Source organism: Kitasatospora sp. NPDC033851, assembly GCF_055576085.1.
Window position 1 is genome coordinate 688,064 of the sequence record NZ_JBVIRL010000001.1, and the last position, 54,674, is coordinate 742,737.

Below are 54,674 nucleotides of genomic sequence, written 5' to 3' on the forward strand. Positions count from 1 at the left end.
GCGAACTTCGCCCAACACCCGGTCGGTACCGGCCCGTTCTCCTTCGTCTCGCAGACCGAGGGCCAGCAGATCGAGCTCACCGCCAACAAGGACTACTGGCGCGGCGCCCCCAAGCTCGACCGCCTCGTGATCAAGGCGCTGCCGGACGCCGCCGCCCGCACCGCGGCCCTGCGCTCGGGCGGCGCGAACTGGATCGAGTACCCGAACCCGGACGACATCGAGAGCCTCAAGGCCGACGGCGTCACGATCGCCACCAACAGCTACGACCACCTCTGGTACTGGATCCTGGACACCTCCAAGGCCCCCTGGAACAACCCGCTGGTCCGCAAGGCCGCCAACTACGCGATCGACCGCAAGGCCATCGCCGACAATCTGCTGCACGGCACCGCCGACCCGGCCTACCAGGCCGCGCCGCGCGCCACCGCCGCCTACGACCCCGCCGGCGACGCCTACTCCTACGACCCGGCCAAGGCCCGGCAGTTGCTCACCGAGGCCGGCGTACCGAACGGCTTCGGCACCTCCGTCACGGTGCCCACCGGCGGCAGCGGCAACCTGCTGCCGGTGCCGATCGCCGAGGCCATCCAGCGGGACCTCGCCGCCGTCGGCATCAAGGTCGAACTGCGCACCACCGACTGGACCACCCTGATCGGCGCCGAGGCCAAGGGCCAGGTCGCGCTCGGTTCCGACGCCGTCGCGCAGTCCACCACGCTGTTCCAGTCCGAGGCACTGCTGCCGCTGTTCATCGGCTCCACGAGCCCGTTCTGGACCGGCCACTACGCGAACCCGCAGGTCGACGGGTTGCTCGCGTCCTCGGCCGCCGACGCCGACCAGGCCGCCCGGCAGGCCGGCTACCGCAGGGCCCTCACCCTCGTCACCCAGGACGCGCCCTGGCTGTTCGTGGTCAACGACCGCAACCCGCGGGCCCTTTCGCCGAAGGTCCACGGGCTCGTGCAGCCGCAGTCCTGGTTCCTCGACCTGACCACGGTCCGGGTCGGCTGAGGCTGACCGACGCCCCCTCTCCGACACCACCCCCAGCACCACCCCCGAGCACCACTGGAAGGACAACCGTCCGATGACCACCCCGCACCCGCCGCACCACCACACCGACACCGAGCCGCCCAAGTGGGGCATCACCCTGCCCCTGCCGGGCCTGACCATCGACCGGCACCGCTTCCTGGTCGAACGGCTGCCCGACCTCGGCTACACCGACGTGTGGAGCGCCGAGGGCGGCGGCACCGACGCCTTCACCCCGCTGGCCGCCACGGCGGCGTGGTCCCCGTCCCTGCGGATCGCCACCGGTATCGTCCCGGTGCACACCCGCGGCCCGGCGGTGCTCGCCCAGACCGCCGCGACACTCGCCCAACTCGCCCCCGGACGACTCCTGCTGGGCATCGGCGCCTCCGTCCCCGCGCACGTCACCGACATCAACGGCATCCCCTTCGACGAGCCGTTCAAGCGCACCCGGGACGTGCTGCGCTTCGTCACCCGGGCACTGCGCGGCGAGTACGTCACCGGCGGGTTCGACACCTTCGACATCACCGGCTACCGGCTGCCGCACCCGCCCGCCGACCCGGTCAAGGTGATCCTGGGCGCGCTGCGGCCCAACATGCTCCGGCTCGGCTTCACCGAGGGGGACGGCGCCATCACCAACCTGCTGTTCCCGCACGACGTGCCGAAGATCCTGGAGACCGTCGGCCCGCAGCCGCCAGGCAAGGAGCTGGTGGTGAAGGTCTTCGTCTGCCCCACCGAGGACACCGACTACGCCCACCGCGCCAGCCGGCCCTTCCTCGCCTGGATCCTCAACCGCGAGCCGTACCGGAAGTTCCACGAGTGGCTGGGCCACGGCGAGTTGCTCGCCGAGACCCACCGCCGGTGGGCCGAGGGGGATCCGGAGGGCGCCCAGAAGGCCCTGCCGGACGAGGTCGTCGACGGACTCTTCGTCAGCGGCTCCCCCGAGGAGTGCCGCGAACGCATCCTCGCCTACCACCGCCCGGGCGTCACCACCATCCAGCTGTACGTGTCGCTGCCGCCCGAGGTGTTCGTCAGCCGGGCCAAGCTGCTCGACACCCTGGCCCGGCTCGGCCCGGCCGCCCGCTGACCCGCCGCCGTTCCGTCCGATTCCCATCCGAGGAGAGCCCGTGCCCCTGGAGATCCGCGGCGGGGTCCGCGCCGCACCCGTCCCCGGCGACACCCCGCAGGAGCGCCAGGCCCTGCGCTGGGCCCCCGACGGCCGCGACCGCACCGCCGACCCCGCGTACGTCGCCCGCACCGCGCGCGAGAACGAGGAGGACGGGCTGGACAGCGCCCTGGTGGTGCAGTCCAGCTCGTGGCCCGACCCCTGGCTGGTGGCCTCCTGGGCGCTGGCCGCCACCACCCGGCTGCGCATCGCCGTCGCCCACCGGGTCGGCACCACCGCGCCGACCGTCGCCGCCCGTTCCCTGGCGACCCTGGACCGCCTCTCCGGCGGACGGGCGGCGGCACACGTCATCATCGGCTCCAGCGACCGCGACACGGCCCGCGACGGCGACCTCCTCGACAAGGCGGAGCGCTACCGCCGGGCCGAGGAGTACCTCGACCTGTTCACCCGCTACCTGACCGCCGACCGGGACATCGACCACAAGGGCGAGTTCTACACCGTGGCCGCCGCCCGCCCCGGCCTGCACCCGAGACCGGGCGGCGAGCTGCTCTCCTTCGGCGGCTCCTCACCGCAGGGCCTCGACCTCGCGGCCCGCTACGCGCAGGTGTACGCCGTCAGCCCGCTGCCGCTGCCCGACACCCGGCGGCGGATCGCCCAGGCCCGCGCCGCGGCCGCCGTCCACGGCCGGTCCCTGCGGATCTGGCGGCACGTCACCGTCGTCCTCGCCGACACCGACGAGGAGGCCCGCGACCGGGTCCGCCGACTGCGCCGGGACGCCCTGCGCCTCACCTCCGGCGGCGCCGGCGGCCGCTGGCGGGAGGCCGTCCAACTCGACCGCGACCGCGAGCGCGGCCACTCCGACCCCGCCCACGGCGACGAGCAGGTGGCCGCCTACGTCCGCCGCTCCCTCAGCGCCGCCTACGCCGGCTCCCCGGCCGCCGTCGCGGCCCGGATCGGGCTCCTCCGCTCGGCGGGCGTGGACATCGTCCAGCTCGACCTCGCCGTCGAGACCGACCACGACCGGGAGCTGCGCCGCGCCCTCGTCCGCCACCTCCGCGCCGGCCTCGGCACCCCGGCCGACCGCCGCGACTGGTGAACACGCCACCGCCCGGACCCCGGACCGCCTCAGCCGTACAGCGCCACCCTCGGCTGGATCGTGCCCGGGGAGGCCTTCAGCACGGTGAGCCGGTAGTACTGGGTCAGCGTGTGGTGGCTGTGGAGGACCAGTTTCGCCGAGGTGAGGCCGGTGTACAGCGTGCCGGTCTGGCTGGCCAGTGGCACGGTCTTCCAGGCGCCGCCGACCAGGATCTCGAGCTTGACGTTCCCCGGGGTGAGGAAGGGCCCGTTGTCGGGTGACTCGACGAGGATCTGCGGGGCGATGGTCTGGTCCGCCCCCGTGGGGTTGCGGTAGGTGACGGTGATCCGGTGCGCCGCGTGGTCGGACGGCAGCGGGCTGCCGGGCAGGTCGACGAAGGAGGTCGGCGCGGCGACGGCGACCGCCTGCGGGGCGGAGGCCACGGCGGCGGCCGCCGGTGAGGGCAGTGTGAAAGCGGCGGCCGGCAGGGCGGCGAGGGCGGTCAGGGCCAGGGCCCGGCCGAAAATCTTCCTGGTCGGCATGGCGGCCTCCTTCGATCGTTCTCGGGTCCCCCGGGAGTCCGCCGGCCGGACCGTACCCGTCCACCCTGCACTCCGATGGCGCAACGCGCATCCGCGCCGGACCGGCGGCCCCCGGGGTCCACGGCCGACGGGGCCGGTGGACCGGTAGATTTCGGTCCCCCACCACCACCCGAGGGAGCGCCCGTGCCCGCCCGGCCCAGCCTGCTGTACGTGACCGACCTGGCCTACCCGGCCCGCGGCCGCCGCTACGGCGACGAGGACGTCTTCCTCACCTCCCGGCTGCGGGAGTGGTTCGACCTGGCCCTGTGCCACCCGCTCGACGCCCGGGCCCTGATGGCGCGCTTCGACGCGGTCGTCGTGCGCAACAGCGGGCCGGTGCTGCACTACCGGGAGGAGTACGCCCGTTTCCGGGACCGGGCCCTGGCCGACGGCGTGCGGGTCTACAACCCGCTGACCGGGCGGGGGGACATGGCCGGGAAGCAGTACCTGCTGGACCTGACCGAGACCGGCCACCCGGTCATCCCCACCGTCGACCGGCCGCAGGACCTCGCCCGGCTGCCCGCCGCCGACCGCTACGCGGTCAAGCCCAAGGAGGGCGCCGACAGCATAGGCCTGCGCTTCCTCGCCCCCGAAGAGCTGGAGGGTCCGGACGGTCCCGCGTGGGGCGAGGTGCTGGTCCAGCCGCGGATCGACTTCCGGTACGAGGTCTCGTTCTACTTCGTGGACGACGCCTTCCAGTACGCCCTGCACGCCCCCGACCCGGCCCGCCGCTGGGTGCTGGAGCCGTACGAGCCGAGCCCGGCCGACCTCGGGTTCGCCCGGCGCTTCGTCGACTGGAACACGCTCGAGCACGGGATCCAGCGGGTGGACGCCTGCCGGGCGCCCGACGGGCGCCTGCTCCTGGTCGAGCTGGAGGACCTCAACCCCTACCTGTCCCTCGACCTGGTCCCCGAGGAGACCCGGGAGCGCTTCGTCCGGGCCATGGCCGGCTCGCTGCGCCGATTCCTGGCTCTGCCGGGCTGACCGACGGACAGGCGGACCGACGGACGGGCGGACCGACGGACGGGCGGACCGACGGACGGGCTGCCCCGGGGCCTCACTGCCGGGGGACGCCCCCGACGAAGTCCTTCAGGGCGTCCATCCGGGTCCGCCGCCCGGGCGGGTAGCGGCGCAGCGAGCGCTCGGCCCGGCGCGAGCCCGGCCGGTAGCGCCAGCGGGCCCACGGCGAGTCGGGTTTGGCCAGCCGCAGGCAGGCGACCAGCGCGATCAGGGGCACCAGCAGCCCGATCACGCCGACCGCCGTCTTGCCCTTGAGGATCGCCCCGACGGAGAACAGCAGGTTGACCAGCAGCAGCACGGCGAAGGTCAGATGGGCGGCGGCGCCCTGGCCGGTGTCGGAGAACGGGCTGAACCCGGCGACCAGCAGCAGTCCGACCGCCACCGCCAGGAAGGTCGCGTCGACGGACTTGCGGCCTTCGCGCGTCCAGTAGACGTCCTCCAGGTGCAGCCACAGCGCGTACTCGTCGAGGGTGAGCGCGGCGCCGGCGCCGAACAGCGCGGCCAGGACCTGCACCCCGGGGGTGTCCGGGCGGTAGGCGAACTCCATCGCGCCGGCCACCAGCATCGCGAGGATGCCGTACACCTGGTGGTGCACATGGGTGCCGCCGACCTCGACGTTGCGGAACGGCCCGCGCCCGGCCCGGATCAGCCGGGTGACCACCCGGGTGCCCACGAAGGTGAGCACGAACGCACCGACCATCCACAGGCCGATGCCGTGGTTGGGCACGGTCACCACCACCTCGACCTCGGTGTCCGCGGAGCCCACGGCCGCGGCGTCCCGTCAGTGGCCGTGCGGGGCGTGTGCTCCGCAACACTCGCGCCGTCGCGGCCCGTTACCCTCCGGCACCACGCACCTCCGCACCATGCCGCGCTGATCTGCCCGGGGCGGTCGGACGGGCCCGGGGCCTCTACTGCCCAGCGTATCCGGATCAAGCGGAAGGGGCCCGCACGGGCGGGCCCCTTCGCGATCACTCGGTCTGCGGGAACAGGACTACAGGTTGGAGCACTGCCCGAGCCTCGGCCCGGTCACCGTGTTCGGGTGTCCGTCGTTGGTGGGCGGCGGGGTGTTGCCGGCGCAGGAGAGCATCCCGCCGATGGTGTTGCTCTCGATCTCCGCGCGGGTGTCCTCGGGGAACGGACCGGTGCCGGTCGTGCCCTGGACCTGGACCGATCCGGTCACCTGGTTGGCGATGACCTCCAGGCCGCCGTGGTTGCTGCCGAGCAGCAGGGAGCCGTTGAGCCGGTTGCCGGCGCAGCCGTCGTCACCGGGGTCGCCGACGAGCACGAAGCCGGTCGAGCTGTAGACGCTGGTCGTGATGCCGACCGTACTTCCACACAGGGCGAAGAGCGTGCCGTTGGAGGACAGGACGGCCCCGTGGACGGTGGAGCCGCTGATGAACAGCGCGCCGCCGCCCGGGTTGTGGACGGTGCCGTTGACGGTGGCGCCGACGACGCAGGTGCTGTCACCGGTCGCGACCACGTCGCCGACGGTCCCGGTGATGGTCCTGGTGCAGCTCACCGTCTGGGTGATCGACTCCAGGCTGCCCGCCAGGTAGTTCCCGTCGCCGCTGTACTGGGCGGTGATGGTGTGGGTGCCCGGCAGCAGGTTCGCGAAACTCACCTGGGTGCGGCCGCAGTTGGTGCCGCCGCCGGGGGTCAGCGTGCCGGTGCCGAGCAGGGTCGTGCCGTCCCGGAAGGTGACGGTCCCGGTGGGCGGCAGGCTCGGGTTGGTGCTGGGGAACGCCGGACACACGGTGTCGGTGAAGGTCACCGCGTGACCGAAGGGCGACGGGTTCGCCGATGGCGTGAGGGTCGTGTCGACCGGTGCCTTCTCGACGTTCTGGACGAGGGTCATCGCCGTGTCGCCCACGAAGTTCGGGTCGCCGCTGTAGGTGGCGTCCACGTTGTGCGGGCCGGGGCTGAGGGAGGCGATGTCGTCGGAGGTCGCCGTGCCGGTCGTGGTGTCGACGGGAACCGGGCTGCCGAGCTGGGTGCCGTCCACCGCGAAGGTGACCGTGCCGCCGTCCGGTACGGGCACGACGGTCGCGGTGAAGTGCACCGGCTGGCCGTACAGCGAGGGGTTGGACGAGGAGGACAGCGTCGACTTGGTGAACTGCGGGACGCTGAAGAAGATCGTGTCGGTCGGCTGCGCGGTGGTCTGGCCGAGGCCGTTGAGGTTGCCGATGAACGCCCCGTAGAAGGTGTTCCCGACGGCCTTGAGCTGCTGGTAGTCGCCGAAGAGCCGCTCGTTGGGGTTGCTCGCGGTGCCGACCTTGGTGGTGTACGACTGCAGGACGGTGTCGGTGAAGGTCGCGCCGTGGTCGGTGCTGCGGGCGAGGTGGGCGGTGAACTCGGGGAAGCCGCTGGCGTTGGTGCCGTCGTTGGTCAGGTAGAGGACCCCGACCGTCCCGTCGTTGAGGACCGCCACGGAGGGCAGCGCCGCGTTGGTCGAGGCGGAGACGTTGACGGCGCCGCCGACGTTCATGCCGCCCGTGCCGTTGTCCGTGAGCCGGCGGATCCGGATCTGGTTGTTGCCGGAGACGTCCGCGCCGTAGGCCACGTAGACGTCGCCGTTGGTCGGGTCGACGGCGACGTGGTCGACGCCGCCCTGGAGGGAGTTGACCCCGCCGAACTTGTAACCGGCGTTGCCCTGGCGGGTGTTGTCCGTGGAGACGGCGATGCCGTCCGTGCTCCCGCCCAGCGTCCAGTTCTGTCCGGCGTCGGTGGACCGGTTGAGCATCAGGGTGACGTTCTCCGGCTGGGTGGTCCCGCCGCCCTGCTGGTAGAGGGCGTACATGGTGCCGTTGCGCCGGTCGGCGGCCAGCCGGAGCCCGCCGTTGATGACGCCGCCGCTGAGCGCGCCGGTGCCGGCCACGTTGTCCCGGTCGAAGTTGACCGGCGGCGTGTTGTTGGCGTTGTGGGAGACGTTCACGCGGTCGTGCGGGACGCCGCCGCGGAAGTCCTGGTAGGCGACGTAGACGTTGTCCTGGCTTGCCGTGCCGGTGTCGCGGTTGACGATCAGCCAGGGCTGGTCGGCGTTGGTGCCGGTGGCGCTGGTGATCTGGGTGGTGGTGGGCGTCGGGTTGTTCCAGCTCCACGACGCCAGTTTGGTCGGGTCGGTGGTCGAGCCGGTGACGATCTGGTTCCCGCCGGTCAGGAAGGTGGCGTAGAGGGTGCCGTTGCGGCCGAAGTCGATCGTCTGGTCGTTCGGGCCGCCCGAGGTGTTCGCCACGCCCGGGGGCGGCGGGATGGTGGCCTCGTCCTTCCAGGTGATCCCGCCGTCCGCCGAGTACAGCAGGTCGGCGTTGCCGTTCCAGGGGAAGGTGAAGCGGGTGATGGCGACCTGCTGGGGGTTGGCGGGGTTCATCGCGACGGAGGCCTCGCCGAACGTGGTGGCGCCGACGGCCGCGTCCGCGTCGACGACGTACACGCCCGGCGTCCTGACCGCCGGCCGCACCCTCCTGGGGCTCGTCGGGACGGTGCGTGGCGAACGGTCCGGCGGCTGGTCGCTGCCGTCCTGGACCGAGGGTGCCGACGGGCTCTCGGCCGCCCACGCGTGCGCCGACACCAGGGCCGGACCGGCGGCCAGGGACAGCGCCAGGGCCGCGCCGAGCGACCGTCTGAACAGGTCCGGTCGTGGTCGGGGTCTTACGGGTTCCACCGGCGGTTCCTTTCGAACGAGCACACAGAGTGGTCACAGTGTGTGGAGGCCGGAACCCGGACGATCGTCGGGCGCGAGCGCCGTACACTCGTTCGCCCACCGAATCACCCCCTTCGGACGAGCGACGCACCCCGGAACGCACCGCCGCCCCGGGAGCGGTCTCCCGGGGCGGCAGGGCTCACACGGCGTCAGGACGCGCACGGCGCCAGGACTGACGTGGCGTCAGCAGATCCGCGGCAGCTGTTCGCCCATCGGCAGGTCCACCACCCTGGTGCCGCCGAAACCGGTCCGGGCGACGACCATGCCGGGGTGCTCCCCGACGCACTCGCCGATCACCACCGCCTCCGCGCCGAGCGGGTGGGCGCGCATGGCGGCGAGGACCGCGTCCGCCTCCCGGCGCGGCACGAAGGCGACGAGCTTGCCCTCGTTGGCGACGTACATCGGGTCCAGGCCCAGCAGTGCGCAGGCGTTGGCGACCGCGTCGGGGACGGGGACGGCCCGCTCGCTGATGGTCACGCCCACTCCGGCGGCGGCCGCGATCTCGTTGAGCGCCGCCGCCAGCCCGCCGCGGGTGGGGTCGCGCAGCACGTGCAGGTCGGGGGTGACGGCGAGCATCGCCTCGACCAGGCCGCCGAGCGCCGCGCAGTCGCTGCGCACCTCGACCCCGAACTCCAGGCCCTCCCGGACGCTCATGATCGCGACCCCGTGCAACCCGATCGGCCCGCTGACGATCACCACGTCGCCGGGGGCGGCCCGCTGCGGCCGGATGTCGACCCCGGCGGGCACCAGGCCGATGCCGGCGGTGTTCAGGTAGATGCCGTCGCCGTGCCCGGCCTCGACCACCTTGGTGTCCCCGGTGGCCACCTCGACCCCGGCGGTCCGGGCGGCGGTGCCGAGCGCCCGGGCCACCCGGTCGACCACGGACATCTCCACCCCTTCCTCCAGGATGAACCCGCAGGACAGGTACGCCGCCCGGGCCCCGCTCATCGCGAGGTCGTTGACCGTGCCGTTGACGGCGAGGTCGCCGATGCTGCCGCCCGGGAAGAACAGCGGCCGGACGACGTAGGAGTCGGTGGAGAAGGCCAGCCGGGCCCCGCCGAGCTCCAGGACGGCCGAGTCGCCGAGCCCGGCGAGGGCCGGGCCGCCGAAGGCCGGCGCGAAGAGGTTCTCCACCAGTTCGGCGGACATCGCCCCGCCGCCGCCGTGCCCCATCACCACCCGGGGGTGGTCGCGCAGCGGCAGCGGGCAGCTCCAGCCGGCGAAGTCGGGCGCGGGCGGGGCGTCGGCGGCCGCCCCGGTGAGGATTTCGGTGTCAGCCAACGGGGCTCGCCTCCTGAGCGGCGACCGGCGCGCTCAGCCGCCGGTAGAGGTAGTACGCGGCGCAGGCGCCCTCGCTGGAGACCATGGTGGCGCCGAGCGGGGTGCGCGGGGTGCAGACCGTGCCGAAGGCCTCGCACTGGTGGGGCTTCAGCAGTCCCTGCAGCACCTCGCCGCTGCGGCAGGCGGCGGGTTCACACGTGGTGATCCCCGCGACGTCGAAGCGGTGTTCGGCGTCGTGGTCCCGGTAGTGCGGCGCGAGCCGCCAGCCGCTCTGCGGGATCACGCCGATGCCGCGCCAGGGGCGGTCGGCCACTTCGAAGACGTCCTCCAGCATGGCGCGCGCCGCCGGGTTGCCCTCCGGCCGGACGGCCCGCGGGTAGGCATTGTCGACGGTGTGCTCCCCGCGCTCCAACTGCCGTACGGTGCGCCGGATTCCCTCCAGGATGTCGAGCGGTTCGAAGCCGGTGACCACGATCGGCACCCGGTGGCGGTCGGCGAGCGCCGGGTACTCGTCGGTGCCCATCACGCTGCACACGTGACCGGCGGCGAGGAAGCCCTGGACCCGGCAGTCCGGCGACGCCATGATCGCGTCGATCGCCGGGGGCACCCGGACGTGCGAGACCAGCATGCTGAAGTTCCGCAGGCCCTGCTTCCTGGCCAGGTGGACGGCCATCGCGTTCGGCGGCGCGGTGGTCTCGAAGCCGATGCCGAAGAAAACGACCTCCCGGTCCGGGTTCTCCCGCGCGATCCGCAGCGCGTCGAGCGGCGAGTAGACCACCCGGACGTCGCCGCCCTCGCCGCGGACCCGGAACAGGTCGCGGTCGGTGCCGGGCACCCGCAGCATGTCCCCGAAGGAGCAGAAGATCACCTCGGGCCGGGCGGCGATCGCCAGCGCACGGTCGATCATCTCCAGCGGGGTGACGCACACCGGGCACCCCGGCCCGTGAATCAACTCGACTTCCTCCGGCAGGAGTTGGTCGATGGCATGCCGGATGATGCTGTGCGTCTGACCGCCGCACACCTCCATCAGCGCCCACGGCCGGGTGACCGTGGCCCTGATGTCCGCGAGCAGGCCCTCGGCCAGCTCCGGGTTGCGGAACTCCTCCAGGTACTTCACCGTCCGGCCTCCTCAGCCGCTCGCGCCGCGTCCTGCCCCGCCACCGCGTCCTGCTCCGCCGCCGCGTCCTGCTCCGGCACCGCTGCGAACGCCCCCACGGCGAACTCGCCCGCCGCCTCCCACGGGTCGCCGAACTCCTCCTGCAGCAGCCCGAGTTCCTCGAACAGGGCGAGGGTGCGCCGGGCCGACTCCTCGTCCAGTCGCTGCAGCGCGAAGCCCACGTGGACGATCGCGTAGTCGCCCACCGCGAGGTCGGGCAGGTACTCCAGACACACGTCCTTGATCACCCCCCCGAAGTCCATGACCGCCATCCGGGTCCCGTCCCGCTCCCCGATCTCCGTCACCCTGCCGGGTACCGCCAGGCACATCCGCTCTCACTCCTCCCGGGTGGCCGCCGAGCGGGCGGCCACCATCAGCTGGCCGAGCGCCAGCCCTCCGTCGTTGGGCGGCACCCGGCGGTGCCGCAGCACGGTGAAGCCGTCCTCCCCGAGGCCGCGCGCGCAGGCCGAGGAGAGCAGGGCGTTGGCGAAGACGCCGCCGCTGAGCGCCACCGTGGTCGTGCCGTACCGCTCCCGGACGGCCGCGCACACCCGGCGGACCAGGTCGGCCACCGCGGCGTGGAAGCGTGCGGCGACCAACCCGACGGGCGCGCCCGCGGCCACGTCCGCCACCACCGCGGCCAGCACCGGCCCGGGGTCGGCGAGCCAGCCGTCCGCCCGGGCGGGCAGCCCGAATCCGTAGCCCGCCACCGCACCGAACTCGGCGGCGGCCGCCTCCAGTTCGATCGCCGCCTGGGCCTCGTACCCGGCCCGCTGGCAGATCCCGGCGAGCGAGGAGACCGCGTCGAAGAGCCGGCCCATGCTGGAGGTCGGCACGCAGTTCAGGCCGCGCTCCAACTGCCGCTCCAACAGCCGAAGTTCCTCCGCCGGGCAGGCCGCGACCGGCGGCAGCCCGGCGGTCCAGGGCAGCCCGGCGGCGCGCAGGTGCGCCAGCGCGGTCCGGTACGGGCGTTCGACCGCCGTGTCCCCGCCGGGCAGCGGCACATAGCCGAGGTGGGCGAGGCGGCGGAACCCGTCGTAGTCGGCCAGCAGTACTTCGCCGCCCCAGATCGCGCCGTCCTCGCCGTAGCCGGTGCCGTCGAAGGCCAGGCCGAGCACCGGCCGGCTGCCGTCCAGGCCGTGCTCGGCCATCACGGCGGCGATGTGCGCGTGGTGGTGCTGCACCTGGCGCACCGGGCGGCCGGCGGCGGTCCGCTCGGCGTGCCGGACCGAGCGGTAGCCGGGGTGCCGGTCGGTGACCAGCAGTTCGGGGCGCACCCCGGTGACCGTGCCGAGCTGGTCGACCGCGCGGTCGAAGGCGCGCAGCGTGGCAAGGTCGTCCATGTCCCCGATGTGGCCGGACAGCCAGGCGTAGCCCTCGCGGGCCAGCGCGAAGGCGTTCTTCAGGTCGCCGCCGACCGCGAGCGCCGGGCGGACGGGCACCGGCAGGGGCAGCGGCAGCGGCGCGTATCCGCGTGAGCGGCGCAGCGGCAGCTGTTCGCCGTCCACCACCCGCACCACCGAGTCCTCGCACGGGACGTGGATCGGCCGGTCGTGGGTGAGCCAACCGTCGACCAGCGGGGCGAGCTTCTCCAGGGCCTCCCGGTCGTCGGTGACGATCGGCTCGCCGGAGAGGTTGGCGCTGGTCATCACCAGCAGGTCCGGCCCCGGTGCGGCGAGCAGCAGATGGTGCAGCGGCGTGTAGGGCAGCATCACCCCGAGGTCGGGGCTGCGTGGGGCCACCGCCTCGAACTCGGGCGACGGCACTCCGGTGCGGCGCAGCAGGACGATCGGCCGTACCGGTCCGGTGAGCAGTTCCCGCTCGACCGGGCCGAGCGGCAGCAGGCCGTCGACGGTGGCGAGGTCACGGGCCATCAGCGCGAAGGGCTTGTCGCCGCGCCGCTTGCGGCGGCGCAGCAGGGCGACGGTGCCGGCGTCGCGCGCGTCGCAGGCCAGGTGGTAGCCGCCGATGCCCTTGACGGCGAGGACCGTCCCGGTGGCCAGCAGCCGGCGGGCCTCGGTGAGCGCGTCCTCCCCGGCGAGGTCGGCGTGCCCGGGCACGGTCAGCGCGAGCTGCGGCCCGCAGGCGTGGCAGGCGACCGGCTGTGCGTGGAAGCGGCGGTCGGCCGGGTCGGTGTACTCCCGGGCGCAGTCCGCGCACATCGGGAAGCCGGCCATGGTGGTGTTGGCGCGGTCGTAGGGCAGGCCGGTGACGATGGTGTGCCGGGGGCCGCAGTTGGTGCAGCTGATGAAGGGGTGCCGGTGGCGGCGGTCGGCCGGGTCGGCGAGTTCGGCGAGGCAGTCGGCGCAGACGGCGACGTCGGGCGGGATCAGGGTGGCCCGGGGCCCGTCGGTCCGGGACGGGGTGATGGCGAAGCCCGTCGCGCCGGTGGCGGTGAGCGGCGCGTGTTCGACGGAGGCGACGTGCGCGAGCGGCGGCGCGTCGCCGGCCACCCGCCGGCAGAACGCCTCCACCGCCTCGGGGCTGCCCTCGACCTCGGCCAGGACGCCTTCGCCGGTGTTGGTGACGCTGCCGGCCAGGCCGAGTTCACCGGCCAGGGTGAAGACGAAGGGCCGGAAGCCGACCCCCTGGACGAGGCCGCGGACGGTGACCTGCCGCCGCTCGCGGTCGAGTGCGCGGGGACCGACCGTCACGGGGCCTCCCCGACCACCGCGTTCTCGTGCCCGTGCCCGTGCTCGTGTCGGTGCCCGTGCTCGTGCTCGTGCTCAGGCCTGTGCTCGTGCCCGTGCTCGTGCTCAGGCCCGTGCCCGTGCTCGTGCCCGTGCTCATGGGGGGTGGCAGCCATCACCGGCCGGTGCGGCTCGGCGCCGTCCAGGACGGCCAGTGCCCGCTCCAGCAGCGCCCCGACGCCCTGCCCGGTGCGGGCCGAGGTGTGCACCACCTCCACCCCGGGGTTGACCCGGCGGATGTTCGCCGTGAACGTGGCCTCGTCGAAATCGGCCGCCACGGCGAGGTCGGTCTTGGTCACCAGCACCAGGTTGGCCAGCCCGAAGGCGGTCGGGTACTTGAGCGGCTTGTCCTCGCCCTCGGTCACCGAGGCGAGCACCACCCGCAGCGACTCCCCGAGGTCGTACGAGGCCGGGCAGACCAGGTTGCCGACGTTCTCCACGAAGAGCAGCCGGCAGTCCTGCGGCAGCCAGCCGTCCAGGTGTCCGGCGAGCATCCGTGCCTCGAGGTGGCAGAGCCCGTCGGTGAGCACCTGCTTGACCGGCGCGCCCGAGCGGGCCAACCGTAGCGCGTCGTTCTCGGTGGCGAGGTCGGCGGTCAGCGCGGCGACCGGCACCCCGCGCCGCCGGGCCAGCCCCAACTCGGCTTCCAGCAGGGCGGTCTTGCCGCTGCCGGGGCTGGAGAGCAGGTTCACCGCGACCGTCCCCCGGGCGGCCAGCGCCGCCCGCAGCTCGCGGGCGCTGTCGTCGTTGCGGGCGAGGACCGCCTGGCGGAGGTCGACCGTGCGGCACATCGGCATCAGCCTTTCTGTTCGGCCGGAACGTCCGGGCGCTCGGCCCACTCGACGTCGAGGATCTGGAGCTCGCGCCCGGACAGCAGCTCGACGCCGCCGCCGGAGCAGCTGGGGCAGCCGAGGTCCGGCGGCATGCCGACGGCCCACTCGGTGTCGCAGGGCACGCACCGGGCCCGCGCCGCGACCGGCTCGGTGTGCAGCACCGCGCCCTCCACCAGCGTTCCGGCGCAGGCCAGTTCGAAGCAGAAGTCGAGGGCCTGGGGGACGACTCCCGCCAGCTCGCCCACCTGCAGCCGCACCCGGGCCACCCCGGCGGCCCCGTGGTCACGCGCGGCCGCGTCGACCTGTTCGACGACGGCGGCGGCGATCGACATCTCGTGCATCGGTCCCTTCCCACGGCGGGCGGTCGGCGCGCCCCACGACCAGGCGGGCCCACGACCAGGCGGGCCTCCCGACAAGGCGCGCCCCATTACAAGGCGCGATGGCGGCGACGGCTCGAAGCCGCGCCGCCACCGCGCCCGGGGCTGCACCGTTCGCAGCAATTCGCGGCTCACATCCGTGAGATCCGCAGGTACCGCTTGAGGTCCGGCAGGCTCTGCCAGACCAGTGCGCCGAGCCCCGCCAGCAGGGCCGTGCAGAACAGTTTCCTCAGCATGGTGTTGTCTCCCTCTCCGACTGTGTGGCCTCGTCCAGGACCCGCAGGACCACCTGGACCGCTTCCTCGACGGCGGCGGCGACGGGGGCGCTGAGCCCGATGCCCTCCTCCAGTGACTCCGGCTCGCAGCCGACCACCAGCACCCGCCCGGGCGGCTCGCCGCCGGTGCCGGCGGCGAGCGTGGCGAGCAGCGCCAGCACCGCGTCCGGTCCCATCCGGTGTCCGTCCAGGATCGGCGCCTCCAGCGGCTCGGCGGCCGCCTCGATGAGGTAGACCGTCCCGGGCGCCCCGCCGCGGCAGGTGGCGTCCACCAGGACGGCGGTCCGGTAGCCGTCGAGCAGCCGGTACGCCAGGTCCACGCCGCGCACGCCGATGTCGACCGTCTCGACGCCGTCCGGCAGCGGGTGCGCGGCCAGCCGCCGGACGGTCTCCACGCCGAACCCGTCGTCACCGAGGAAGATGTTGCCCACCCCGGCGACCAGGACCGTCCCGCCGCTCATGCGCCCACCCCGTCCCGGACGGCGCCGTCCGGGTCGGCGCCGTCCAGCGGGGTGACCTCGTCGGGCTGGAAGTAGCGGAACCGGCCCTGGGCCCGCCACAGGTCGGCGCCCGGGTCGTCCTCCAGCGTGACGGCCAGGTGCACCGAGCCGTCGACGTCGTGCAGCACCGCCTCCACCACGCCGGTGCGCCCGTCGAGGAAGAGGTCCTGGGCGTCGGTGCGCCGCCGTCCGGGCCGCAGCAGGACCCGGCTGCCCGCGCCGACCGACCGGCCGTCGACGAGCACCCGGTCCCGCTCGGGGTCGACTGCCGGATCACTGCCCGGGTCCCACCAGGGCTGCTCCGTGTCGGCATCGGCGCCGGTGAGGTCGCGCAGCCCGCGGATGGCGCCGTGCAGGCGCTCCAGCACCTCCGGTGGCATGGAGTCCGCCAGGTCGATCACGGCCGCGGCCCGCTCGTCGGTGCCCCGGGCCTCCCGCTTCTCCTCCTCGGTCAGGGCCGCCGTCCGCAGCGCCAGGATCTCGTCGATCTCGGTCGCGTCGTAGAGGGTGCCGAGGCTCTCCGGGGCGACGCGCGGGTGGTCCTCCAGGATGATCGGCGAGGACAGCACCACCCCGCGTTCGCCGTCCGGTCCGGCCAGGACGGGCCAGGTGTGCCGGCTGCGGCAGCCCTCGACGGCCGACCGGGCCCACTCGGGCGGGTCGGTGGCCGACACGAACCGGCCGTGCTCCAGCCCCAGCAGCAGGTGGGCGGAGACCAGGGAGCGCGGCAGCGCCTCCTCACGGCTCGCCCGCCGGGGCGGCACCCAGGCGGAGACGTTCTCCACCACCGCCTTCAGCCGCTGCGCCCGGTACGGGCCGGGCAGTTCCTCGATGGTCAACCGCACCAGGCCGTCGACCTGTTCGCGGCGCCGCACCAGCCGTCCGACGGCGGTGCCGTGCTCGCGGAGCAGCTCGGTCTCGCCGACGCCCGGCAGCCGGAACGCCCGCTGCACCCCCTCGCCGATCAACTCGTCGACGGGGAGCAGGAGCTCGATCCGCTCCTCGACGCCCTCGTCCCACTCCACGAGCACCCGGTCGGCGAGTTCCAGGCGTTCCACCGGCTCGAAGCCGCCGGAGTCGGTGGCCTGTTCGACGGTGCGCCGCTGGACCCGCAGGAAGCGCAGTTCGACGGCCAGCCGGTCCTCCCGACGTGCCTCCATGACGCACTCGGTGCGCTGGTGCGAGTGCTCGCCGCCCTGCGCGGTGTACTCGGGCGGCACCAGGACGCCGAACTGCCAGCGCAGCCGGTTCTTCGCCGCCGAGGCGCGGTACGGGTAGAGCACGTAGCCCTCCAGCAGCACCGCGTCGGCGATCTGCCTGGCGGCCGCGAAGCCGCGTTCGATCCCGGCCGGGAAGGCGCTCACCGGGCCACCTCCTCGATCGCGGCGGCCGTCAGCAGCTCACGCACGGTCGCCTCCCAGGAGGGCAGGGCCTGCCGGGAGCGGTAGGCCAGCAGCGCGTCCATCACCTCGTCGGGCAGGCGCAGCCAGCCGCAGCCGGGGAAGTGCTGGTCGATCGCCTCCCGCCAGACCCGTACCGGCATCCGCACCTGGGCCTCCTTGTCCCAGGGCACCGGGGTGACCTGGAAGCCGCCGGGGCCGGCGAAGGCGGTGCCGGAGAAGAGCAGCAGCAGGGGTACGTCCCCGCCGTCGAGCGCCCGGAAGTAGCGGGCGGAGGCCACCTCCAGGTCGTAGCTGCACGGCACGGCGAGGTCGGTCTCGGTCTCGCCGGTGAAGCCGGGCACCAGCAGCGGCACGGTGGCGAACTGGATCGGGTGGAGCGTGCTCGCCCAGCGCTGCCGCTCGCCGAACAGGTCGGTCAGCCGCTCGCCCTCCGGCTCGGCGTACGACCGGCGGCCGGGTTCGATCCGCAGCTGGCACCGGAGCACCAGGGCGTGCACCCGGGTGTCGGCCGGCGCGGTGATCCGCAGCCGGAACACCAGGGTCGGCACGGCCGCGTACGGGTCGGACCGCACGCCGGTGCAGGAGAAGCCGAGCGTCGTCATGCCGTCACCGTCGCGGGCAGCGGGCGGGCCCGGGCGGCCAACCGTTCGAAGAACGCGTCGAGTTCGGCTCGCGCCTCGGCCCCGCCGTCGAAGCCGTGCCAGCACCGCCGCAGCCGGCCGACCAGCTCGTAGCAGATGTCGATCGGCACCAGGAAGCACTCGACGCGCCGGTCGGTGCGGCGCAGCAGCAGCGCCTCGACGTCCGGTTCCAGAGCGGCGGCCAGCCGGCTGCCGCCGAGGGCGCGTTCCCAGGCTTCCTCGTCCACTTCGCTCTCGGTGGCGCCGGCCGGGCCGGGGTAGAACGCGAGCAGTTGGTCCAGGACGGCGTTGCGGAACAGGAACGCCGTGCCGACCGGGATGCCCAGGACCGACCAGGCCCGCTCGTCCAACCCGCCGTCCGGGTCGGCGAGGTAGCGGTCCGGTACGGTGCGGAAGCGCCCGCCGGCCGCGGCCGGCTGCTGGAACAGCAGGCCGCAGGCGGTGCAGGTGCACGCCAGCGCCCGTTCCTCGACGTCCACCAGGTGGCGGTGGCCGGCCGGCAGGTCCCGGCCGCAGAAACCGCACTGCTCGGGGCGCGGCGGCGCCGGCTCGCGCAGTCGGCGCAGCAGGGCGGTTCCGTCGCGGGAGATCCGGCGGGTGTTCATCGCGCCTCCGCGGTCTGCGGCGGGCGGGTGGCGATCTGCAGCAGTTGCGGGTCGCGGGCCAGCTCCAGGGCCGTCACCTCGGGGGCGTGGCAGGCCAGGACGGCCTCCACGTCGCCCTCCGCGCTGCCGCAGCCGGAGGCGGTCCGGCGCAGCCGCAGGACGCCGGTGCCCGGGTCGAAGCCGAGCACCTCGACCCGCTCGGGCAGGGTCGCGAGCGCCCGGTCGATCCGGGCGGTGACGGACTCGGGGTGCAGGTCGTGCAGGAGCAGCAGCCCGGCCACCGCCGGGTCGTCGAGCATCCGTTCCAGGGCGGGCGGGGGCAGCGCCGGGACGATCCTGGCCAGCCCCTGGCCGTAGAAGTCCATCAGGTCGCGGACCAGTTGCTCGCCCGCCTGCTCGGCTCCGCTGCCGGTCAGGGCGTCCAGGGCCTCCTGGATCCGCAGCCCGGTCTGTTCGGCCGTCATGCGGTGAGCCCGCTCAGGCCGGTGGGCACGTGCATGGTCTGTACGGTGCGCCCGCCGACGTACATGTGCACGCCGCAGGGCAGGCAGGGGTCGAAGCTGCGCACCGCGCGCATGATGTCGATGCCCTTGAAGTTCTCCGGGGAGTTCTCCTCGAAGATCGGGGTGTTCTGCACCGCGTCCTCGTACGGGCCGGGCGTGCCGTAGCTGTCGCGGACGCTGGCGTTCCACGGGGTGGGCGGGTACGGGTGGTAGTTGGCGATCTTGCCGTCGCGGATCACCATGTGGTGCGAGAGCACGCCGCGCACGGCCTCGGTGAATCCGCAGCCGATCGACTCGTCCGGCACTTCGAAGCGTTCCCAGGTCTGGCTGCGCCCGGCCCGGACCTCGTCGAGCGCCTTCTCGGCGAAGTGCAGGGCGGCGGCGGCCGCGTAGGCCTGGAAGTAGGTGCGGGCCCGGTTGCGTTCGAGGGCGTTGCTCCACTGCGGGATCTTCCACTCGAAGGTGACCTCGGGCTTGGTCATCGAGCGGGGCAGGTTGATCTGCACGCTGTGGCCGGTGGCCTTGATGTAGCCGATGTCGACCAGCCCGGACAGCGCGGTGGACCAGAGCCGGGCGATCGGGCCGCCGCCGGTGTCCAGGGCGAGGTGGTCCTTGCCGTCGAACCAGCGCGGGGACATCACCCAGCTGTACTTGTCGTCGAAGTTGCGCTTCTGCGGCTGCGGGATGGTGTGCTGGTTCCACGGGTGCCGGGGGTCGACCGGGTTGCCCAGCGGGTCGTGGGTGACGAAGAGTTCCTTGCCCTGCCAGTCCTCGTAGTAGGAGCTGCCGAGCAGGATCCGGATGCCGAGGTTGATCTGCGTCAGGTCGTTGGTGACGAGCTTGCCGTCCACGACGATGCCGGGGGTGACGAACATCCTGCGTCCCCAGTCCGTCATGTTGCGGTAGGTGAAGTCGCAGTGGTCCGGGTCGTTGAGGCTGCCCCAGCAGCCGAGCAGGATCCGCCGCCGGCCGACCTCCTCGTAGCCGGGCAGCGCCTGGTAGAAGAAGTCGAAGAGGTCGTCGTGCAGCGGCACGACCTTCTTCATGAACTCGACGTAGCGCATCAGCCGGGTGAGGTAGTCGGTGAACAGCTGCACGGTCGCGACCGTGCCGACGCCGCCAGGGTAGAGCGTGGAGGGGTGCACGTGGCGGCCCTCCATCAGGCAGAACATCTCCCGGGTGTACCGGCTGACCTGCAGCGCCTCGCGGTAGAACTCGCCCTCGATCGGGTTGAGCGAGCGCATGATGTCGGCGATCGTCTTGTACCCGTGGTCGCCCGCGTGCGGCGCCTCGGTGCGCTCGGCCAGTTCCAGCACGCCCGGGTTGGTCTCGCGGACCATCTTCTCGCAGTAGTCGACCCCGACCAGGTTCTCCTGGAAGATGTTGTGGTCGAACATGTACTCGGCGGCCTCGCCGAGGTTGATGATCCACTCGCCGAGGTGCGGGGGCTTCACCCCGTACGCCATGTTCTGGGTGTAGACCGAACAGGTGGCGTGGTTGTCGCCGCAGATCCCGCAGATCCGGCTGGTGATGAAGTGCGCGTCGCGTGGGTCCTTGCCGCGCATGAAGACGCTGTAGCCGCGGAAGACCGAGGAGGTGCTGTAGCATTCCGCGACGCGCTTCTGCTTGAAGTCGATCTTCGTGTGGATGCCGAGGCTGCCCACGATCCGGGTGATCGGGTCCCAGGACATCTCGGTCAGGCCGCTGCCGTCGCCGGCCGCCCTGGTCGTCGGTGTTGCCATCGTGTCTGTCGTGTCCTTCTCTGCAGGGGGCGGAGGCGTCGGCGACGGGCCGCACACCACGGGGGCGTGCGGCCCTTCGGCGTCACCAGGGCGGTCGGTAGCCCGTGGTCAGGTGGCGCCCGGTGTGGCGCCACTTCGGTTCCTTGTCGACGGTCTTCAGCGTGATCGCGCGCAGCCGGCGGACCACCGCGCCGTACGCGCTGCTGGCTCCGGTGGAGACGCGCGAGCCGGGCGGCGGGTCCATGAAGGGCATGAACTTGTCCGGGAAGCCCGGCATGGTGCAGGCGATGCAGATGCCGCCCACGTTCGGGCAGCCGCCGATGCCGTTGGTCCAGCCGCGTTTTGTGACGTTGCACTTGACGACCGGGCCCCAGCAGCCGAGCCGCACCAGGCACTCGGGAGTGCCGTAGTCGGTGGCGAACTGGCCCTGCTCGTAGTAGCCGCCTCGGTCGCAGCCCTCGTGGACGGTGGCGCCGAACAGCCAGGTCGGCCGCAGCTTGTCGTCCAGCGGGATCATCGGCGCCGAGCCGGCCAACTGGTACAGCAGGTAGGTGAGCGTCTCGGCGAAGTTGTCGGGCTGGATCGGGCAGCCCGGCACGCAGACGATCGGCAGCCCGGCCTTGGACTTCCAGTCCCAGCCCAGGTAGTCCGGCACGCCCATCGCACCGGTCGGGTTGCCGGCCATCGCGTGGATGCCGCCGTACGTGGCACAGGTGCCGATCGCGACCACGGCGGTCGCCTTGGGGGTGAGCCGGTCCAGCCACTCACTGGTGGTGATGGGCTGGCCGGTGGCGGGGTCGTCACCGAAGCCGCACCAGTAGCCCTCCTTCTTGATCTTCTCGTTGGGGATGGACCCCTCGACGACGAGGACGAACGGCTCGATCTCGCCGCGCTCGGCCTTGAAGAACCACTCGACGAAGTTGTCCGCGCCCTGGACCGGGCCGCACTCGAAGTCGATCAGCGGCCAGTGCACGGCGACCTTGGGCAGGCCGGGCAGCGCGCCGGTGACGATCTCCTCGATGCTGGGCTGCATCGCGGCGGTCAGCGAGACGGAGTCGCCGTCACAGCTGAGGCCGGCGTTGATCCAGAGAATGTGCACCACGTCGGTGTCGGTTGTTGCAGCACCCATGAGGATGCCTCCTCGGGGATGGGAGCCGGACGAAATGGCTCAAACACAGTCATAGCAACAGTCCGGACCGGCCGCCGTTCCACGGACCCGACGGGGTCACCCCCGGGAGCGCAAGGCGGCCGGGCCGTTCGGGTCACGTCTCGGCGAGGAGCCCTGCGGGGGCGGGGCGCTTGCGGACGAACGCGGACCGCAGCGCGTGGTACGGCGATTCGGGGGTGAAGAACTGCCGGTGCATCACCGCCAGCTCCTCCTCCCGGTAGGCGGCGAGCGGCTTGGCCGCCTCGTCGGCCTCGCGCGCGGCCTTCTTCCCCGCGATCCGCCGCTGGACGGCGGGCGAGGCGGCGAGCAGCCCGGCCAGGCGGGCCGCGACCGGCCCGAACTCCTGCGGCCCGCAGTCGACGACCCGGTCCACCAGGCCGATCCGCTCGGCCGACGCCGCGGACACCGGCAGCGCCTGCCGGGTCAGCCGCTCGGCCTGCGCCGGCCCCACCCGGCGCGGCAGGGTGTACGTCCAGTACTCCGACCCGTACAGCCCCATCAGCCGGTAGTGCGGGTTGAGGACGCAGCCCCGCCGGCACCACACCTCGTCCGCCGCCAGGGCGAGCATCGCCCCGCCGGCCGCCGCGTTCCCGCCCAGGGCGGCGACCACCAGCCGGTCGGTGGTGGCGAGCACCTCGGCGACCAGGTCGTCCATCGCGGTGATGTTGGCCCAGGACTCGGCGGCCGGGTCCGGCGCGGCCTCGATGACGTTGAGGTGGATGCCGTTGGAGAAGAAGTCCCGGCCGCCGCCGAGCACCAGCACCGAGGTCGGCCGGCGCAGCGCGAAGCGGTAGGCGTCCAGCAGGCGGCGGCAGTGGTCGGTGGACATCGCGCCCCCGGGGAAGGAGAAGCGCAGGAAGCCCACCGGGCCCTCCTCGCGGTACTCCAGGTCCGTCCACGTGGACCGCCCGCCCGCGCCCGTCATCAGCGGCGCCGCCACCTCCGGCAGCGCGGGCAGCAGGGCGCCGAGCGCCGTCACCGCCGGGAGCTTGACGGTCGCGCGCCCGCCGGGCGGGCGCCGGCGCCGGAGTTCCGGGATCCACACCGCGCCGTCCGCGGTGGCCCGGCACACCGCCCCGGCCCGGGTGGCGATCAGCTCGCCCGGGCGGCCGCGCAGCAGCGGCTCCGGGTGCCCGCCGTGCAGGTACCACTCGTCGTCGCCCAGCGTGTCGAGCACCCCGGGCTGGGAGTCCGCCGCGCGGAGCTTGCGCAGGACCGTGGCGGTGGGGTCGGCCGCCCAGTCGATCCGGCGCTCCGCCTGGCGCAGGAAGGGGCGCACCCGCACCGGCTCCCGCCAGGACGGGCCGTGCTGCGGCTGCGGCGCGTACGAGCCGGAGGCGAAACGCTCGACGGCGGCCAGCACGGCCCGGACGGCGGCGTCGGAGACCTCGTTGCGGTACAGGTCGCTCTTCCCGAGCCCGGGCAGTCGGCAGGGCTCCCGGGCCCAGACCGGCCCGGCGTCCATCTCCGCCTCGGCCTGCAGCACCGTCACGCCCCAGTCGGCGGCGCCCTCCTGGATCGCCCGGTCGAGGGAGGAGGGGCCCCGGTCGCCGGGCGGGCCGGGATGGACGACCAGGCAGGTCAGCGCCGACCAGACGTCCTCGGGGATCGCGGTGCGCAGCATGGGCGCCAGCAGCAGGTCCGGCGACCGGCGGCGGATCGACGCCCGCAGTTCCTCGTCGTCCCCGGCGAGCAGGACGTCCACGGTGTGCCGCCGGTCCCGCAGTTCGGCGTGGAGGCGCTGGCTGAGGCTGTTGAAGGCGCTGGCGAGGAGCAGGATCCGCATGTCTGCCTCCGGGGGTGCGGGCGGCCGGGAACCCGGCGATCATCACCCCCGGTCCGACGGACCCCCGGCCGGTGCGGCATGCCGCGCCGCCCGTTCACCCGTGCGGCGGTCACCCGCGGGGGCCGGCCTGCGGCGGTCACCGCGCGGGTGTCAGCGGCCGGCGGTCACCGTGCGGGGGTGAAGTCCGGCAGGCGGTCCAGGCTCTCGGCGACGGCGGCGAAGCCGTACTCGAGCATCTGCTGCTCGTACTGCTCGACGGCGTCCGGGAGTTCGGCCGCGCCCCGCTGGACGGCGGTGAGCGTGCGGGCGAGCAGGGCGGCGTCGCGCAGGGCCGTGTTGGCGCCCTGGCCGCCGCTCGGCGGCATGGTGTGGATCGCGTCCCCGAGCAGGGTGACCCGGCGAGTGCCGCTCCAGTGCGGTACGGGCTCGGCGTAACGGACGGTCAGGGGGGAGCTGTTGACGACGTCGGCCTGGCGGACGAGCTCGACGAGGTCCGGGTGCCAGCCGTCGAGCAGGTCCAGCAGGTCGCCCCGGACGGCCTCCCAGGGCCTCGGCCCGGCGGGAAGGTCGCCGGTCGGCATCACCACCCAGCGCAGGTAGCTCCCGGTGTCGGGCAGCCGGACGTCGGGCGCCAGCTCGGCGGCGGCGAGCCTCGGCGGCCGACGGAACTCCATCCGGCCGAGCAGCAGGCTCGCGCCGGTGCCGTGCACCACGGTGCCGAAGCCGGGGACGAGGGCGGCGAACCGCTCGGTGAGCGGGGTGCGTCCCAGGACGGCGCTGCCGGGGAGGGTGACCACCTCGGCCCCGGGCAGCAGTTGGCGGCGCACCGCCGAGCCCACGCCGTCCGCGCCCACGAGAAGGTCGCCGACCGCGCTGCTCCCGTCGCCAAGGTGCGCCTCGACCGTGCCGTCGGCCCGCTCGGTGTAGCCGACCACGGGCTTGCCGAACTCGACCCGGTCGCCGAGCCCGGCCAGCAGCAACTGGCGCAGCACGTACCGGTCGGCGGCCGTGCCCTCGTCCGCGGTGCCGAGCCGGCGGATCTCCTGCAACTGCTGGTCGACGACCCGTCGCTCGCCCGCCATCGGCCCGGAGACGGCCGCCAGCAGGGCGTGCAGCCGCTCCGGCAGGCACGCGTGCAGAGCCGCCAGGCCGTGCGCGTTCAGGGCGATCCGGAAGCCCTGGTAGCGGCTGTGCGGGCCGTCCTCCCGCTCGAGCACCCGGACGTCCACGCCCGCCCGCAGCAGTCCGTGCGCGAGGCAGAGCCCGCCGAGTCCGGCCCCGGCCACCAGTACCTTCATGTCCACTCCCCTGTTCGTCTCCCCGCCGGAGTCGATCTTGCCGCAGGGAGCCGACCCGGTGTCAGTGAGCTTTGTGGCCGGAACCGTATGACAAACGTCACCGCTTCGAACGTCACCGGCGACCTGCGGCGGAACGCGTGGCGCGGACGGGCCGTACCATGGCGGCCTCTGGAACGAGCGGTGGGACGAAAGGAACGGGACGTGCGCGGGGGCGAGCTGGTGGGCGGTCTGGGGCGACTGGTCGGGGCGGCGGCGGGAGCTGCCGCGGGAGCCGCGGCCGGGTTGGGCGAGGCCGGGCGGCAGGCCGTCCTGCGGGGCGGCCGGGCGGCCGCCGGCGGGCGGTGGGCGCTCACGGCCCTCGGCTCCGTCGAACGGCCGCCCGTTCCCGCCACCGAGCCGTGGAAGCTGTCGGTGGGCACCCTGATCGGCCGCCACCCCCGCACCCCGGCCGTGGTGCACAAGCTGCTCGGGCTCCTCGACGGCCTCGGCGCCGTCCACCTCGGGCCGTCGCAGGTCGGCTTCGACGGCGAGGAGATCGAGTGGGACAAGGTCGTCGAGATCCGCACCCGCAACGCCTTCGAGGTGCTGACCACCACCGCCCTGGAGCACGAGGTGGACCGGATCCGCGAGTTCCTGCCGCCGGTGCCCGGCCGCAAGTGGGTCGTCACCAGGGCCGGCGAGGCGCTGGCCACCGTCGTCCTCGCGGCCCTCGAACGCGGCTCGGTCGACCAGCGCCTGGACGAACTGACCGTCCCGGCCCGGATCGTCCACCGCGGTCTGCTGGGACGCCAGCGCACCCTGGACGCGGGCGTGTTCGCCGCCGCGACGCTCGTCGTCACCGCCCGGACCGGCGAGAGCCTGATCGCCACCGCCCGCAGCCGCGGTATCCCGGTCCTGCCCGCCGAACAGCTCGCCGAGCCCACCGACGCCGCCCGGGTCGCGGCCCTGCGGGAGCGCACCGACTCCGTCGCCCGGCTGCTGAACCGCATCGAGCAGAACGACCCGGAGCCGCCGGAGGTGGAGAGCACCCGGTCGCCGGCGGCGGAGGCCGCCCGGCCGCCGCTGTCGCTCGACAAAGCCGCGAGCGACAACGGCCGGGAGCCGCAGGCCCGTTGAGCTGCATGCTCATGGAGTAGCGGCGCCACCGGGCGCGGCCCGAGCGGGCCGTCAGTGGCCGCCGCGGGGCTCCTCGCAGCCGGTGCCGTCCGGGTAGCCCGCGAAGGCGTCCGCCGCGGTGGTGGCGCTGCTCATCGTGCCCTCCAGGCACAACGGGGTGGCGTCGACCAGGAAGCTGACGCCGGTCGGGCCGTTCGGGGCGACCTTCACCTTGGCGGCCGGGTAGCCGAGACCGGTGAGCAGACCACGGGTGCTGTCCGGAGCGAAGTCGCCCCGGGCGCGGAGGGGCTCGAGCGCGCCCTTGATCCGCCGCACGGCGTCCAGGCCGTCGCAGCGCCGCTGACCGTGCAGCGGGATGGGCACCTTGAAGCCGTGGTTCTCCGCGTAGTGGTCGACGGGCGCGGTGGCCTGGGCCGAGCCGCTCGCGGTCGGCGTCGGGGTCCTGGTCGGGGTCTCGCCGGGGCAGGGGAAGTCGGCCGCGAGGGTGGGCACCGCCGCCGTCGCGCCCCCCGCCCCCGTGCCGCCGGGCGCGTCCGCGTGCTTCGTCCCGCACCCCGCCGCCAGTACGGCCAGGGCCGCCACCGCCGGTATCCCGAGGCGCCCCCACCTGGTCCTGATCATCGTCATCCGGTGATCATGCCCCGGCGGCGGGCCCGGCGTCATCCCGGCCGGTCAGGCCCCGCGCCGATAATCCGGGCGGCCCGGAGCCTGCCTCGGCTAGGCTCCGGGCCCATGACCTGGCTGCCTGCCGATTTCGTCCACCCCGTCCACGTGCCGCTCCCCGGTGGCAGCCACCACCTGCGCCCGATCGCCGGGACCGACACCGAGCTCGACTACCCCGCCGTGATGGGCTCCCGCGAGCGCCTCTGGTCGATCTACGGCGAGGCCTGGGGCTGGCCCATCGCCACCATGACCTACCAGCAGGACCTCGACGACCTGGTCCGGCACGAGCGGGAGATCGCCGCCCACGAGTCGTTCAACTACGCGCTGTTCGACGAGGCGGAGACGGCCCTGCTCGGCTGCGTCTACATCGACCCGCCCCAGAAGGCCGGCTCCGACGCCGAGATCTCCTGGTGGGTGGTGGACGACCGGGTCGGCACCGAGCTGGAGCGGGCGCTGGACGCGCTCGTCCCCCGGTGGATCACCGACGCGTGGCCGTTCCGCCGGCCCTGCCTCATCGGCCACGAGGTCTCCTGGCAGGAGTGGCTGGCCCGGCCCGCGGCCGCCCGCGCCTGAGCCGACGGCCGCGCACTCGCGGCCGGGCGCCGGGCTCCGGGCGGCCGGGCGGCCGGGCGGCGGGGGAAGTACCCATGCCTGCACGGACGTTGTGAAAGTTTCGCGGACCCGGACTGTACCGGGGGGCACCGGGTAGGCGCCGGACGGGGCGCCCGCCCGAGCGGGGCGGCGCGTCCGGACCTTAGGAGGGTCGTTCGATGCAGATGCCCGCCCACTCGATGCCCGTCACCTTCCCCGACAGCCCACTGCCCGACGTCCCGGTCACCGCCGAGCTGCGGTTCGACCCGGACCTGCCGTACGCGGCATGCCTGGCGTTCCCGCTGACCCCGTGCGAGTGCGTGACCGTGGACGCCCAGGTGTGCTGGTACTTCAGCCGCGAGCTGCTGAACGAGGGCCGGCACGCCCCCGCCGGCAGCGGTGACGTCAGTGTGAGCCCGGGGCCCGACGGTGAGGTGCTCATCACTCTGCGGGGGCCTTCCGGAAAGGCCGTCCTCAGCGCCCCCGCCGCCGAGGTATCGGCCTTCCTCTCGGACTCCTTCTCCCTGGTGCCCGCCGGATCGGAGTCCGAGCACCTCGACGTCGACGCCGCGCTCGCCTTGCTGCTCCCGGGCGACTGACCGGAGCCCGCCCGGCGCCGCCGGAGGACCGCGCGTGTTCCGCCGTCGGAGTGATCTGCCGCCGGGCGCCACGGGACCCGCAGCTCTCGGCCGCCCCGCGCGGAGCACCTCCCACTAGGTTGCCTGCGTGGAGGCAACCAAGGCTTCGAACGGGCGCGAGCCGTCCGCCGGTGAACGTGTCGCGACCCGGCTGGACGGGCGGCTGCCGGTCATGGAGGCGGGCCGGGAACTGCTGCGCAAGGTGTTCCCGGACCACTGGTCGTTCCTGCTGGGCGAACTCGCGCTGTACAGCTTCGTCGTCCTGCTGCTGACCGGCGTCTACCTGACCTTCTTCTTCGACCCGAGCATGAGCGAGGTCGTCTACGACGGCGCCTACCTGCCGCTGCGCGGCGTCCCCGTGTCCGAGGCGTACGCGTCGACGCTGCGCATCAGCTTCGAGGTGCGCGGTGGTCTGGTGATCCGTCAGATCCACCACTGGTCGGCACTGTTGTTCGCCTCGGCGATCGGCGTGCACCTGCTGCGGGTGTTCTTCACCGGGGCCTTCCGCCGTCCGCGCGAGCTCAACTGGGTCATCGGGGTGACGCTGTTCAACCTCGCGCTGCTCGAGGGGTTCTCCGGCTACTCGCTGCCGGACGACACCCTCTCGGGCACCGGGCTGAGGATCGCCGAGGGCGTGCTGCTCTCGGTGCCGCTGGTCGGCACCTACCTCACCTTCTTCGCCTTCGGCGGCGAGTTCCCCGGCCACGACATCATCCCCCGGCTGTTCACCCTGCACATCCTCCTCGTGCCCGGCCTGTTGCTGGCCCTGATCGGGGCCCATCTGACGCTCGTGGTGGTGCTCAAGCACACCCAGTGGGCCGCCCCCGGCCGCACCAACCGGAATGTCGTCGGGATGCCCTTCTTCCCCCAGTTCCTCACCCGTACGGTGGGCCTGACCTTCGCGGTGGCCGGCGTCATGGCGCTGTCCGCCTTCCTCGCGGAGATCAACCCGATCTGGCGCTACGCCTCCTACCGGCCCGACGTGGCCGCGGCCGGAGCCCAACCGGACTGGTACATCGGGTTCATCGAGGGCGCCCTGCGGCTGATGCCCGCCGCGGAGACCGACCTGTTCGGGCGCACGGTGTCGTGGAACGTCTTCCTCCCGGCCCTGGTGGTGCCCGGCCTGCTCTTCGCGGTCCTGTACGCCTACCCCTTCGCCGAACGCTGGCTCGACCCCGACCGCGGCGAGCACCACCTGTGCGACCGCCCGCGCAACAAGCCCACCCGCACCGGGCTGGGCGTCGCCGGGATCACCGCCTACGCGGTGCTGCTGATCGCCGGCGGCAACGACGTGATCGCGTACGCCTTCGGCATCTCCGTCAACGCGCTCACGGACGTGCTGCGGGCAGGGCTGATCGTGCTGCCACCCGCGGCGTTCCTGCTCACCCGGCGGCTCTGCCTGGCCCTCCAGGCCCATGACCGCGACCGGCTGCTGAAGGGCGACGAGACCGGCCGGATCGACCAGCGCCACGACGGCGGCTTCACCGGCCACCACCGCCCCGTGCCCGCGGACGAGCGGTTCGTGCTGCTGGCCCGGTCCACGCCGGACCCGCTCCCCGCCCCGGACGGGGCGCCGCGCCACGAACACGTGCGCGCCGCCGCGAGCTCCTGGTTCTACCGCGACCGGGTCGAACTCCCGGCCACCGAAGGGGAGTCGGAGCGCCTCGCAGGTGTCCTCACCGCCCCCTCGCACCCCGCCGGACCGGCGGACCGGCCGACCGGCCCGCCGGAAACCGGCCCGGTCCGCCGGCTGCTCCGCGGCCTCATCCGTCGCCGTCGTCGTCGTACTGGAAGATGAACCCGAACACGGCGAACGCGAGCACCACGGCACCGGTGACGATCAGCCAGCGGGCGAAGACCAGGCCGAGGACGAAGACCGTCAGGCCGAGCGCCGTCAGCGCCGGGTAGCCGCTGCGGGCCGGGAAGAACCCCACCGGGCCCGTCGCCTCGGCGATCTCGGCGTCCTTGCGGTCCTGCGGCCGTCCGCCGCCCCGCCGCTGGTGCTGGAGGAACCAGAACAGCGCGATCAGACCCGACATCAGGAACGCCACCGCCAGGATCGCCTTGCCGGCGGGCTCCCGCGCCCAGAACCCGTAGATCAGCCCGGTCACCGCGAAGAACACCGTCATGACGGCGAACAGCCAGCCCTCCGCCTTCATCGCCCGCTCCCCCGCTCGCCCGTACGGCCGGACGACCGGCCGGAGGCTCCGCCCGACGACTCCTCCGTCGGCACCTCCGGATGGTGCAGGTCGAAGGCCGGCGACTCGGAGCGGATCCGGGGCAGCGCGTGGAAGTTGTGCTTCGGCGGAGGGCAGGAGGTGGCCCACTCCAGCCCGCGGCCCCAGCCCCACGGGTCGTCCTCGGTGACCCGGGCGCCGTGCCGGGTGGTGGTCCAGACGTTGTAGAAGAACGGCAGGTTGGAGACCCCGAGCAGGAAGGAGCCGATCGAGGCGCACACGTTCAGCGCCGTGAAGTCGTCCACCGCCAGGTAGGTCGCGTAACGGCGCGGCATCCCCTGGGCGCCCAGCCAGTGCATCACCAGGAAGGTGGTCTGGAACCCGACGAACAGGATCCAGAAGTGCACCTTCCCGAGCTTCTCGTCGAGCATCTTCCCGGTCAGCTTCGGCCACCAGAAGTAGAAGCCGCCGAAGGTGGCGAACACCACCGTGCCGAACAGCACGTAGTGGAGATGGGCCACCACGAAGTAGCTGTCGGTGACGTGGAAGTCGATCGGCGGCGCGGCCAGCAGCACTCCGCTCAACCCGCCGAACAGGAAGGTCACCATGAAGCCGATCGACCAGAGCATCGGGGTCTCGAAGGACAGCGAGCCGTTCCACATCGTCCCGACCCAGTTGAAGAACTTCACCCCGGTCGGCACGGCGATGAGGAACGACATCATCGAGAAGAACGGCAGCAGCACCTGGCCCGTCGCGAACATGTGGTGCGCCCACACCGTCATCGACAGGGCGGTGATGGCGATGGTCGCACCGATCATGCCGTAGTAGCCGAACAGCGGTTTGCGGCTGAACACCGGGATGATCTCGCTGACGATGCCGAAGAACGGGATCGCGACGATGTAGACCTCGGGGTGGCCGAAGAACCAGAAGAGGTGCTGCCACAGGATCGCCCCGCCGTTGGCCGCGTCGAAGGCGTGCGCGCCGAACTTCCGGTCCGCCTCCAGACAGAGCAGCGCGGCCGTCAGCACCGGGAAGGCCAGCAGCACCATGATCGAGGTGAACAGCACGTTCCAGGTGAAGACCGGCATCCGGAAGAGCGTCATGCCGGGCGCCCGCAGGCAGGTGATGGTGGTGATGAAGTTGACCGAGCCCAGGATCGTGCCGAGGCCGGCCACGACCAGGCCGAACGCCCACAGGTCTCCCCCCTGCCCCGGCGAGAACAGCGGCCCGTTCAGCGGCGCGTAGGCGAACCAGCCGAAGGCGGGCGCGCCCTGGGAGGTGAGGAAGCCGCTCAGGACCATCAGCCCGCCGAGCAGGAAGGCCCAGTAGGTGAAGGCGTTCAGCCGGGGGAAGGCGACGTCCGGCGCCCCGATCTGCAGCGGCATGATCGCGTTGGCGAACCCGGCGAAGGTCGGGGTGGCGAACAGCAGCAGCATGATCGTGCCGTGCATGGTGAACATCTGGTTGTAGCGCTCGTTCGACAGGATCCCGGTGTCCGGCCCCATCAGTTGAGCGCGCATCAGCAACGCCAGCACGCCGCCGACCAGGAAGAAGCCGAACGCCGTCGCCAGGTAGAGGTTCCCGATGACCTTGTGGTCGGTGGTGAACAGCCAGCGCAGCAGCGTGCTGCCCCGACGGACCCGGGCCTGGGTACGACGCGACGCGGTGGACGTGGCGCTCATGGAACCTCCGCAGCGGAGCCGACGACGCCCCCGGTGGCGTCGCCGACACCCTCCGCGCGAGCCGGAGGGCCCGCCCCGGCGCGCCATCGCCGACCCTAGCGGCGGCCGTCCGACCGGCCGGGGCGCCACGCGGTGCGGCGCCCCGGGTCGAGCGGCGTCCCGGGTCGAGCGGCGTCCCGGTCCGGGCGGCTCAGCGCTCCAGCAGGTCGGGGACGACCTCGCGGAGCCGCTCGGCGCCGATCGCGCCCGCGCGCAGCAGCACCGGCACCTCGCCGGTGACGTCCACGATCGAGGACGGCACGGCGGCCGCCGTCGGGCCCCCGTCGAGGTACACGGCCACCGAGTCGCCCAGCATGCCCTGGGCGGCGTCGCAGTCCTGCGGGGACTCCTGCCCGGTCAGGTTGGCACTGGAGACGGCCAACGGCCCGGTGGCGTTGAGCAGTTCGATGGCCACGGGGTGCGCGGGCATCCGCACCGCGACCGTTCCCCGGGTGTCGCCGAGGTCCAGCTCGACCGACTCCAGGTGACGGGCGACCACGGTCAGCCCGCCCGGCCAGAACGCCGCCACGAGGTCCCGAGCGCGCTGCGACACCTCCACCAGGCCGTCGAGGTCCTCCGGGGAGCCGACCAGCACCGGCGAGGGCATGTTCCGTCCCCGGCCCTTGGCCGCCAGCAGACGCGCGACCGCCTCCGGCGCGAAGGCGTCCGCGCCCACCCCGTACACGGTGTCCGTGGGCAGCACGACGAGTTCGCCGCGGCGCACCGCGGCCACGGCCTCGCGCAGCCCGGCTGCGCGCTCGGACGCGTCCGAGCAGTCAAAACGACGAGTCATCAAAGATCTCCACCAGCGGGCCGCCGGCCCGCACCGTTCATCCGGCCCGGCCACCTCACCGGCCGGGCACGACCCGGTCAGACTACCGGGCGGACCCCCGCTCCCCGCCGGGCCCTCCGCCGCCCGGGTGGACCTCGCCGCCGCCCGTCCGCGCCGGACCGCCGCCACCGGGGGCGGACGGCACCGGGCGGACGTAGGTTGCCGACATGACCAGTGACGAGACGATCCCGGCCGTGGGAGTGCGCCCGCTGGACGAGGTGTTCGCCGCGATCGACACGGCCAACCGGCGGCCCCGGCCCTGGACCGGCTTCGAGCACGGCGTGCTGGGGGCCTACCGGTGGGCCGCCGGGGCCCAGGTCGCGGCGCCGGTCACCGCCACCGCCGCGGTCGGCGCGGCCGAACCGTGCCGGGCACAGCTGCTGGCGGAGTGCCAGGCCGCCGCCGTACGCCTGCGCCGGGCCCTCACCCAGGGGACGGAGCACGCCTACGTCCTCGGCGCCCATCAGGCGCTGGCCTGGCTCTGCGGGCTCCACGAGGACTGCCCCTGACAGTGCGGGACTGAAGAGGCGGAGCCGAATACGCGGGGCCGAAGGTACGGAACCGCCCGGCGGCGGTATCGGAGCACAGCCCGCGACCCTATCCTTGAGCTGTGGAAAACGGCCAAGCCACGCCGCGACAGTGGACCTTCCTGACGAACCACGCCCGCGTTCTCGTCCAGATCGCCCGCGACCCCGGCATCCGGGTGCGCGACATCGCCGCGAAGTGCCTGCTCACCGAGCGCGCCGTGCAGCGGATCATCGCCGACCTCGAGGAGGCGGGCTACCTCACGCACGAGCGGCGCGGCCGCGCCAACCACTACAGCGTCATCGACAGCAAGCAGCTGCGGCACCCGGCCGACGCCGGTCCGACCATCGCCGAGCTGCTCGCCGTGCTGCTGCGCTGAGGGGTCGTAGCCGGCCCCTTCAGCACGGAGTACTGCCTTCCACGGGTACTGCCTTCAGTGCGGAGTACTGCCTTCAGTGCGGAGGACTGAGCGGGGATCAGATTCAGTGGTCCTCGGTTCAGTAGTAGTGGCGGCGTCCGCCGATGGCGTGGCCGAGCGCGCCGGCGACCCACAGGACCAGACCGATCACGACCAGCACGAGGCCGATGGTCCAGAGGATCGCGATGCCGGTGACGAAGCCGATGATGAGCAGGATCACACCGAGGACGATCACGGGAAGCCTCCCGGGTAGACGAGGGGACGGGTACCGAACGGGCGGCCTCGGAGCCACCCGTTCTCGCCCGGTTCACAGGTCGGCGTCTACCTCTCCGGCGGCCGGGCAAACCGAACCGCCGCCACCGGTTCGATCCCCGTCACCGGCGGTGCCGGCCGCCCTGCCGGCGGGCCGGCGGGGCCGTGCGCGCGACGGGCAGGAACAGCCGGGCCAGCTCGCGGCCCAGGTTCACGCCGATGGCCAGGGCCATCGCCATCGCGGCGGCCCGCCCGATGCCGCTCAGCCCGACCTCGGGCTGACCCCGGACGAAGGCGAGCATCCCGAAGTACAGCACCGACCCGGGCAGCAGCGGTCCCAGGGCCGCCGTGACGTGCGGTAGCACCGGACTGCCCCGGTAGCGCGCCATCAGCTGGCCGGACAGGCCCACCAGCCCGGCGGCGAGCCCGGTGGCCAGGATCGACTCCGCACCGGCGTTGGCCAGCACCCCGTACGTCGTCCAGCCGGCCGCGCTGTTGAGCAGGACTGCGGGCAGCGAGCCCGGCTCGGTGTTCAACAGCACCGCGAAGGTCAGGGTCAGCAGCACCGCCGCGGCGAGCTGAAGCGGCGGGTTCACCGCCCCGGCCGGAGCGTCCTGGGCGGCCAGGTCCGCACCGTTGTTGACGCCGACGTAGAGCACCGTCATCACCCCGATCACCACGCCGGCCATCAGGTACATCGCTTCCAGCAGGCGCGCGGCGGCGGTCAGGTAGAAACCCGCCAGGCCGTCCTGGGCCGCCGCCACCATGGGCCAGCCCGGCAGCACCGCGAACAGTCCACCGGTGATCACCACCGACCCGCGCAGGTGCAGCCCGTTGAACGACAGCAGGATGCCGATCACGGCCGCCGGCACCGCGGCCACCACGAACTGGTAGAAGGCCGGCAGGTCGTGGCGCGCCACCAGGGCCGAGAGCCGGTTGCCCGCCAGGGCCGCGACGACGGCACTGGCGAACACCAGCCAGGCCCGGGCGTCCGTCCGGCCGCCGACCAGCAGCGTCGCGGCTCCGGCCAGCAGCCCACAGCACAGCACGAACAGCCAGCCGGGGTAGCGGCGGCCGCGCCGGTGCACGGCCACCAGTCGCTCGTGCGCGTCGCGGACGCCGATGCCGCCGGCCGCGATCTCGGTGACCAGCCGGAAGACGGCCGCCAGCCGCGCGTAGTCCCCGGCGGGGCGGCGTACGGAGCACTCCGCCGTCAGCGACGGCTCGGGCGAGCCCGGCTGGTAGGAGATCGCCACCCGGGTGAAGGTGACCTGCGGATCGCACGGATGGACGCGGTAGGCCCGGGCGACGGCGAGCATGGCCGCCTCGACGTCCTCCGCCGCCTCGCCGCTCGCCAGCAGCAGTTCCCCCACCAGCAGCGCGAGGGCCAGCACCCGCGCCGGCTCGACGGTTCCGGGCTGCCCCACCCCGGAGGACCCCGACGCCAGCCGGCGATCCGCGGCAGGCATACGCAGCAGTGGCAGCATCCGGTCCGGCCAGGGGCCGGCGGAGTCGGCGTCCTCGGGCCCCTCCGGGACCTGCCCGGCCGCGCCCTGCCCGGCCGCGCTCGCGGGCGGTGGCAGCTGGGGCGGCACCCTGCCGGGCCGCACCGGACGCCCTTCCGAACCGGCACGCGTGCCGAGCGGATCGTGTTCCGACATCGCGACTCCCTGGACCACCCCCCACACACTCGTTGCGCCTGATCAACTACCCGGGGTGACATGCCCGCGAACACTCCGGCGCCCGGCACGCGCTCCCCGGCGGAGCGCGACGGACCGTACACGCCCCACCGCGACGGGCGTGCCGGTGGCGCACGGGGCGCGGTGCTGGTGCCTGGTGCCTGGTGCCTGGTGCCTGGTGCGAACGGACGCGCAGGCCAGGCCGGAGTGTGGAATCAGACCTACGATCCTGACCATGGCCGAGAGTGACGAGGAGCAGATCGCCGATCTGATCCGGACTTGGGCCGCCGCGGTCCACGCGGGCGACCTCGACGGGGTCGTCGCCGACCACGCGGCGGACATCGTGATGTTCGACGTGCCGCCGCCGTACGAGGGGGTGCGCGGCCTCGACGCGTACCGGGAGACCTGGCCGCCGTTCTTCGAGTGGCAGGCGCAGGGCGCGGCGTTCGAGATCGAGTCGCTGGACGTGACCGCCGGTGCGGACGTCGCCTTCGCGCACGCCCTGCTGCGCTGCGGCACGCCGCAGGACTTCGCCGACCGTCCGGCGCAGCGGCTGCGGCTGACCGTCGGGCTGCGTAAGGAGGACGGGCGCTGGCTGGTCGCGCACGAGCACCATTCCTTCCCGGACCCGGGCGAGGCGTCGTAGCGGGAGTGGTGCGAGGCGGGAGTGGTGCGAGGCGGGAGTGGTGCGAGGGCGGAAGTGGTGCGACGGCTGAAGCGGAGGCGGAGGTTTCGGGAGGCCCGGTCCGGTTAGCCGCTCCGGCGAAGGGCCACCGGGCCGATCGACGAACCGAGGCTGCCATGACCGCGTTCGGCTACTTCCTGTCCTGTGAGGAGTTCACCCCCGCCCAGCTGGTCGAACAGGCCCGGCTGGCGGAGCGGGCCGGTTTCACCCGGCTGGCGATCTCCGACCACTACCACCCGTGGAACGACGCCCAGGGCAACAGCCCGTTCGTCTGGGGCGTGATCGGCGCGCTGTCGCAGGTCACCCGGCTGCCGGTGACCACGCTGGTCACCTGCCCGACCGTCCGGCTGCACCCCGCCGTGACGGCGCAGGCGGCGGCCACGGCGGACGTGCAGCTGGACGGCGGGCTGCGGCTCGGGGTGGGCACCGGGGAGGCGCTCAACGAGCACGTGCTGGGTGACCGCTGGCCGCCGTTCGACCTGCGGGCGGAGATGCTGGAGGAGGCCGTGGCGGTGATGCGCGAGCTGTTCACCGGCGGCGAGGTCTCCCACCACGGCACGTACTACACGGTCGAGAACGCCCGGCTCTACACGCCCCCGAAGGAGGGCCGGCTGCCGGTGTACGCCTCGGCGTTCGGCCCCAAGGCGGCCGAGCTGGCGGCGGGTTTCGCGGACGGGCTGGTCACCATGAGCCCGGACACCGAGCTGATCGGCCGCTACCGAACAGCCGGCGGCACCGGGCCGGTCATCGGCGGGGTGAAGGTCTGCTGGTCGGAGGACTCGGACCGGGCGGTCAAGACCGTCCACCGGCTCTGGCCGAGCGAGCTGCTGCCCGGCGAACTCGCCCAGGTGCTGCCCACGCCGAGCCACTTCGAGCAGGCCACCGAGCTGGTCACCGAGGAGATGGTGGCCCGGTCGGTGACCTGCGGCGACAATCCGCAACAGCATGCGGACCGACTGCGCGCGTACGTCGGCGCCGGGTTCGACGAGGTGTACGTCGGCCAGATCGGCCCGGAGCAGGAGGGGTTCTTCGACTTCTACCGCGAGCAGATCCTGCCGCTGGTGGCCTGAGCGCCGAGCCGGGGAACGTCGTGACACCGAGGGTTGTGGCGTCGAGGGCCGTGGCACCGACGGCCGTGACTTCGAGGAGCGGGCCGTGAAGGCCTACCCGCCCTGGAGCCTGCGCGAAAACGGTCCGGGCAGCGGGAACTTCAGGCGCCGGCGCATCGGAGTGATCCCGCCGGGTACCCGCACCTGCGCAAGGACCCCGACCGAGGAAGGTGCCCGATGACCATTCCGACACCCCCGGACCCGGACACCCAGCCGATCCCCCACCCGTACCCGGCGCCCGGTCCCGGCCAGCCGCCCGATCCGATACCGCCGCCGGTCCCGCCGTTCCCCGACCCCGATCCGGCGCCGCCTCCGGAACCGCACCCCGGGCAGGCCTGACAGCTCGCGGGTCCCCGGTGACGTTTCGACGTGACGTTTCGGCGTGACGTTTCGGCGGGGCCCGCCCGGCTAGACGCCCGCCATGACGATCCGCACGCGTTCCCACACCCGCACCGTGGTCATCACCGGCGCCACCGCCGGGGTCGGCCGGGCCTGCGTCCGCGCCTTCGCCGGCCGGGGCGACCGCCTCGTGCTGGTCGCCCGGGGCCTGGCCGGGCTGCGCGCCGCCTCGGCCGAGGCGCAGGCCGCCGGCGCCGAGGTGCGCACCGTGCTGGCCGACGTGTCCGATCCGGAGGCCTGCGAGGCCGTCGCCGACCGCGCCGAGGCCGAGTTCGGGCCGATCGACGTCTGGGTCAACGACGCCTTCGCCTCGGTCTTCGCGCCCTTCACCGAGATCACCCCCGACGAGTTCCGGCGGGTCACCGATGTCACCTATCTGGGGTACGTCAACGCCACCCGGGCCGCGCTGCGCCGGATGCTGCCCCGCGACCACGGCACGGTCGTGCAGGTCGGCTCGGCGATCGCCTACCGGGGCATCCCGCTGCAGACCGCCTACAGCGGCGCCAAGCACGCCATCCAGGGCTGGCACGAGGCACTGCGCTGCGAACTGCTCGCCAGCGGGTCGGGGGTGCGGGTGACCATGGTGCAGCTGCCGGCCGTCAACACCCCGCAGTTCGACTGGGTGCTCAACCGCCTGCGCGGGCGGGCCCGGCCCGTCGCGCCCGTCTACCAGCCGGAGGTGGTGGCGCGCGCCGTCCGGTTCGCGGCCGACCACCCCGGGCGCCGGGAGTACTGGGTGGGCGGCAGCACCGTGGCGACCCTGATCGCCAACGCCGTGGCGCCCGGCCTGCTCGACCGCTACCTGGCCCGCACGGGCATCGACGCCCAGCAGGAGGACCGGCCCCGGCGGGTGGACGAGCAGTCCAACCTGTGGGCGCCCCTGGACTCCACCGAGGACCACGGCGCGCACGGCCGGTTCGACGACGAGGCCCACGAGCGCAGCGCCCAGCTGTGGGCGTCCCGACACCACGGGCTGCTCGCCGTCGGCGGGGCGGCGCTGCTCGGCGCCGTGGCGGGCGCGGCCGCCCGGAGGCGGTGACTCGCGGGCGCCGGCCGGCCTCGGCGGGCGGTCGGAACCGGGGAGCGGACGGTCGGAACCGGGGAGCGGACGGTCGGACCCAGGAGCGCGGTCAGGCCCAGTCAGGCCCGGTCAGACCGGTTAGGCCAGCCAGGACCGGATCAGAACCGGGGAGCCAGCAGGCCGTCCAGCTCGGCCTCGAAGAGCAGGTCCGGGTGGAATCCCATGCCGGTGAAGTGACCGGCGAGCTCCAGGGACAGGACGCCGTGCAGGCGGGTCCAGACGACCAGGAAGCGGTGGAGGACCCCGGACGGGGCGGGATGGTCGCCGGCCCAGTCCCGGTGGGCCTCCAGGTGGGCGCCGAACGATGCCCCGGGGGTCTCGGAGGCCCCGGCGACCTCGGGAGTCAGTGCGGCGCAGGCGTCGACCAGCATGCGCATGATCTCGTCGGCGATGGCGGTGGTGTCCGCAGGCGCGTGGTACCCGGGGACGGGGGTGCCGTAGATCAGGAAGTACCGCTGGGGGTCCGCCAGGGCCCAGCCGCGCAGGGCGCGCGCGAGCGCGGCGAGGTCGGCGCCGCCCACCGCGACCGCGCCCAGGGTGTCGGCGAGGCTCCGGTACGCGTCCCGGACGAGTTCGGTGATCAGCTCGTCGCGGCCGGCGAAGTAGCGGTAGAGCGCGGGGCCGCTCAGGCCCATCTGCTTGGCGATCGCGTTGAGTGAGAGCGCGGAGGCGCCCGCCGTGGCGATCTGCTCCCAGGCGTGCTTCTTGACCTCTTCGCGCAGCTGGGCCCGGTAGCGCTCGCGCGGGGTGTCCGCGCCTGTCCTCGCCATGTCCTGCCCGCTCCCCGAGTCGTAGACCTACATGCTCACGCTTTTGTTAGAGGTTATCACGAAAGGTCTTGACTCCCTCCTTGTCGTCGGGTTACAACTTCTCACGAAGGCGTGAACCTCTAGCACCACACTCGACGGCCCATCAGCGAAGGGGAGTTCCATGTCCGGCATCCGCAGCACCGGCGTCCGCGCCGCCCTCCTCACCGTTCCGCTCGTCCTCGGCCTGCTCGGCACCGCCGCCGCGCCGGCCGAGGCCGCCGCCTCCCGCCACGACACGTCCCTCACCTGCCGCGGGGCCGGTGTCGACCCCGACGCCCGGGTCCGGTACCGGACCGAGGCCGTGATCCACGCGCCGCTGCGCACCGTCTGGAAGCTGCAGACCGACGTGGCGGGCTGGCCGTCCTGGCAGACCGCCGTGCAGAGCGCGGCGCGCCTCGACCACGGCCCGCTGCACCGGGGTTCGGTGTTCCGGTGGACCACCCCGCTGCCCCCGAACCCCGCGACCACCGCCACCGGCCTGGACATCACCTCGACCGTCCGGCAGCTGCGGCCCGGCTCCTGCATCCGCTGGACCGGCCCGGCCGTCGCCGACGGGCTGCACATCGACGGCGTCCACGTGTGGAACTTCACCGAGGTCGACGGCGGCGTGCTGGTGCGCACCGAGGAGACCCACACCGGCCCCCAGGTCGACGCGAACGTGCCCGCCGCGACCGAGATCCTCCGCCAGGGCCTCGAGGGCTGGCTGCACGACCTGAAGACCACCGCCGAGGCCGGCGCGGCACAGCAGCAGGCGAACTGAACCGGGAGCCGGCGCATGGAACCCCGCCTCCCGGGCAGACGCCGCCCGGGGCCGAACCGAGCCCCGTCGACGAGAGGAGCGCCTTCCATGGGCACCGACGACAAGATGCGCAACATGGCGGAGAAGGCCGGCGGCAAGGTCAAGGAAGCCGCCGGAAAGGCCACCGGCGACCGTTCGACCGAGCTCAAGGGCAAGGCCGAACAGGTGGAGAGCGACCTGAAACAGGCCGGGGAGAAGATCAAGGACGCGGGGAAGCACTGACCCGGAACCCGGGGCCGTCCGGAGACGGCCCCGGGTTCCGCTTGTCGCGCACGCTCCGCGCCCTACGGCGCACCCGGCCGAGGAGGCATGCATGCATCCCATGACCGACCAGGACAAGCCCGTGCCCAGGGACCCTCGGGTTCCCGTGGAGACTCCCGAGTCCCGGATGACCGGCGAAGGCTCACCGCCGCCCGAGCACGAGGAGGAGAAGGGTCCGCAGGACGGCCCCGAGTTCGACACCACCGAGCCGGCCCGCGAACCGGCGCCCGACGAGCCGACCGACTGACCAGCCCTCGCGGACAGTTCGACCGATGATCCGAGCTGTCGGCTGATCGGAGGTTTCGGCCGCGCGCTCCGGCGAACGGGTGGTCCGGCGCGGCGATCCCACGCGCGGCGGCGTTGCGCGCGGGACGCCGTCACCCGCCGGGCGGTACACCTGGGGCCGCTCGCCGCACCCGCGGCGCTGCGCAGACGACCGGGACAGGCGACCGGGACGGGGGTGACGAGATGCGGAGGGCGGCCGAACTCCTGCTCTGGTGGGGACTGTTGCTGCTGCTCAACACCGTGCTGATCAGCTCGGTGTCGCCACTGGAGGTGGCCGTGGGCGGCGGCGTCGCCCTGCTCGGGGCGGTCGGCGCGGTCGCCGTGCGGCTCGCCTCGGGCGCCTCCCCGGGCGGTCCGGCCCGCCTAGCCGCCGCGCTGTGGGCCTTCCCGTGGACGCTGCTGGCCGACACCGGCCGGCTGGCCCTCGCCGTGGTCTCGCCCGGGCGTCGGCAGGCCGGCTTCCGCACCGTCCGGCTCGCGCACGGCACCGGCCCCGCCTGGGCGGCCGCGCTGCTCTCCTCGACCCCCGGCGCGTACGCCGTCGAGGCCGCGGACGGCACCCTCACGGTGCACGCGCTCGGTCGACAAGCCTCTTCCCTGGAGCGCGCGTTGACGGCCGACCCGGACACCTCGACAGCGGACACCCCGACGGCGGGCGCCGAGTGAACGCCTGGCTGCTCGCGGCGGCCTTCCTGGCCGTCGGCGGGATCGGGCCGTGCCTGCTGCTCGGGCTGCGCGGCGAGGCGCAGCGGCGGCTGGCCGGGTTGAACCTCGCCGCGACGGTGGCCTCCGCCGTCCTGCTGCTGCTCGCCCAGGGCTTCAGCCGCAGCTCGTACACCGACCTGGCGCTCGACCTGGCCGTGCTCGCACCCGCCGGGACGCTGGTGTTCACCCGCTTCCTGGCCGGCGAGGAGCACTGATGGACCGTCACGTCCTCGCCCTGGTGCTGCTGTGCGCGGGCACGGCCGCCCTGCTGTTCGCCGCCCTCGCGCTGGCCGTGCTGCCCGGCCCGTACCTGCGCCTGCACGCCCTCTCCCCCGCCGCCGCGCTCGGCGCGCCGCTGGTCGCGCTCGCCCTCGCGGTGGACACCGGGCCGGGGCGTGCGGCGGTCAAACTGCTGGTGATCGGGCTGCTGTCGGCGGTCGGGGGCACCGTCACCACGATGGCCGTCGCCCGTGCCACCGTCCGTGTCGAGGCCGCCCGGGAGGCCGAGCGGTGACCGATGCCCTGATCGTGATCGCCCTGTTGCTGACCGGGCTCACCGCCACGGCGGCCGCGCTGACCCGCGACCCGGTCCGGCAGGCCGCCGTCCTCGCCCTGCTCGGGCTCTGCCTCGCCGTCCTCTTCACCGTGCTCCAGGCCCCCGACGTCGCGCTCTCCCAGCTCGGCGTCGGCAGCGCGATCACCCCGCTGCTCATCCTGCTGACCGTGCGCCGGGTGCGCCGCGAGGAGCACTCCGACGACCACCCGGACCGCTCCGAGTGAACCGGAACACCCGGCTGCGGCTGTTCCTGGTCGCCGCCGCCGTGCTCGCCGCCGGGCTGATCACCGTCGCGGGCCGACTGCCCGGCTTCGGCGGGCTCCGGCACCCGTACGGCGAGCGTGCGGTGGCGGCCGGACTGGAGCGGCGAACGGCCAACATCGTCTCCTCCGTCAACTTCGACCAGCGGGCCTTCGACACCCTCGGCGAGGAGTCGATCCTGTTCGGCTCGGTGCTCGGCGCGGGCATGCTGCTACGCCTGGCCCGGGACGAGCACAAGCGCCGCGCCGCCGCCGAGCCGGTGCTGCCCACCACGCGGCTGTTCGGCGCCACGCTGCTGCCGGTCACCGTGCTGACCGGCGGATACCTCGTCGCGCACGGCGCGTTGAGCCCGGGCGGCGGCTTCCAGGGCGGCGTGGCGCTCGCCACCGCCCTGCACCTGGCGTACGTCGCCGCCGACTACCGGGTGCTCAAGCGGATCCGCCCGCTCGCCGCACTGGACGTCGCGGACGCGCTGGCCGCCGGGGCGTTCGCCGCGCTCGGGCTGGTCGGTCTCGCGGCCGGGGCCGGCTACCTCGCCAACACGCTGCCGCTCGGCACCTTCAACCAGCTCTCCTCACCGACGTCGTCGTCGGCGCCACCGTCACCGCGCTGCTCCTCGCCCTGGTGATCCAACTGCGCAAGCGCCACCTTCGACGAGCCCTCCGGCGAGCACGGCGGGATGTTCCCCGCGCTGGTGCTGCTCTTCGAGGCCGGGATGTGCGGGTTCGCCCTCACCGGGGACCTCTTCGACGCCTTCGTCTTCTTCGAGCTGATGGGCGCCGTCGCCTACGCGTTGACCGGCTACCGGATCGAGGACCCGCGCCCGCTGCACGGTGCGCTCGCCTTCGGCCTGGTCAACTCGGCCGCCGCCTACCTGTCACTGCTCGGCATCGGCCTGCTCTACGCCCGCACCGGCGAGCTCGGCCTGGCCCAGATCGGCGCCGAACTCGACCGGCTCGCCGCGCCCGGGCGCGGCCCGGACGCCCTGCTGGTGCTCGCCTTCGTCCTGGTCTTGGCCGGTCCGCTGGTGAAGGCCGCCGTGACGCCGTTCCACTTCTGGCTGCCGGACGCGCACGCGGTCGCGCCGAGCCCGGTGTGCATGCTGCTGTCCGGGGTGATGGTCGAACTCGGCGTGTACGGGGTGGCCCGGATCCACCGGGTGGTCTTCTCCGGCGCGGGCGGCCTGCCCGACGCCGTGGTCCGGGACACCCTGCTGGCCGCCGGGGTGCTGACCGCACTGGTCGGGGCCGTGATGTGCTGGCAGCAGCGGCACCTGAAGCGGATGCTGGCGTTCTCCACGGTCGGACACATCGGCCTGTTCCTGATCGGCACGGCCCTGCTCACCCCGGCCGGACTGGCCGGCACGGCGGTGTACGTGGCCGGCCACGCGGGCGCCAAGGCCGCCCTGTTCGGGCTCACCGGCGTCCTGCTCGACCGGTACGGCTCGGTGGACGAGCACGGGCTGCACGGCCGGGCCCGCGAACTCCGGCTGCCCGGGCTGCTGTTCGGGCTGGGCGCGCTCGCGCTGGCCGGGCTGCCGCCGTTCGGCACCGGGCTGGGCAAGGCCGTCGCCGAGGAGGCGGCCGGACACGAACTGGCCTGGCTGCCCGCCGTGTTCGTGCTGGTGTCGGCGCTGACCGGCGGGGCGGTGCTGCGCGCGGGCCTGCGGGTCTTCGGCGGGCTCGGCGCGCCGCCGAAGGAGCACCCCGAGGTGGCCGACACCACCGGCGAGGGCGAGGAGCCCGAGATCCGCGCCCCGGAGCGGCGGCTGCCCCCGCCGATGGTGCTGGTGCCCGGGCTGCTGCTGGCGGGCTGTCTGGCCGTGGGCGTGCTGCCCGGCGTCGGCCGGGCGCTCGCGGCGGGGGCGGCGGCCTTCAGCGACCGCGCCGGCTACCTCGCCGACGCCCTCGGGCAGGCGACCTCACCCGCATCGACCGCGCCTGCGTCGACCGCGCCTGCCTTGACCGAACCCGGGGCGGCACCGCCCGAGGCCTGGTGGACGGCCTCCGGCGTCGGGCTCGGCGTGCTCTCCGCCCTGCTGGCCGCCGGCTTCGCCACCACCGCCGTCCGGCAGGACCCCCGGCGCGGCAGCGGCGGGCTCCACCGGGCGGTCGTGCTGCCGCTGCGCCGCCTGCACGCCGGGCTCCTCGGGGACTACGTGGCGTGGCTCGCCGTGGGGCTCGCGGCGCTGCTGGTCGCGCTCACCGCGCAGCTGTGACCACCATGCGGCTTTGACGACCGCGCGGCTTTGACGACCATGCGGCTTTGACCACCGCAGAAGGTGGCACCCGACTGACGGCTGGTCAACCATCCGACGCACCCGAACCGATTAGAAGCCAGAACGCTCCGCCCCGGCCCGCCCTGGTTCACCTTGAATTCACATGTGCATGTAAATAACGTTCACCTCGCCCGTCTAGTTTCATGGCGCCCCGTCGCCACAAGATCCACGCGACGGGCCCCAACTCTGACAAAAATGACCTGACGTTCGAGGTACCAACCATGCACGCATTCCCCACCCGCACACGGTGGCTCCGCTCCGGCGCCGGCCTGCTCGGCGCAGTCTCGCTGGCGGCCTTCGGCGGCGCGCCCGCGGCCTTCGCGGCCGACGGCCCGCAGACCGCCACCCCGATCAAGCACCTGGTGGTGATATTCCAGGAGAACGTCTCCTTCGACCACTACTTCGGCACCTACCCGAACGCGGCCAACACCGCCGACGACAAGGTCAAGTTCACCGCCAAGCCCGGCACCCCCAAGGTCGACGGCCTCTCCGACGACCTGCTCCACCACAACCCGAACGGGACCAACCCGAAGCGGCTGAGCCCGGCCCAGGCCGTCACGTGCGACCAGGACCACACCTACAAGGACGAGCAGCTCGCCTTCGACGGCGGCAAGATGGACAAGTTCGTCGAGCACACCGACGTCGAGAGCTGCAAGGCCCCGATGTTCACCCAGCCCGGCCTGGTGATGGACTACTACGACGGCAACACCGTCACCGCCCTGTGGAACTACGCCCAGCGCTTCTCGATGAGCGACAGCTTCTTCGGCACCACCTACGGCCCGTCGACCCCCGGCGCACTCAACCTGATCGCCGGCCAGACCCACGGCGGCTACCCGGTCGACCCGAAGACCGGCCAGAAGACCACCGACGCCTACGCGGTCTCCTCCCCGGACGCCAACGGCGTCGGCACCGTCATCAACGACCCCGACCCGGGCTACGACGACTGCTCCAGCTCCCAGCACAACCAGCTGGTGATGACCGGCAAGAACGTCGGCGACCTGCTGAACGACAAGGGCGTCAGCTGGGGCTGGTTCCAGGGCGGCTTCAAGCCGACCGACAACAAGGACGGCAAGGCCGTCTGCGGGGCCACCCACAACAACATCGTGGGTGCGTCGCAGACCGACTACAACCCGCACCACGAGCCGTTCCAGTACTACAAGTCCACGGCGAACCCCAAGCACCTGGCGCCCAAGGACGTGGACGAGATCGGCCACGCCGGCCAGGCCAACCACCAGTACGACCTGACCGACTTCGACGCCGCGGTGCAGCACGGCAACCTGCCCGCCGTCAGCTACCTCAAGGCCGCCAACTACCAGGACGGCCACGCGGGTTACTCCGACCCGCTGGACGAGCAGCAGTTCGTCGTCGACACCCTGAACAAGCTCCAGAAGTCGAAGGACTGGGCCTCCACCGCCGTCGTCATCGCCTACGACGACTCGGACGGCTGGTACGACCACAAGTTCGCCGAGCCCGTCAACGGCTCGCGGGACGCCGCCAACGACAGCCTGAGCGGCGCCGGTCAGTGCGGCAAGGACGGCGGCTGGGGCGGGTACGCCGACCGCTGCGGCTACGGCCCGCGCCTGCCCCTGATGGTCGCGTCCCCGTACGCCAAGGCCAACTTCGTCGACCACACGCTGACCGACCAGACCTCGATCCTGCGCTTCGTCGAGGACAACTGGAAGACCGGCCGGATCGGCGACGCCTCCTTCGACGAGCACGCCGGCTCCATCGAGGGCTTGTTCGACTTCAAGAACCCGCAGTCGGCCACTCTCCTGCTCGACCCGGCCACCGGCCAGCCGGCCGGCGCGGCCACCCCGACCGGCCAGCCCACCGGCGGCACCACCACCTCCGCCCCGGCCGGCCCGACGGACGGCACCGGCTCCGGCACCGCCGTCGCGGCGCCTACCAGCAGCGCGTCCGGCCCGGCGCTGGCCACGACCGGTGCGGACTCCAACACCCTGCCGATCGCGGTCACGGCCGTGGCACTGCTCGCAGTCGGCGGCGGCGCGGTGTTCGTCACCCGCCGCAGGCGCGGCCGCCGCGCCTGACACCCGGCCCGGCCCGCATCACCCCGGCACCGCCGGGCCCTCGACAGGGCCCGGCGGTGTTCGCGTTCCCAGGGTGGTCAGGCGGTCATGAACTCGGGCCGCGAGGAACGAGGGCCCCAGCCGGCCGTACGGCTGCGGCTCGGACCCCACGCGAAGCGGCGCGGCCCGGCCGGGCAGGTGCCGCCGTCGAACGGGGCGTGGACGCGGGCGGCGGCGGACCGGTTGCTCCGTCCGGGGGCCGCCACGGCGTACAACACGGGCCGGGCATCCGACGCGGGGACCGGCGTCCGGCTCCACCGGCGCCACAACCATCCCACCGGGTCTGGCCCGGTGGCCGTTCGGGAGGCTCCGAGGTTGCATGGACTGACCGAGCCCCAGCGATCCGGAGGTAACGCCGTGTACGAGATGTGGGCCGAGCACGACCCGGCGGTGTCCCCGCCCGCCGTGGTGTGGCACGTGGTGGCGAAGGACGACGCGACATCGTCGCTGTGCGGGCGGTTCCTCGAACCGTCCCAGCGCGTCGTCCCGGCGGGGGACGGTACCGGTTCGGCCGAGCCGGACCGGTACTGCGATCCCTGCTTGGTCACCGTGCGCGAGGCCTTGGCGGCCAGCGCCCGGTAACGGTCCGTTGCGGCATTCGTCACGCTCGTCACGCGTCGCTCGTCATGCGTCACTCGTCGCGGTCCTGGTCCGTCGCGGTCCTCGCCCGTCACGGTCCTGGTTCGTCACCGCCCGTCACCGTCCTCGTCATGGCGTTCGTCCGTCACGGCAGCGGCACGGCCGGCAGGCACGGGTGCCGGCTGTCGACTCCCGGAGCCGCGAGGACGGTGGCCACCTCTCCGGTGATCTCCACCCGGAGTCCGCCGTCCGCGCTCTCCCAGACGAGGCCTCCGTCGGGCCCCTCCGCGTGCGTCTCGTGAACGACGACGACGGCCGGTGGAGCGTGCGCGCCGATCGGGCCGGGGAGCGTCACCGCGTAGTGGCGCGTGAGGCTTCTCATCACGGCCTCCTTCTCTCCCCACCCTGTGTCACCGATTGTCCTCCCGACCAGGTCGCTTGTATGCGCACCATTGGTCCGCGGGCGGGTGCCGGGACTGCGCCTGCGGACAGACGTCGGTCTCACGGGACGACCGGTGGATCCCGCTCCGCGTTTGCCCCGGCCTGGCGCGGCTACACGCACCGGTGGACAGGAGGCGGAGGCGATCCCATGACCATGCCGGATACCAGCGCCAACGGCCGCGTCGGCCGACCCCGGACCGGTCGGCAGGAGTCGCCCGACGAACGGGCGGACCGTCGCTGGAGCGACCTGCTCCAGGAGGTCCGCGTCGCCCAGACCGGTTCGCAGGTGCTCTTCGGCTTCCTGCTGAGCGTGGTCTTCATGCCCCGCTTCGCCCAGCTCGGCGGTTTCGACCACGGGCTGTACGTGGCCACCGTCATCCTCGGCACCCTCGCCACCGGCGCGCTCACCGCCCCGGTCGCCTACCACCGGATCTTCGCCGGTCGCCGTCTCAAACCCCAATTGGTGGACGCAGCCGCCCGGTTGGTGGCCACCGGCCTGGTCCTGCTGGCGCTGACCATCGGCTCCGCGCTGCTGCTCCTGCTCCGGGTCGCGACCGGCGACTCGGCCTCCTCGGGCTGGATCGCGGGCGCCGTCATGCTCTGGTTCGCGTCCTCCTGGCTACTCCTCCCCGTCCTGCACCTGCACCGCCACAACGGGGCGCCCGGCCCGCCGTCTGCCGAACCCGGGGCCGACCGGCCCCCGCGCGACCCCCCGCAGTGACGTGGGTACGGACCGCGGCGCACGGGCCGCGTACGGCAGGCGTCCGGCAGGCATGCGGAATGCGACAGGTGCACGAAGGCCCCGGCCAGAGAGACGCTGCCGGAGAGACGCTGGGAGAGAGATGCCGAGAGGGACGCCGGGAGCAGGACTTCCATCCGGGATGGCTTCCATGAGCGCGACGAGCCCGCGGTGCGATGCCCGCGGCCGCTGCGGGTCCAGCACGAGCAGGCCGCATGACCGGGTCGTCGGGGTGAGGAGCCGGTGAGCCCCCGCCCTCGGCGGGCCGTACCGCTCGGCAGCCGCCGCCCTCGGGTGGCGCGGCGTCGCAGCGGCCCGGCCGGGCCGCCCGGGAACGCGCCCTCCGTGGACCGCGTCCCCGCCGGGCTGCGGACGGCCGCCGGGTACACCTGGCGGCTGGGATTGCTCGGCGTCGGTGCCTACCTGGCCGTCGACGTCCTCGCCCGGCTCGAAGTACCGGTCATCGCACTGTTCGTGGCTCTGGTCATCACCTCGGTCCTGCGCCCGCTGGTCGACCTGCTGGCCAGGGTGATGCCCCGCTCGCTGGCCGTCCTGCTCGCCTTCCTCGTCACCCTCGCGGTGATCGGCGGGGTCCTGACGCTGGTCGGGACGACCGTCGCCGACGAGTGGAGTCGGCTCGGCAACGAGTTGCGCGGCGGCCTCGGCCGGATCGACCGCTGGCTGACCGGCGCCCCCTTCCACCTGAGGCCCGGCACCGTCACCGACCTGCGGTCCAAGATCGGCGACTTCATCGCCGCCCACCGCTCGACGCTGGTCAGCACCGCGCTCAGCGGCGCCGGCCGGGCCGTCGAACTGGTCACCGGGCTCGCGCTCGCGGTGTTCTGCTCGGTGTTCTTCCTGCACTCCGGCGACCGGATGTGGTCCTGGGCCCAGCGGCAGCTGCCGGCCCGCAGCCGTTCGGTCTGGGACGGGGCCGGGCGCGCGGCCTGGCGCACCTTCGCGGGCTACACCCGCGGCGTGCTGATCGTGGCGGCGACCAACGCGATCCTGGTCGGCATCGCCCTGGCGATCCTGGGGGTGCCACTGGTCCTGCCGCTGATGGTGCTGGAGTTCGTGGCGGCGCTCGTTCCGCTGATCGGCTCGCCGATCGCCCTGGCCATCGCTTCCCTGGTCGCCCTGGCGGCCCGCGGCCCGGTGATCGCCCTGCTGGTGCTGGCCCTGATCGTGATCATCGGCCAGATCGAGGGCCACCTGCTGCACCCGCTGGTGCTCGGCTGGTCGGTGCGGATCCACCCGGTCGTCATCGCCCTGTCGGTGATCGGCGGCGCCGTGCTGGCCGGCGTCCTGGGCGCGGTGGTGGCGGTGCCGGTGGTGTCGGTCGCCTGGGCGGTGATCGGCGAACTGCGCGAACAGCGGAGCCACCGCCCCCGCGGGCGCTGACCCGCAGGGCTCAGCCCGGGAGCGCGGGGGGATGGCCCGCGCGGGGGTGGCCTGACAGGATGCCCATGATCGACTTCAGTGACATTCCGCACGACCGAAGGGCCCCACCGTGACCACTCCCACCAGCACCGTCGTCGAGCGCGCGGACGAGCGGCACCGGTACGAGATCCTCGTGGACGGCAAGCTCGCCGGCTTCACCGAGTACCGGGACCACGAGGAGCAGCGCGTCTTCTTCCACACCGAGATCGACGACGCCTTCGCTGGCCAGGGCCTCGCCTCCCGCCTCGTCCAGGAGGCACTGAGCGACGTGCGCGCGGCCGGGAAGCGGATCGTGCCGATCTGCCCGTACGTCGCCAAGTTCCTCACCAAGCACGACGAGTTCACCGACATCACCGACCCGGTCACCCCCGAGGTCAAGAGCTGGCTGCGCACCGAGCTCTACTGACGGGCCCACGCAGTACGCGGGCGGGCCTGGCCTGGCCTTCCCTGGCCCTGGCCTGGCCTGGCCCTGAGCAGCAACCTCCCCGGCCCCGCCCCGGACCTGCCGCGCCCCATCGAGCAGTCGCTCGACGGGGCGCGGCGGGTGTCAGGAGCGGTCGGTCACATGTTGATCATGTGACCGGCGAGGCCGTGGATGGCCTCCTTGACCGCCTCGCCCAGGGTCGGGTGGGCGTGCACGTTGCGGGCGACCTCGTGGACGGTCAGGTCCCACTGCTGGGCCAGCGTCAGCTCGGGCAGCAGCTCGGTGACCTCGGGGCCGATCAGGTGGGCGCCGAGCAGCTCGCCGTGCTTGTTGTCGCTGATGACCTTGACGAAGCCGATCGGGTGGCCGAGGCCGTGGGCCTTCCCGTTGGCGGTGAACGGGAACTTGGCGACCTTGACGTCGTAGCCCAGCTCGCGGGCCTGCGCCTCGGTGTAGCCGAAGGAGGCGATCTGCGGCTGGCAGTAGGTGGCGCGCGGGATCATGGCGAAGTCGACCTCCATGGTCTCCGCCCCGGCGATGGTCTCGGCGGCGATGACGGCCATGGTCTCGGCGGCGTGCGCGAGCATCAGCTTGGCGGTGACGTCGCCGATCGCGTAGATGTGGTCGACGCTGGTGCGGCCGCGGCCGTCCACCGCGATGGCGTTGCGGTCGGTCAGCTTGACCCCGGTGTTCTCCAGGCCGTAGCCGTTGACGCGCGGCGCGAAGCCGATCGCCTGGAGCACCTTGTCGGCCTCCAGCACCTTCTGCTCGCCGTCCTTGGTGACGGTGACGCGGACCTTGGCGTTCGGGTCGCTGTCGTCGATCGACTCGACCCGGGTGGAGGTCAGCACCTCGATGCCCAGCTTGCGGTACTGCTTGGCGAGTTCGGTGGAGACCTCGACGTCCTCCAGCGGCACCACGCGGTCGAGGAACTCGACGATGGTGACCTTCACGCCGTAGTTGTGCAGCACGTAGGCGAATTCGACGCCGATCGCGCCGGCACCCGCGATGATGATGCTCTCCGGCAGCTGCTCGGTGAGGATCTGCTCCTCGTAGGTGACCACGCGGTCGCTGAGGCTGGTGCCGGGCAGCAGGCGGGTGGTGGCGCCGGCGGCGATGACGCAGTGGTCGAAGGTGACGACCTCGAAGCCGCCGCCGCTGAGCGCGACCTGCAGGGTGTGGTCGTCGACGAAGGTGCCCCAGCCGTCGTACTCGGTGATGCCGTTCTTCTTCATCAGGTAGTGGACGCCCTTGACCCGGCCGTCGGCCACCGATCGGCTGCGGCGGAAGGCCTCGCCGAAGTCGAAGGTCACCGTGCCCTCGACCTTGATGCCGAAGGTCTTGGCCTCCTTGGTGAAGATGTGGGCCAGCTCGGCGTTGCGCAGCAGGGCCTTGGAGGGGATGCAGCCGACGTTGAGGCAGACGCCACCCCAGTACTTGGCCTCGATGACCGCGACCTTGAGGCCCAGCTGGGCCGAGCGGACGGCGGCGGTGTAGCCGCCGGGGCCCGCGCCGAGGACGACGACGTCGTAGTGCGTGCTCATGTTGCTGACTCCTCCGAGGGTGTCACGGTGTCGTGATCTCGGTCCCATGGTGGCAGGACCTTGCGCGGCGCACCCACCGGGTCTCGGTGGATGCGCTCCGCGCGGCACCGTACAGGCCGCGGGGCCGGATTGTCAGTGGTCTCCGCTACGGTGACCGCACCGACGTCCACCAGGGGTGATGACGGAGGGGAGGGGGCCGATGGCGAATTCGGGCGCGGCATGCACGGCAGGCGCGGCAGGCACGGTGGGTACGGCGGGCGAGTGGGCCCGCCGCCCGAGGACGGCAGCGGGCCCACCCGGGCGTCAGGCCGTCACGCCGTGGGTGTGGCCGCTCGCGCCGGCGGCCGCCGCCTTCCCGGCCGGTACGGGCCGTTGTAGCGAGGAGAGGTCCCAGGCATAGGTGCCGACGGCGTGGGCGATCACGTCGATGTTGACGTCGAAGGCGTCCATGTCGATGTTGCCCAGGTTGTCGCAGGCCTTGTGGTAGCAGGAGTCGAAGGCGGTGCCCGCCGTGCCGCCGTAACGCTCCGCCTGCTCCGGGGACTTGATCTTCTCGGCGCCGGTGTCGGTGCCGCCGGCCGGGATGCCCGCGTCGATGAACGGACCGTAGTCGGAGCGGCCGTCGAAGGCGCTCGGGTCGTGCGGCAGGCCGAGGCCGTCCAGGTAGCCGGTGATGTCCCGTTCGATCTGCGCCGAGCCGTCGGGGCCGGCGCCGCCACCGGCGCTGCCGGAGCCGTTGTAGACGAACTGCGCGTAGTTGGGGGATGCGATCATGTCGAAGTTGAGGTAGAGCCGGATCTTCTTCTGGTCCGCCTCGGAGAGTGACTTCACGTACGCCTCGGAGCCCTTGAGGCCGAACTCCTCGGCGGACCACCAGGCGAATCTGACCTTGTTCTTCACCGGGTGGACGGTGAGGTTGCGCGCGACCTCGAGGATGCCGGCCGAGCCGGAGCCGTTGTCGTTGATGCCGGGCCCGGCCGGGACGGAGTCGAGGTGCGCTCCGACCATCACGGTGTTGTTCGGGTCGCCGCCGCGGGTCTCGGCGATGACGTTCCAGGTCTTGCGCGGCTCCATGACAGTGCGGATGTCGAGGGTCACCCGGACGGGCCCGGCGGCTGCCTCGGCGGCCAGGGCCTCGCCGGCGGCCTGGGTGATCCCGCCGGTCGGGACCTTCCCGGCCGTCGGGTCCCCGAGGGTCCCGCTGAGGTCGCCCACGGTGTTGTTGTAGATGAGCGCCCCGACCGCGCCCGCTGCCGCCGCGGCGGCCTGCTTCTGGGCGAAGCTGCACCCGCCGCGCCGGATCAGGGCGACCTTGCCGGTGAACCCGCCCGCCGGGTAGTCGGTGGGTGCGCAGCCGGTGGTGGCGCTGACCGGGGAGACCGCCAACTCGGCGGTCAGGCCCGCCTCCGGGCCGCTCACCGAGTACGTCATGGCGACCACGGGCACGGACTCGGCCTTCGGGGACACCACGTCGAGGCGCTGCGTACCGGCCTCGAAGAAGGTGTACTCGAACTCCTGCTTGGACACCTTGAGCCCCGCGCGCCGCGCCTGCTCGTAGACGTACTGCGCGGACTGCTCGTGGCCCTTCGAACCGGCCACCCTGGTACCGCCGTTGCGGTCGGCGATCCGCTGCAGCGCGGCCAGGGTGCCGCGGGCGCTCTCCGCATCGCTCGCCTCGACCAGCCGGGCGGCCAGCCTGGCGCCCTTGCGCGCCGGGTCCGGGTCGGCGGCGGCGCTCCCGGCACCGGCCAGCAGCAGCGGGCCGACCAGGGCGGCGACGGTCAGCGCGGCACCCGCACCGCGGCGGGTGGCGGCGATCCGCGGGCGCGATAACGGGGTGGCGCTGTCGAGCCGGTTGGTGCGGTCGTACCGGGTGGAGCGGTCGAGCGGGGTGGTCGAGCGACGGGTGCGCAGCTTCAAGGCGACTCCTTCCGACGGGCCGTGAACTCACGATTTGACAGGACCGGAATCGCGTTGCCAAGCCCGCCGCGCACCCCGCGGGATGCGCGGAAGGGGATGCACGGTGATATTGGAGGAGTGGGGCCGTCTCATCCAGGAGTGTGACCACATGTCCATGATGGATAAGCTCAAGAGCCTGCTGAAAGGCCACGAGGAGCAAGCCGACAAGGCCGTCGACCACGCGGGTGACACCGTCGACGAACGCACCCAGGGCAAGTACAGCGGCCAGGTGGACGCCGCCCAGGAGCAGGCGAAGAACCAGTTCCGCGACCAGCCGCCGCCCCAGTAGCCGGCCGGAGCCGACACGCGGACCGGGCCCCGGCCCCCTCCGTGTCCACCACCCCGGGCCGGCCGCTCGTCGGCCGGCCCGGGGTTCGCCGTTCGCAGGGTCAGCGGTCGCGGGGTTCGGGCCGCACGGCCTCGCGCGGTGTCTCGTCCTCGCGCGGTGTCTCGTCCTCGCGCGGCGTGTCGTCCTCGGTGGCGGCGCAGTTCTCGCACGGTTCCGGCCCGGGCCGCTCGAGCAGCCGTCCGCACTCCGGGCACACCCGGTCCAGCCAGCAGGCCGATTCGCCGCCTTCGTCCATGCCGCCGATTCTGCCCGGGCACCCCCACAAAGGCGAGTAGACACTGTCTACAGCCGACTGGTAGACAGTGTCCGTGATTGATCAGGAAAGGGACCTCCGGGCCCGACTGGTGGCCGCAGGCGTCGAACTGGTGGCCACCGGGGGCGTCCAGGCGCTCGGCCTGCGCGAGATCGCCCGCCACGCCGGGGTCTCGCACGGAGCGCCCCGCCGCTACTTCCCCACCCACCGCGAGTTGCTCGCCGCCATCGCGCAAAAGGGCTTCGGCA

The 54,674-nt window shown here is 73.2% G+C and carries 59 protein-coding genes (2 of these 59 running past the window's edge); 29 read left to right on the forward strand and 30 right to left on the reverse strand.

All coding sequences use genetic code 11. From position 1 onward, the window contains the following. From ACZ51D_RS02585 to ACZ51D_RS02595, 3 genes are all read left to right on the forward strand, one after another. A protein-coding gene (locus ACZ51D_RS02585; protein WP_465660935.1) for an ABC transporter substrate-binding protein crosses the window boundary here: on the forward strand, window positions 1-999 show its 3' portion. The gene continues 618 nt to the left of window position 1, outside the view; only the last 999 of its 1,617 coding nucleotides appear in the window; the start codon falls outside the window, past its left edge; it ends in the stop codon at window positions 997-999. A 73-nt stretch (window positions 1,000-1,072) separates the two neighbouring features. Beyond that, window positions 1,073-2,098, forward strand: a complete 1,026-nt coding sequence (locus ACZ51D_RS02590) for an LLM class F420-dependent oxidoreductase (RefSeq protein WP_465619476.1) — start codon at window positions 1,073-1,075, stop codon at window positions 2,096-2,098. A gap of 40 nt (window positions 2,099-2,138) precedes the next feature. After that, the gene (locus ACZ51D_RS02595) at window positions 2,139-3,233 is read left to right on the forward strand and encodes an LLM class flavin-dependent oxidoreductase (RefSeq protein WP_465660937.1); all 1,095 of its coding nucleotides are present in this window, start codon (window positions 2,139-2,141) and stop codon (window positions 3,231-3,233) included. Between the two features lie 29 nt (window positions 3,234-3,262). On the opposite strand, the gene ACZ51D_RS02600 is transcribed toward ACZ51D_RS02595, so the two are convergent. Then, entirely contained in the window at window positions 3,263-3,754 is a 492-nt protein-coding gene (locus ACZ51D_RS02600) for a signal peptide protein (protein WP_465660939.1), read from the reverse strand. A 183-nt stretch (window positions 3,755-3,937) separates the two neighbouring features. Between ACZ51D_RS02600 and ACZ51D_RS02605 the strand changes: the two genes are divergently transcribed. Beyond that, on the forward strand, window positions 3,938-4,777 hold the full coding sequence (locus tag ACZ51D_RS02605; RefSeq protein ID WP_465619482.1) for an ATP-grasp domain-containing protein: 840 nt from the start codon (window positions 3,938-3,940) through the stop codon (window positions 4,775-4,777). A 73-nt stretch (window positions 4,778-4,850) separates the two neighbouring features. On the opposite strand, the gene ACZ51D_RS02610 is transcribed toward ACZ51D_RS02605, so the two are convergent. The 18 genes from ACZ51D_RS02610 to ACZ51D_RS02695 form a co-directional block, all read right to left on the reverse strand. Then, the gene (locus ACZ51D_RS02610; RefSeq protein ID WP_360490994.1) at window positions 4,851-5,579 is read right to left on the reverse strand and encodes a hypothetical protein; all 729 of its coding nucleotides are present in this window, start codon (window positions 5,577-5,579) and stop codon (window positions 4,851-4,853) included. A 225-nt stretch (window positions 5,580-5,804) separates the two neighbouring features. Beyond that, complete coding sequence (locus ACZ51D_RS02615) at window positions 5,805-8,474, reverse strand: Ig-like domain repeat protein (protein WP_465660941.1); 2,670 nt, start codon at window positions 8,472-8,474, stop codon at window positions 5,805-5,807. Between the two features lie 222 nt (window positions 8,475-8,696). Further along, window positions 8,697-9,686, reverse strand: a complete 990-nt coding sequence (gene hypE, locus ACZ51D_RS02620) for a hydrogenase expression/formation protein HypE (RefSeq protein ID WP_465661053.1) — start codon at window positions 9,684-9,686, stop codon at window positions 8,697-8,699. A gap of 100 nt (window positions 9,687-9,786) precedes the next feature. Then, window positions 9,787-10,911, reverse strand: coding sequence for a hydrogenase formation protein HypD (gene hypD, locus ACZ51D_RS02625; protein WP_465619487.1), 1,125 nt, complete (start codon window positions 10,909-10,911; stop codon window positions 9,787-9,789). Next, entirely contained in the window at window positions 10,908-11,279 is a 372-nt protein-coding gene (locus ACZ51D_RS02630; RefSeq protein ID WP_465660943.1) for a HypC/HybG/HupF family hydrogenase formation chaperone, read from the reverse strand. The genes hypD and ACZ51D_RS02630 overlap by 4 nt, the downstream gene beginning before the upstream one ends. 6 nt (window positions 11,280-11,285) lie before the next feature. Continuing rightward, window positions 11,286-13,604, reverse strand: a complete 2,319-nt coding sequence (gene hypF, locus ACZ51D_RS02635; protein ID WP_465660945.1) for a carbamoyltransferase HypF — start codon at window positions 13,602-13,604, stop codon at window positions 11,286-11,288. Beyond that, window positions 13,601-14,431, reverse strand: coding sequence for a hydrogenase nickel incorporation protein HypB (gene hypB / locus ACZ51D_RS02640; protein ID WP_465660947.1), 831 nt, complete (start codon window positions 14,429-14,431; stop codon window positions 13,601-13,603). Before hypB ends, hypF begins: the two co-directional genes overlap by 4 nt. 5 nt (window positions 14,432-14,436) lie before the next feature. Then, window positions 14,437-14,814, reverse strand: a complete 378-nt coding sequence (gene hypA / locus ACZ51D_RS02645; RefSeq protein ID WP_360491012.1) for a hydrogenase maturation nickel metallochaperone HypA — start codon at window positions 14,812-14,814, stop codon at window positions 14,437-14,439. Window positions 14,815-14,981: 167 nt separating this feature from the next. Next, entirely contained in the window at window positions 14,982-15,086 is a 105-nt protein-coding gene (locus tag ACZ51D_RS02650) for a DUF6893 family small protein (protein ID WP_396287881.1), read from the reverse strand. After that, window positions 15,080-15,586, reverse strand: coding sequence for a hydrogenase maturation protease (locus ACZ51D_RS02655; protein ID WP_465619495.1), 507 nt, complete (start codon window positions 15,584-15,586; stop codon window positions 15,080-15,082). The genes ACZ51D_RS02650 and ACZ51D_RS02655 overlap by 7 nt, the downstream gene beginning before the upstream one ends. Further along, the gene (locus ACZ51D_RS02660) at window positions 15,583-16,989 is read right to left on the reverse strand and encodes a hypothetical protein (protein WP_465660949.1); all 1,407 of its coding nucleotides are present in this window, start codon (window positions 16,987-16,989) and stop codon (window positions 15,583-15,585) included. Before ACZ51D_RS02660 ends, ACZ51D_RS02655 begins: the two co-directional genes overlap by 4 nt. After that, window positions 16,986-17,630: a DUF6084 family protein gene (locus ACZ51D_RS02665; RefSeq protein WP_360491021.1), complete on the reverse strand. Its 645-nt coding sequence runs from the start codon at window positions 17,628-17,630 to the stop codon at window positions 16,986-16,988. Before ACZ51D_RS02665 ends, ACZ51D_RS02660 begins: the two co-directional genes overlap by 4 nt. Continuing rightward, window positions 17,627-18,274, reverse strand: a complete 648-nt coding sequence (locus ACZ51D_RS02670) for a DUF5947 family protein (RefSeq protein WP_360491024.1) — start codon at window positions 18,272-18,274, stop codon at window positions 17,627-17,629. The genes ACZ51D_RS02665 and ACZ51D_RS02670 overlap by 4 nt, the downstream gene beginning before the upstream one ends. Next, complete coding sequence (locus ACZ51D_RS02675) at window positions 18,271-18,738, reverse strand: thioredoxin (protein WP_465619500.1); 468 nt, start codon at window positions 18,736-18,738, stop codon at window positions 18,271-18,273. The genes ACZ51D_RS02670 and ACZ51D_RS02675 overlap by 4 nt, the downstream gene beginning before the upstream one ends. Next, complete coding sequence (locus tag ACZ51D_RS02680; RefSeq protein ID WP_360491030.1) at window positions 18,735-20,519, reverse strand: nickel-dependent hydrogenase large subunit; 1,785 nt, start codon at window positions 20,517-20,519, stop codon at window positions 18,735-18,737. The genes ACZ51D_RS02675 and ACZ51D_RS02680 overlap by 4 nt, the downstream gene beginning before the upstream one ends. Before the next feature lie 82 nt (window positions 20,520-20,601). Continuing rightward, the gene (locus ACZ51D_RS02685) at window positions 20,602-21,648 is read right to left on the reverse strand and encodes an NADH-quinone oxidoreductase subunit B family protein (protein WP_465619502.1); all 1,047 of its coding nucleotides are present in this window, start codon (window positions 21,646-21,648) and stop codon (window positions 20,602-20,604) included. 133 nt (window positions 21,649-21,781) lie between these two features. After that, window positions 21,782-23,473 carry a hydrogenase maturation protein gene (locus tag ACZ51D_RS02690; RefSeq protein ID WP_465660951.1) on the reverse strand — a complete coding sequence of 564 codons (1,692 nt, stop codon included), beginning with the start codon at window positions 23,471-23,473 and terminating at the stop codon, window positions 21,782-21,784. A gap of 164 nt (window positions 23,474-23,637) precedes the next feature. Next, on the reverse strand, window positions 23,638-24,771 hold the full coding sequence (locus tag ACZ51D_RS02695; protein WP_360491039.1) for an FAD-dependent oxidoreductase: 1,134 nt from the start codon (window positions 24,769-24,771) through the stop codon (window positions 23,638-23,640). Between the two features lie 201 nt (window positions 24,772-24,972). On the opposite strand from ACZ51D_RS02695, the gene ACZ51D_RS02700 reads away from it, so the two are divergent. Further along, complete coding sequence (locus ACZ51D_RS02700; protein WP_465660953.1) at window positions 24,973-25,887, forward strand: hypothetical protein; 915 nt, start codon at window positions 24,973-24,975, stop codon at window positions 25,885-25,887. A 51-nt stretch (window positions 25,888-25,938) separates the two neighbouring features. Here ACZ51D_RS02700 and ACZ51D_RS02705 read toward each other — a convergent pair whose 3' ends face one another. Next, on the reverse strand, window positions 25,939-26,514 hold the full coding sequence (locus ACZ51D_RS02705) for a hypothetical protein (RefSeq protein ID WP_465619508.1): 576 nt from the start codon (window positions 26,512-26,514) through the stop codon (window positions 25,939-25,941). Between the two features lie 105 nt (window positions 26,515-26,619). Between ACZ51D_RS02705 and ACZ51D_RS02710 the strand changes: the two genes are divergently transcribed. The 3 genes from ACZ51D_RS02710 to qcrB all read left to right on the forward strand — a co-directional run bounded on the left by ACZ51D_RS02710 (window position 26,620) and on the right by qcrB (window position 29,577). After that, the gene (locus tag ACZ51D_RS02710) at window positions 26,620-27,123 is read left to right on the forward strand and encodes an N-acetyltransferase (RefSeq protein ID WP_465619510.1); all 504 of its coding nucleotides are present in this window, start codon (window positions 26,620-26,622) and stop codon (window positions 27,121-27,123) included. Between the two features lie 197 nt (window positions 27,124-27,320). Beyond that, window positions 27,321-27,740, forward strand: coding sequence for an SsgA family sporulation/cell division regulator (locus tag ACZ51D_RS02715; RefSeq protein ID WP_465619512.1), 420 nt, complete (start codon window positions 27,321-27,323; stop codon window positions 27,738-27,740). A 127-nt stretch (window positions 27,741-27,867) separates the two neighbouring features. After that, entirely contained in the window at window positions 27,868-29,577 is a 1,710-nt protein-coding gene (gene qcrB, locus ACZ51D_RS02720) for a cytochrome bc1 complex cytochrome b subunit (protein WP_465660955.1), read from the forward strand. On the opposite strand, the gene ctaF is transcribed toward qcrB, so the two are convergent. From ctaF to ACZ51D_RS02735, 3 genes are all read right to left on the reverse strand, one after another. Further along, window positions 29,543-29,938, reverse strand: a complete 396-nt coding sequence (ctaF, locus tag ACZ51D_RS02725; protein ID WP_465619516.1) for an aa3-type cytochrome oxidase subunit IV — start codon at window positions 29,936-29,938, stop codon at window positions 29,543-29,545. The genes qcrB and ctaF overlap by 35 nt on opposite strands. After that, a complete protein-coding gene (ctaD, locus tag ACZ51D_RS02730; RefSeq protein WP_465619518.1) occupies window positions 29,935-31,638 on the reverse strand; it encodes an aa3-type cytochrome oxidase subunit I in 1,704 nt (567 codons plus the stop codon). The genes ctaF and ctaD overlap by 4 nt, the downstream gene beginning before the upstream one ends. A gap of 190 nt (window positions 31,639-31,828) precedes the next feature. Further along, window positions 31,829-32,470 carry an L-threonylcarbamoyladenylate synthase gene (locus tag ACZ51D_RS02735; protein WP_465619520.1) on the reverse strand — a complete coding sequence of 214 codons (642 nt, stop codon included), beginning with the start codon at window positions 32,468-32,470 and terminating at the stop codon, window positions 31,829-31,831. A 206-nt stretch (window positions 32,471-32,676) separates the two neighbouring features. Here ACZ51D_RS02735 and ACZ51D_RS02740 point away from each other — a divergent pair, with 206 nt between their 5' ends. Beyond that, window positions 32,677-33,018: a hypothetical protein gene (locus ACZ51D_RS02740; protein ID WP_360491063.1), complete on the forward strand. Its 342-nt coding sequence runs from the start codon at window positions 32,677-32,679 to the stop codon at window positions 33,016-33,018. A gap of 101 nt (window positions 33,019-33,119) precedes the next feature. Continuing rightward, window positions 33,120-33,413, forward strand: coding sequence for a helix-turn-helix transcriptional regulator (locus ACZ51D_RS02745; RefSeq protein ID WP_360491066.1), 294 nt, complete (start codon window positions 33,120-33,122; stop codon window positions 33,411-33,413). A 118-nt stretch (window positions 33,414-33,531) separates the two neighbouring features. Here ACZ51D_RS02745 and ACZ51D_RS02750 read toward each other — a convergent pair whose 3' ends face one another. Both ACZ51D_RS02750 and ACZ51D_RS02755 read right to left on the reverse strand, forming a co-directional pair. Next, window positions 33,532-33,687, reverse strand: a complete 156-nt coding sequence (locus ACZ51D_RS02750; RefSeq protein WP_360491069.1) for a DUF6131 family protein — start codon at window positions 33,685-33,687, stop codon at window positions 33,532-33,534. Between the two features lie 139 nt (window positions 33,688-33,826). After that, the gene (locus ACZ51D_RS02755) at window positions 33,827-35,365 is read right to left on the reverse strand and encodes a threonine/serine exporter family protein (RefSeq protein ID WP_465619526.1); all 1,539 of its coding nucleotides are present in this window, start codon (window positions 35,363-35,365) and stop codon (window positions 33,827-33,829) included. Between the two features lie 253 nt (window positions 35,366-35,618). On the opposite strand from ACZ51D_RS02755, the gene ACZ51D_RS02760 reads away from it, so the two are divergent. The 3 genes from ACZ51D_RS02760 (at window position 35,619) to ACZ51D_RS02770 (ending at window position 38,615) form a co-directional block, all read left to right on the forward strand. Continuing rightward, window positions 35,619-36,029 carry a nuclear transport factor 2 family protein gene (locus ACZ51D_RS02760; RefSeq protein WP_465619528.1) on the forward strand — a complete coding sequence of 137 codons (411 nt, stop codon included), beginning with the start codon at window positions 35,619-35,621 and terminating at the stop codon, window positions 36,027-36,029. Window positions 36,030-36,184: 155 nt separating this feature from the next. Continuing rightward, window positions 36,185-37,138 carry a TIGR03557 family F420-dependent LLM class oxidoreductase gene (locus tag ACZ51D_RS02765; RefSeq protein WP_465660957.1) on the forward strand — a complete coding sequence of 318 codons (954 nt, stop codon included), beginning with the start codon at window positions 36,185-36,187 and terminating at the stop codon, window positions 37,136-37,138. A gap of 460 nt (window positions 37,139-37,598) precedes the next feature. Beyond that, entirely contained in the window at window positions 37,599-38,615 is a 1,017-nt protein-coding gene (locus ACZ51D_RS02770) for an SDR family oxidoreductase (RefSeq protein WP_465619532.1), read from the forward strand. 140 nt (window positions 38,616-38,755) lie between these two features. Here ACZ51D_RS02770 and ACZ51D_RS02775 read toward each other — a convergent pair whose 3' ends face one another. Further along, window positions 38,756-39,427, reverse strand: coding sequence for a TetR/AcrR family transcriptional regulator (locus ACZ51D_RS02775; protein WP_465660959.1), 672 nt, complete (start codon window positions 39,425-39,427; stop codon window positions 38,756-38,758). 160 nt (window positions 39,428-39,587) lie between these two features. On the opposite strand from ACZ51D_RS02775, the gene ACZ51D_RS02780 reads away from it, so the two are divergent. The 11 genes from ACZ51D_RS02780 to ACZ51D_RS02830 all read left to right on the forward strand — a co-directional run bounded on the left by ACZ51D_RS02780 (window position 39,588) and on the right by ACZ51D_RS02830 (window position 47,280). Then, window positions 39,588-40,226 (forward strand): SRPBCC family protein, encoded by a 639-nt coding sequence (locus ACZ51D_RS02780; RefSeq protein WP_465660961.1) that lies wholly within the window; start codon window positions 39,588-39,590, stop codon window positions 40,224-40,226. An 87-nt stretch (window positions 40,227-40,313) separates the two neighbouring features. After that, window positions 40,314-40,487, forward strand: coding sequence for a CsbD family protein (locus ACZ51D_RS02785; protein WP_360491090.1), 174 nt, complete (start codon window positions 40,314-40,316; stop codon window positions 40,485-40,487). Between the two features lie 91 nt (window positions 40,488-40,578). Further along, window positions 40,579-40,773, forward strand: a complete 195-nt coding sequence (locus ACZ51D_RS02790; RefSeq protein ID WP_360491093.1) for a hypothetical protein — start codon at window positions 40,579-40,581, stop codon at window positions 40,771-40,773. A gap of 221 nt (window positions 40,774-40,994) precedes the next feature. After that, a complete protein-coding gene (locus tag ACZ51D_RS02795) occupies window positions 40,995-41,477 on the forward strand; it encodes a hypothetical protein (RefSeq protein WP_465619539.1) in 483 nt (160 codons plus the stop codon). After that, window positions 41,474-41,731 (forward strand): monovalent cation/H+ antiporter complex subunit F, encoded by a 258-nt coding sequence (locus ACZ51D_RS02800; protein ID WP_360491099.1) that lies wholly within the window; start codon window positions 41,474-41,476, stop codon window positions 41,729-41,731. The genes ACZ51D_RS02795 and ACZ51D_RS02800 overlap by 4 nt, the downstream gene beginning before the upstream one ends. After that, a complete protein-coding gene (locus ACZ51D_RS02805; RefSeq protein WP_465619541.1) occupies window positions 41,731-42,030 on the forward strand; it encodes a monovalent cation/H(+) antiporter subunit G in 300 nt (99 codons plus the stop codon). Before ACZ51D_RS02800 ends, ACZ51D_RS02805 begins: the two co-directional genes overlap by 1 nt. Continuing rightward, window positions 42,027-42,296 carry a Na(+)/H(+) antiporter subunit B gene (locus tag ACZ51D_RS02810; protein WP_465619543.1) on the forward strand — a complete coding sequence of 90 codons (270 nt, stop codon included), beginning with the start codon at window positions 42,027-42,029 and terminating at the stop codon, window positions 42,294-42,296. Before ACZ51D_RS02805 ends, ACZ51D_RS02810 begins: the two co-directional genes overlap by 4 nt. Continuing rightward, window positions 42,293-42,961: an MnhB domain-containing protein gene (locus ACZ51D_RS02815; protein ID WP_465660963.1), complete on the forward strand. Its 669-nt coding sequence runs from the start codon at window positions 42,293-42,295 to the stop codon at window positions 42,959-42,961. Before ACZ51D_RS02810 ends, ACZ51D_RS02815 begins: the two co-directional genes overlap by 4 nt. A 51-nt stretch (window positions 42,962-43,012) precedes the next feature. Continuing rightward, window positions 43,013-44,551 (forward strand): complex I subunit 5 family protein, encoded by a 1,539-nt coding sequence (locus ACZ51D_RS02820; RefSeq protein ID WP_465660965.1) that lies wholly within the window; start codon window positions 43,013-43,015, stop codon window positions 44,549-44,551. A 281-nt stretch (window positions 44,552-44,832) separates the two neighbouring features. Continuing rightward, a complete protein-coding gene (locus ACZ51D_RS02825) occupies window positions 44,833-46,659 on the forward strand; it encodes an alkaline phosphatase family protein (protein WP_465619549.1) in 1,827 nt (608 codons plus the stop codon). Window positions 46,660-47,055: 396 nt separating this feature from the next. Beyond that, window positions 47,056-47,280 carry a hypothetical protein gene (locus ACZ51D_RS02830; protein WP_465619551.1) on the forward strand — a complete coding sequence of 75 codons (225 nt, stop codon included), beginning with the start codon at window positions 47,056-47,058 and terminating at the stop codon, window positions 47,278-47,280. 142 nt (window positions 47,281-47,422) lie between these two features. Here ACZ51D_RS02830 and ACZ51D_RS02835 read toward each other — a convergent pair whose 3' ends face one another. Next, window positions 47,423-47,659 carry a DUF6296 family protein gene (locus tag ACZ51D_RS02835; RefSeq protein WP_465660967.1) on the reverse strand — a complete coding sequence of 79 codons (237 nt, stop codon included), beginning with the start codon at window positions 47,657-47,659 and terminating at the stop codon, window positions 47,423-47,425. 213 nt (window positions 47,660-47,872) lie between these two features. On the opposite strand from ACZ51D_RS02835, the gene ACZ51D_RS02840 reads away from it, so the two are divergent. The 3 genes from ACZ51D_RS02840 to ACZ51D_RS02850 all read left to right on the forward strand — a co-directional run bounded on the left by ACZ51D_RS02840 (window position 47,873) and on the right by ACZ51D_RS02850 (window position 50,303). Further along, complete coding sequence (locus ACZ51D_RS02840; protein ID WP_465619667.1) at window positions 47,873-48,439, forward strand: DUF6328 family protein; 567 nt, start codon at window positions 47,873-47,875, stop codon at window positions 48,437-48,439. 363 nt (window positions 48,440-48,802) lie between these two features. Beyond that, window positions 48,803-49,858 (forward strand): AI-2E family transporter, encoded by a 1,056-nt coding sequence (locus ACZ51D_RS02845; RefSeq protein ID WP_360491126.1) that lies wholly within the window; start codon window positions 48,803-48,805, stop codon window positions 49,856-49,858. A 109-nt stretch (window positions 49,859-49,967) separates the two neighbouring features. Next, window positions 49,968-50,303 carry a GNAT family N-acetyltransferase gene (locus tag ACZ51D_RS02850; RefSeq protein ID WP_360491129.1) on the forward strand — a complete coding sequence of 112 codons (336 nt, stop codon included), beginning with the start codon at window positions 49,968-49,970 and terminating at the stop codon, window positions 50,301-50,303. Between the two features lie 155 nt (window positions 50,304-50,458). Here the strand turns inward: ACZ51D_RS02850 and lpdA are convergent, their stop codons facing one another. Continuing rightward, window positions 50,459-51,865 carry a dihydrolipoyl dehydrogenase gene (gene lpdA, locus ACZ51D_RS02855; protein ID WP_465619553.1) on the reverse strand — a complete coding sequence of 469 codons (1,407 nt, stop codon included), beginning with the start codon at window positions 51,863-51,865 and terminating at the stop codon, window positions 50,459-50,461. Between the two features lie 303 nt (window positions 51,866-52,168). Then, window positions 52,169-53,683 (reverse strand): M28 family metallopeptidase, encoded by a 1,515-nt coding sequence (locus ACZ51D_RS02860; RefSeq protein WP_465661055.1) that lies wholly within the window; start codon window positions 53,681-53,683, stop codon window positions 52,169-52,171. A gap of 250 nt (window positions 53,684-53,933) precedes the next feature. Here ACZ51D_RS02860 and ACZ51D_RS02865 point away from each other — a divergent pair, with 250 nt between their 5' ends. Beyond that, window positions 53,934-54,113 (forward strand): antitoxin, encoded by a 180-nt coding sequence (locus tag ACZ51D_RS02865; protein WP_360491135.1) that lies wholly within the window; start codon window positions 53,934-53,936, stop codon window positions 54,111-54,113. A 100-nt stretch (window positions 54,114-54,213) separates the two neighbouring features. Here ACZ51D_RS02865 and ACZ51D_RS02870 read toward each other — a convergent pair whose 3' ends face one another. Then, window positions 54,214-54,408 (reverse strand): hypothetical protein, encoded by a 195-nt coding sequence (locus tag ACZ51D_RS02870; RefSeq protein WP_465619555.1) that lies wholly within the window; start codon window positions 54,406-54,408, stop codon window positions 54,214-54,216. A gap of 73 nt (window positions 54,409-54,481) precedes the next feature. Between ACZ51D_RS02870 and ACZ51D_RS02875 the strand changes: the two genes are divergently transcribed. Continuing rightward, a protein-coding gene (locus ACZ51D_RS02875; protein ID WP_465619557.1) for a TetR/AcrR family transcriptional regulator crosses the window boundary here: on the forward strand, window positions 54,482-54,674 show its start. Its footprint extends 398 nt past the window's final position; only the first 193 of its 591 coding nucleotides appear in the window; the start codon lies at window positions 54,482-54,484; the stop codon falls past the right edge of the window.

Coding starts and splice junctions, on each gene's coding strand:
- ACZ51D_RS02590 (WP_465619476.1), top strand. CDS start 1,073: ATGACCACCCCGCACCCGCCGCACCACCACACCGACACCGAGCCGCCC.
- ACZ51D_RS02600 (WP_465660939.1), bottom strand. CDS start 3,754: ATGCCGACCAGGAAGATTTTCGGCCGGGCCCTGGCCCTGACCGCCCTC.
- hypE (WP_465661053.1), bottom strand. CDS start 9,686: ATGGGGCACGGCGGCGGCGGGGCGATGTCCGCCGAACTGGTGGAGAAC.
- ACZ51D_RS02630 (WP_465660943.1), bottom strand. CDS start 11,279: ATGTGCCTGGCGGTACCCGGCAGGGTGACGGAGATCGGGGAGCGGGAC.
- hypB (WP_465660947.1), bottom strand. CDS start 14,431: ATGTGCCGCACGGTCGACCTCCGCCAGGCGGTCCTCGCCCGCAACGAC.
- hypA (WP_360491012.1), bottom strand. CDS start 14,814: ATGCACGAGATGTCGATCGCCGCCGCCGTCGTCGAACAGGTCGACGCG.
- ACZ51D_RS02650 (WP_396287881.1), bottom strand. CDS start 15,086: ATGCTGAGGAAACTGTTCTGCACGGCCCTGCTGGCGGGGCTCGGCGCA.
- ACZ51D_RS02655 (WP_465619495.1), bottom strand. CDS start 15,586: ATGAGCGGCGGGACGGTCCTGGTCGCCGGGGTGGGCAACATCTTCCTC.
- ACZ51D_RS02665 (WP_360491021.1), bottom strand. CDS start 17,630: ATGACGACGCTCGGCTTCTCCTGCACCGGCGTGCGGTCCGACCCGTAC.
- ACZ51D_RS02670 (WP_360491024.1), bottom strand. CDS start 18,274: ATGAACACCCGCCGGATCTCCCGCGACGGAACCGCCCTGCTGCGCCGA.
- ACZ51D_RS02675 (WP_465619500.1), bottom strand. CDS start 18,738: ATGACGGCCGAACAGACCGGGCTGCGGATCCAGGAGGCCCTGGACGCC.
- ACZ51D_RS02680 (WP_360491030.1), bottom strand. CDS start 20,519: ATGGCAACACCGACGACCAGGGCGGCCGGCGACGGCAGCGGCCTGACC.
- ACZ51D_RS02685 (WP_465619502.1), bottom strand. CDS start 21,648: ATGGGTGCTGCAACAACCGACACCGACGTGGTGCACATTCTCTGGATC.
- ACZ51D_RS02690 (WP_465660951.1), bottom strand. CDS start 23,473: ATGCGGATCCTGCTCCTCGCCAGCGCCTTCAACAGCCTCAGCCAGCGC.
- ACZ51D_RS02695 (WP_360491039.1), bottom strand. CDS start 24,771: ATGAAGGTACTGGTGGCCGGGGCCGGACTCGGCGGGCTCTGCCTCGCG.
- ACZ51D_RS02705 (WP_465619508.1), bottom strand. CDS start 26,514: ATGACGATGATCAGGACCAGGTGGGGGCGCCTCGGGATACCGGCGGTG.
- ACZ51D_RS02710 (WP_465619510.1), top strand. CDS start 26,620: ATGACCTGGCTGCCTGCCGATTTCGTCCACCCCGTCCACGTGCCGCTC.
- ACZ51D_RS02715 (WP_465619512.1), top strand. CDS start 27,321: ATGCAGATGCCCGCCCACTCGATGCCCGTCACCTTCCCCGACAGCCCA.
- ctaF (WP_465619516.1), bottom strand. CDS start 29,938: ATGAAGGCGGAGGGCTGGCTGTTCGCCGTCATGACGGTGTTCTTCGCG.
- ctaD (WP_465619518.1), bottom strand. CDS start 31,638: ATGAGCGCCACGTCCACCGCGTCGCGTCGTACCCAGGCCCGGGTCCGT.
- ACZ51D_RS02735 (WP_465619520.1), bottom strand. CDS start 32,470: ATGACTCGTCGTTTTGACTGCTCGGACGCGTCCGAGCGCGCAGCCGGG.
- ACZ51D_RS02740 (WP_360491063.1), top strand. CDS start 32,677: ATGACCAGTGACGAGACGATCCCGGCCGTGGGAGTGCGCCCGCTGGAC.
- ACZ51D_RS02755 (WP_465619526.1), bottom strand. CDS start 35,365: ATGTCGGAACACGATCCGCTCGGCACGCGTGCCGGTTCGGAAGGGCGT.
- ACZ51D_RS02760 (WP_465619528.1), top strand. CDS start 35,619: ATGGCCGAGAGTGACGAGGAGCAGATCGCCGATCTGATCCGGACTTGG.
- ACZ51D_RS02765 (WP_465660957.1), top strand. CDS start 36,185: ATGACCGCGTTCGGCTACTTCCTGTCCTGTGAGGAGTTCACCCCCGCC.
- ACZ51D_RS02770 (WP_465619532.1), top strand. CDS start 37,599: ATGACGATCCGCACGCGTTCCCACACCCGCACCGTGGTCATCACCGGC.
- ACZ51D_RS02775 (WP_465660959.1), bottom strand. CDS start 39,427: ATGGCGAGGACAGGCGCGGACACCCCGCGCGAGCGCTACCGGGCCCAG.
- ACZ51D_RS02780 (WP_465660961.1), top strand. CDS start 39,588: ATGTCCGGCATCCGCAGCACCGGCGTCCGCGCCGCCCTCCTCACCGTT.
- ACZ51D_RS02785 (WP_360491090.1), top strand. CDS start 40,314: ATGGGCACCGACGACAAGATGCGCAACATGGCGGAGAAGGCCGGCGGC.
- ACZ51D_RS02790 (WP_360491093.1), top strand. CDS start 40,579: ATGCATCCCATGACCGACCAGGACAAGCCCGTGCCCAGGGACCCTCGG.
- ACZ51D_RS02795 (WP_465619539.1), top strand. CDS start 40,995: ATGCGGAGGGCGGCCGAACTCCTGCTCTGGTGGGGACTGTTGCTGCTG.
- ACZ51D_RS02805 (WP_465619541.1), top strand. CDS start 41,731: ATGGACCGTCACGTCCTCGCCCTGGTGCTGCTGTGCGCGGGCACGGCC.
- ACZ51D_RS02820 (WP_465660965.1), top strand. CDS start 43,013: ATGTTCCCCGCGCTGGTGCTGCTCTTCGAGGCCGGGATGTGCGGGTTC.
- ACZ51D_RS02825 (WP_465619549.1), top strand. CDS start 44,833: ATGCACGCATTCCCCACCCGCACACGGTGGCTCCGCTCCGGCGCCGGC.
- ACZ51D_RS02835 (WP_465660967.1), bottom strand. CDS start 47,659: ATGAGAAGCCTCACGCGCCACTACGCGGTGACGCTCCCCGGCCCGATC.
- ACZ51D_RS02840 (WP_465619667.1), top strand. CDS start 47,873: ATGCCGGATACCAGCGCCAACGGCCGCGTCGGCCGACCCCGGACCGGT.
- lpdA (WP_465619553.1), bottom strand. CDS start 51,865: ATGAGCACGCACTACGACGTCGTCGTCCTCGGCGCGGGCCCCGGCGGC.
- ACZ51D_RS02865 (WP_360491135.1), top strand. CDS start 53,934: ATGTCCATGATGGATAAGCTCAAGAGCCTGCTGAAAGGCCACGAGGAG.
- ACZ51D_RS02870 (WP_465619555.1), bottom strand. CDS start 54,408: ATGGACGAAGGCGGCGAATCGGCCTGCTGGCTGGACCGGGTGTGCCCG.